Source organism: Halalkalibacter oceani, assembly GCF_040544555.1.
Taxonomy (GTDB): Bacteria; Bacillota; Bacilli; order Bacillales; family Bacillaceae_D; genus Halalkalibacter; species Halalkalibacter oceani.
Window position 1 is genome coordinate 1 of record NZ_JBEPKD010000012.1, and the last position, 57,671, is coordinate 57,671.

General features: G+C 46.9%; 57 protein-coding genes. 45 read left to right on the forward strand and 12 right to left on the reverse strand.

Annotated elements, in window-relative coordinates; genetic code table 11:
* Positions 1 to 93: 93 nt before the first annotated feature.
* From rarD to pdxK, 3 genes are all read right to left on the reverse strand, one after another.
* Positions 94 to 1,062, reverse strand: a complete 969-nt coding sequence (rarD, locus tag ABMB67_RS13595) for an EamA family transporter RarD (protein WP_251222970.1) — start codon at positions 1,060 to 1,062, stop codon at positions 94 to 96.
* Between the two features lie 101 nt (positions 1,063 to 1,163).
* Entirely contained in the window at positions 1,164 to 1,331 is a 168-nt protein-coding gene (locus ABMB67_RS13600; protein ID WP_354572405.1) for a hypothetical protein, read from the reverse strand.
* A gap of 178 nt (positions 1,332 to 1,509) precedes the next feature.
* Positions 1,510 to 2,319 (reverse strand): pyridoxine/pyridoxal/pyridoxamine kinase, encoded by an 810-nt coding sequence (gene pdxK, locus ABMB67_RS13605; protein WP_251222972.1) that lies wholly within the window; start codon positions 2,317 to 2,319, stop codon positions 1,510 to 1,512.
* A 209-nt stretch (positions 2,320 to 2,528) separates the two neighbouring features.
* Between pdxK and ABMB67_RS13610 the strand changes: the two genes are divergently transcribed.
* From ABMB67_RS13610 to ABMB67_RS13665, 12 genes are all read left to right on the forward strand, one after another.
* Positions 2,529 to 4,208 (forward strand): methyl-accepting chemotaxis protein, encoded by a 1,680-nt coding sequence (locus ABMB67_RS13610; protein ID WP_251222973.1) that lies wholly within the window; start codon positions 2,529 to 2,531, stop codon positions 4,206 to 4,208.
* A gap of 287 nt (positions 4,209 to 4,495) precedes the next feature.
* Positions 4,496 to 5,008: a TRAP transporter small permease gene (locus tag ABMB67_RS13615; protein ID WP_251222974.1), complete on the forward strand. Its 513-nt coding sequence runs from the start codon at positions 4,496 to 4,498 to the stop codon at positions 5,006 to 5,008.
* A complete protein-coding gene (locus tag ABMB67_RS13620) occupies positions 5,005 to 6,285 on the forward strand; it encodes a TRAP transporter large permease (protein WP_354572406.1) in 1,281 nt (426 codons plus the stop codon). Before ABMB67_RS13615 ends, ABMB67_RS13620 begins: the two co-directional genes overlap by 4 nt.
* 139 nt (positions 6,286 to 6,424) lie before the next feature.
* Positions 6,425 to 7,492, forward strand: a complete 1,068-nt coding sequence (locus ABMB67_RS13625; protein ID WP_354572407.1) for a TRAP transporter substrate-binding protein — start codon at positions 6,425 to 6,427, stop codon at positions 7,490 to 7,492.
* Positions 7,493 to 7,665: 173 nt separating this feature from the next.
* Positions 7,666 to 8,361 carry a GntR family transcriptional regulator gene (locus ABMB67_RS13630; protein ID WP_354572408.1) on the forward strand — a complete coding sequence of 232 codons (696 nt, stop codon included), beginning with the start codon at positions 7,666 to 7,668 and terminating at the stop codon, positions 8,359 to 8,361.
* Between the two features lie 19 nt (positions 8,362 to 8,380).
* A complete protein-coding gene (locus ABMB67_RS13635) occupies positions 8,381 to 9,496 on the forward strand; it encodes a mandelate racemase/muconate lactonizing enzyme family protein (protein ID WP_354572409.1) in 1,116 nt (371 codons plus the stop codon).
* Positions 9,497 to 9,636: 140 nt separating this feature from the next.
* Entirely contained in the window at positions 9,637 to 10,659 is a 1,023-nt protein-coding gene (locus ABMB67_RS13640; protein ID WP_354572410.1) for a TRAP transporter substrate-binding protein, read from the forward strand.
* A 107-nt stretch (positions 10,660 to 10,766) separates the two neighbouring features.
* Positions 10,767 to 11,264 (forward strand): TRAP transporter small permease, encoded by a 498-nt coding sequence (locus tag ABMB67_RS13645; protein ID WP_354572411.1) that lies wholly within the window; start codon positions 10,767 to 10,769, stop codon positions 11,262 to 11,264.
* Between the two features lie 25 nt (positions 11,265 to 11,289).
* Positions 11,290 to 12,564 carry a TRAP transporter large permease gene (locus tag ABMB67_RS13650; protein WP_354572412.1) on the forward strand — a complete coding sequence of 425 codons (1,275 nt, stop codon included), beginning with the start codon at positions 11,290 to 11,292 and terminating at the stop codon, positions 12,562 to 12,564.
* A gap of 35 nt (positions 12,565 to 12,599) precedes the next feature.
* Positions 12,600 to 13,751 (forward strand): mandelate racemase/muconate lactonizing enzyme family protein, encoded by a 1,152-nt coding sequence (locus ABMB67_RS13655; RefSeq protein WP_354572413.1) that lies wholly within the window; start codon positions 12,600 to 12,602, stop codon positions 13,749 to 13,751.
* 17 nt (positions 13,752 to 13,768) lie between these two features.
* Positions 13,769 to 14,884, forward strand: a complete 1,116-nt coding sequence (locus tag ABMB67_RS13660) for a mandelate racemase/muconate lactonizing enzyme family protein (protein ID WP_354572414.1) — start codon at positions 13,769 to 13,771, stop codon at positions 14,882 to 14,884.
* 115 nt (positions 14,885 to 14,999) lie between these two features.
* Positions 15,000 to 15,683, forward strand: a complete 684-nt coding sequence (locus ABMB67_RS13665; RefSeq protein WP_354572415.1) for a uracil-DNA glycosylase — start codon at positions 15,000 to 15,002, stop codon at positions 15,681 to 15,683.
* A gap of 22 nt (positions 15,684 to 15,705) precedes the next feature.
* Here ABMB67_RS13665 and ABMB67_RS13670 read toward each other — a convergent pair whose 3' ends face one another.
* Positions 15,706 to 16,575: a LysR family transcriptional regulator gene (locus tag ABMB67_RS13670; RefSeq protein ID WP_251222979.1), complete on the reverse strand. Its 870-nt coding sequence runs from the start codon at positions 16,573 to 16,575 to the stop codon at positions 15,706 to 15,708.
* A 182-nt stretch (positions 16,576 to 16,757) separates the two neighbouring features.
* Here ABMB67_RS13670 and ABMB67_RS13675 point away from each other — a divergent pair, with 182 nt between their 5' ends.
* The 14 genes from ABMB67_RS13675 to ABMB67_RS13740 all read left to right on the forward strand — a co-directional run bounded on the left by ABMB67_RS13675 (position 16,758) and on the right by ABMB67_RS13740 (position 30,034).
* Complete coding sequence (locus ABMB67_RS13675; RefSeq protein ID WP_354572416.1) at positions 16,758 to 17,375, forward strand: RraA family protein; 618 nt, start codon at positions 16,758 to 16,760, stop codon at positions 17,373 to 17,375.
* 104 nt (positions 17,376 to 17,479) lie between these two features.
* Positions 17,480 to 18,634, forward strand: a complete 1,155-nt coding sequence (locus ABMB67_RS13680; RefSeq protein WP_354572417.1) for a PrpF domain-containing protein — start codon at positions 17,480 to 17,482, stop codon at positions 18,632 to 18,634.
* Positions 18,635 to 18,703: 69 nt separating this feature from the next.
* Positions 18,704 to 19,969, forward strand: coding sequence for a nickel-dependent lactate racemase family protein (locus ABMB67_RS13685; protein ID WP_354572418.1), 1,266 nt, complete (start codon positions 18,704 to 18,706; stop codon positions 19,967 to 19,969).
* Positions 19,970 to 20,042: 73 nt separating this feature from the next.
* Entirely contained in the window at positions 20,043 to 21,185 is a 1,143-nt protein-coding gene (locus ABMB67_RS13690; protein WP_354572419.1) for a hypothetical protein, read from the forward strand.
* A gap of 73 nt (positions 21,186 to 21,258) precedes the next feature.
* A complete protein-coding gene (locus ABMB67_RS13695) occupies positions 21,259 to 22,752 on the forward strand; it encodes a tripartite tricarboxylate transporter permease (RefSeq protein WP_354572420.1) in 1,494 nt (497 codons plus the stop codon).
* Positions 22,749 to 23,183 carry a tripartite tricarboxylate transporter TctB family protein gene (locus ABMB67_RS13700; RefSeq protein WP_354572421.1) on the forward strand — a complete coding sequence of 145 codons (435 nt, stop codon included), beginning with the start codon at positions 22,749 to 22,751 and terminating at the stop codon, positions 23,181 to 23,183. The genes ABMB67_RS13695 and ABMB67_RS13700 overlap by 4 nt, the downstream gene beginning before the upstream one ends.
* Before the next feature lie 21 nt (positions 23,184 to 23,204).
* A complete protein-coding gene (locus tag ABMB67_RS13705; RefSeq protein ID WP_354572422.1) occupies positions 23,205 to 24,569 on the forward strand; it encodes an acyclic terpene utilization AtuA family protein in 1,365 nt (454 codons plus the stop codon).
* A gap of 12 nt (positions 24,570 to 24,581) precedes the next feature.
* On the forward strand, positions 24,582 to 24,890 hold the full coding sequence (locus ABMB67_RS13710; RefSeq protein WP_251222987.1) for a DUF4387 domain-containing protein: 309 nt from the start codon (positions 24,582 to 24,584) through the stop codon (positions 24,888 to 24,890).
* 85 nt (positions 24,891 to 24,975) lie between these two features.
* Positions 24,976 to 26,022: an AbrB family transcriptional regulator gene (locus ABMB67_RS13715; protein ID WP_354572423.1), complete on the forward strand. Its 1,047-nt coding sequence runs from the start codon at positions 24,976 to 24,978 to the stop codon at positions 26,020 to 26,022.
* Positions 26,023 to 26,260: 238 nt separating this feature from the next.
* The gene (locus tag ABMB67_RS13720; RefSeq protein ID WP_251222989.1) at positions 26,261 to 27,529 is read left to right on the forward strand and encodes an ammonium transporter; all 1,269 of its coding nucleotides are present in this window, start codon (positions 26,261 to 26,263) and stop codon (positions 27,527 to 27,529) included.
* Between the two features lie 2 nt (positions 27,530 to 27,531).
* Positions 27,532 to 28,551: a DUF294 nucleotidyltransferase-like domain-containing protein gene (locus ABMB67_RS13725; protein ID WP_251222990.1), complete on the forward strand. Its 1,020-nt coding sequence runs from the start codon at positions 27,532 to 27,534 to the stop codon at positions 28,549 to 28,551.
* Positions 28,542 to 29,294: a 3'-5' exonuclease gene (locus ABMB67_RS13730; RefSeq protein WP_251222991.1), complete on the forward strand. Its 753-nt coding sequence runs from the start codon at positions 28,542 to 28,544 to the stop codon at positions 29,292 to 29,294. Before ABMB67_RS13725 ends, ABMB67_RS13730 begins: the two co-directional genes overlap by 10 nt.
* Positions 29,295 to 29,325: 31 nt before the next feature.
* Complete coding sequence (locus ABMB67_RS13735; RefSeq protein WP_349775612.1) at positions 29,326 to 29,586, forward strand: MerR family transcriptional regulator; 261 nt, start codon at positions 29,326 to 29,328, stop codon at positions 29,584 to 29,586.
* Positions 29,587 to 29,764: 178 nt separating this feature from the next.
* Positions 29,765 to 30,034 (forward strand): DUF5327 family protein, encoded by a 270-nt coding sequence (locus ABMB67_RS13740; RefSeq protein WP_251222992.1) that lies wholly within the window; start codon positions 29,765 to 29,767, stop codon positions 30,032 to 30,034.
* 124 nt (positions 30,035 to 30,158) lie between these two features.
* On the opposite strand, the gene ABMB67_RS13745 is transcribed toward ABMB67_RS13740, so the two are convergent.
* A complete protein-coding gene (locus ABMB67_RS13745) occupies positions 30,159 to 30,779 on the reverse strand; it encodes a GNAT family N-acetyltransferase (protein WP_251222993.1) in 621 nt (206 codons plus the stop codon).
* Positions 30,780 to 30,922: 143 nt separating this feature from the next.
* Here ABMB67_RS13745 and ABMB67_RS13750 point away from each other — a divergent pair, with 143 nt between their 5' ends.
* Positions 30,923 to 31,297, forward strand: a complete 375-nt coding sequence (locus ABMB67_RS13750) for a DUF423 domain-containing protein (protein ID WP_251222994.1) — start codon at positions 30,923 to 30,925, stop codon at positions 31,295 to 31,297.
* A gap of 129 nt (positions 31,298 to 31,426) precedes the next feature.
* Here ABMB67_RS13750 and gerQ read toward each other — a convergent pair whose 3' ends face one another.
* The 3 genes from gerQ to hemQ form a co-directional block, all read right to left on the reverse strand.
* Positions 31,427 to 31,921 carry a spore coat protein GerQ gene (gene gerQ, locus ABMB67_RS13755; RefSeq protein ID WP_354572424.1) on the reverse strand — a complete coding sequence of 165 codons (495 nt, stop codon included), beginning with the start codon at positions 31,919 to 31,921 and terminating at the stop codon, positions 31,427 to 31,429.
* 30 nt (positions 31,922 to 31,951) lie between these two features.
* Complete coding sequence (locus ABMB67_RS13760) at positions 31,952 to 32,383, reverse strand: cell wall hydrolase (protein ID WP_354572425.1); 432 nt, start codon at positions 32,381 to 32,383, stop codon at positions 31,952 to 31,954.
* Between the two features lie 272 nt (positions 32,384 to 32,655).
* A complete protein-coding gene (gene hemQ / locus ABMB67_RS13765) occupies positions 32,656 to 33,405 on the reverse strand; it encodes a hydrogen peroxide-dependent heme synthase (RefSeq protein WP_354572426.1) in 750 nt (249 codons plus the stop codon).
* 358 nt (positions 33,406 to 33,763) lie between these two features.
* Here hemQ and pta point away from each other — a divergent pair, with 358 nt between their 5' ends.
* Positions 33,764 to 34,759: a phosphate acetyltransferase gene (gene pta, locus ABMB67_RS13770; RefSeq protein WP_354572468.1), complete on the forward strand. Its 996-nt coding sequence runs from the start codon at positions 33,764 to 33,766 to the stop codon at positions 34,757 to 34,759.
* Between the two features lie 23 nt (positions 34,760 to 34,782).
* Here the strand turns inward: pta and ABMB67_RS13775 are convergent, their stop codons facing one another.
* Positions 34,783 to 35,625, reverse strand: coding sequence for a lipoate--protein ligase family protein (locus ABMB67_RS13775; RefSeq protein WP_354572427.1), 843 nt, complete (start codon positions 35,623 to 35,625; stop codon positions 34,783 to 34,785).
* Between the two features lie 166 nt (positions 35,626 to 35,791).
* Between ABMB67_RS13775 and ABMB67_RS13780 the strand changes: the two genes are divergently transcribed.
* From ABMB67_RS13780 to ABMB67_RS13820, 9 genes are all read left to right on the forward strand, one after another.
* On the forward strand, positions 35,792 to 36,016 hold the full coding sequence (locus tag ABMB67_RS13780; protein ID WP_251223001.1) for a YuzB family protein: 225 nt from the start codon (positions 35,792 to 35,794) through the stop codon (positions 36,014 to 36,016).
* A gap of 309 nt (positions 36,017 to 36,325) precedes the next feature.
* A complete protein-coding gene (locus ABMB67_RS13785) occupies positions 36,326 to 37,570 on the forward strand; it encodes a dicarboxylate/amino acid:cation symporter (protein ID WP_354572428.1) in 1,245 nt (414 codons plus the stop codon).
* Between the two features lie 234 nt (positions 37,571 to 37,804).
* Positions 37,805 to 39,103 (forward strand): HD domain-containing protein, encoded by a 1,299-nt coding sequence (locus ABMB67_RS13790; protein ID WP_354572429.1) that lies wholly within the window; start codon positions 37,805 to 37,807, stop codon positions 39,101 to 39,103.
* An 18-nt stretch (positions 39,104 to 39,121) separates the two neighbouring features.
* Complete coding sequence (locus tag ABMB67_RS13795; RefSeq protein ID WP_251223004.1) at positions 39,122 to 39,628, forward strand: YwgA family protein; 507 nt, start codon at positions 39,122 to 39,124, stop codon at positions 39,626 to 39,628.
* A 185-nt stretch (positions 39,629 to 39,813) separates the two neighbouring features.
* A complete protein-coding gene (locus ABMB67_RS13800) occupies positions 39,814 to 41,802 on the forward strand; it encodes a transporter substrate-binding domain-containing protein (protein WP_354572430.1) in 1,989 nt (662 codons plus the stop codon).
* Entirely contained in the window at positions 41,799 to 43,154 is a 1,356-nt protein-coding gene (locus ABMB67_RS13805; RefSeq protein ID WP_354572431.1) for a sigma-54-dependent transcriptional regulator, read from the forward strand. Before ABMB67_RS13800 ends, ABMB67_RS13805 begins: the two co-directional genes overlap by 4 nt.
* Before the next feature lie 158 nt (positions 43,155 to 43,312).
* A complete protein-coding gene (locus ABMB67_RS13810) occupies positions 43,313 to 44,320 on the forward strand; it encodes a TAXI family TRAP transporter solute-binding subunit (RefSeq protein WP_354572432.1) in 1,008 nt (335 codons plus the stop codon).
* Between the two features lie 142 nt (positions 44,321 to 44,462).
* Positions 44,463 to 44,912, forward strand: coding sequence for a DUF1850 domain-containing protein (locus ABMB67_RS13815; protein ID WP_354572433.1), 450 nt, complete (start codon positions 44,463 to 44,465; stop codon positions 44,910 to 44,912).
* Positions 44,913 to 44,941: 29 nt separating this feature from the next.
* Positions 44,942 to 46,903: a TRAP transporter permease gene (locus ABMB67_RS13820; protein WP_354572434.1), complete on the forward strand. Its 1,962-nt coding sequence runs from the start codon at positions 44,942 to 44,944 to the stop codon at positions 46,901 to 46,903.
* 58 nt (positions 46,904 to 46,961) lie between these two features.
* On the opposite strand, the gene thmT is transcribed toward ABMB67_RS13820, so the two are convergent.
* Positions 46,962 to 47,147 (reverse strand): 2-hydroxymuconate tautomerase, encoded by a 186-nt coding sequence (thmT, locus tag ABMB67_RS13825; RefSeq protein ID WP_251223010.1) that lies wholly within the window; start codon positions 47,145 to 47,147, stop codon positions 46,962 to 46,964.
* 178 nt (positions 47,148 to 47,325) lie between these two features.
* Here thmT and ABMB67_RS13830 point away from each other — a divergent pair, with 178 nt between their 5' ends.
* Positions 47,326 to 47,865 (forward strand): YwhD family protein, encoded by a 540-nt coding sequence (locus ABMB67_RS13830; RefSeq protein WP_354572435.1) that lies wholly within the window; start codon positions 47,326 to 47,328, stop codon positions 47,863 to 47,865.
* Between the two features lie 191 nt (positions 47,866 to 48,056).
* Here ABMB67_RS13830 and ABMB67_RS13835 read toward each other — a convergent pair whose 3' ends face one another.
* Complete coding sequence (locus tag ABMB67_RS13835; RefSeq protein WP_354572436.1) at positions 48,057 to 50,129, reverse strand: transglycosylase domain-containing protein; 2,073 nt, start codon at positions 50,127 to 50,129, stop codon at positions 48,057 to 48,059.
* Positions 50,130 to 50,414: 285 nt separating this feature from the next.
* Between ABMB67_RS13835 and speE the strand changes: the two genes are divergently transcribed.
* The 7 genes from speE to ABMB67_RS13870 all read left to right on the forward strand — a co-directional run bounded on the left by speE (position 50,415) and on the right by ABMB67_RS13870 (position 56,253).
* On the forward strand, positions 50,415 to 51,242 hold the full coding sequence (gene speE / locus ABMB67_RS13840) for a spermidine synthase (RefSeq protein WP_354572437.1): 828 nt from the start codon (positions 50,415 to 50,417) through the stop codon (positions 51,240 to 51,242).
* A 12-nt stretch (positions 51,243 to 51,254) separates the two neighbouring features.
* Positions 51,255 to 52,127, forward strand: coding sequence for an agmatinase (speB, locus tag ABMB67_RS13845; protein ID WP_354572438.1), 873 nt, complete (start codon positions 51,255 to 51,257; stop codon positions 52,125 to 52,127).
* A gap of 171 nt (positions 52,128 to 52,298) precedes the next feature.
* Positions 52,299 to 52,739, forward strand: a complete 441-nt coding sequence (locus tag ABMB67_RS13850) for a YwiB family protein (RefSeq protein ID WP_354572439.1) — start codon at positions 52,299 to 52,301, stop codon at positions 52,737 to 52,739.
* Positions 52,736 to 54,406 (forward strand): arginine--tRNA ligase, encoded by a 1,671-nt coding sequence (gene argS, locus ABMB67_RS13855; protein WP_354572440.1) that lies wholly within the window; start codon positions 52,736 to 52,738, stop codon positions 54,404 to 54,406. Before ABMB67_RS13850 ends, argS begins: the two co-directional genes overlap by 4 nt.
* A 33-nt stretch (positions 54,407 to 54,439) precedes the next feature.
* Positions 54,440 to 54,922, forward strand: a complete 483-nt coding sequence (locus ABMB67_RS13860; RefSeq protein WP_354572441.1) for a DUF456 domain-containing protein — start codon at positions 54,440 to 54,442, stop codon at positions 54,920 to 54,922.
* Between the two features lie 328 nt (positions 54,923 to 55,250).
* Complete coding sequence (locus ABMB67_RS13865; RefSeq protein WP_251223018.1) at positions 55,251 to 55,421, forward strand: XapX domain-containing protein; 171 nt, start codon at positions 55,251 to 55,253, stop codon at positions 55,419 to 55,421.
* 52 nt (positions 55,422 to 55,473) lie between these two features.
* Positions 55,474 to 56,253: an alpha/beta fold hydrolase gene (locus ABMB67_RS13870; RefSeq protein WP_354572442.1), complete on the forward strand. Its 780-nt coding sequence runs from the start codon at positions 55,474 to 55,476 to the stop codon at positions 56,251 to 56,253.
* Between the two features lie 212 nt (positions 56,254 to 56,465).
* Here ABMB67_RS13870 and cls read toward each other — a convergent pair whose 3' ends face one another.
* A complete protein-coding gene (gene cls / locus ABMB67_RS13875) occupies positions 56,466 to 57,662 on the reverse strand; it encodes a cardiolipin synthase (protein ID WP_251223020.1) in 1,197 nt (398 codons plus the stop codon).
* Between the last annotated feature and the right edge of the window lie 9 nt (positions 57,663 to 57,671).

Here is a 57,671-nt window from a genome sequence, read left to right on the forward strand (position 1 = left end):
ACCCTTCGTCAGACTTAACTGAAACCGCCGTATACGGATCCGTACGTACGGTGGTGTGAGAGGTCGGGGGTTAGTCGCCCCCTCCTACTCGATTTAAAGGGCCTGCTTTCCCCGTTCGATCCCTTCTTTTTTCCGGTGCCCATGCCAAAAAGGAAGATAGCGCCCGAGCTTTTGAAAGAACCCGAGACGGGAAGTTGTAAAAATAAACAATCCGATCCAGATGAAAAGAAAAGCGATAAGCTGCAAAAGATGGAACGGCTCCTTGTATAGAAAAATCCCAAGTATCAGCATCAATGTCGGCGCAATATATTGTAGGAAGCCCATAAGCGATAAAGGAATCCGCCTTGCTCCTGTCGCAAACAACAGCAACGGGATCGCCGTGGCAGCTCCGGCGATAATTAACAGCCACGCTGTTGTAGAATCAACAAAGAAGCTTCTACTTTCGGCAAGCTGTTGATGATAAAAGAAAAGAAATCCTAGCGCAAAAGGGGCAGTAATCAATGTTTCGATCGTTAAGCCAAAAAGCGCCCCAATCTGAACCGTTTTCTTTAATAACCCGTAAATTCCAAATGAACAGGCAAGAATCAGTGAGACCCACGGCACCACCCCGTAAAACAGCGTCAGCATCATCACCCCGATAAAGGCCAGCACGAATGATACGACTTGCCAGCGTGAAATACGCTCCTTCAAAAATAAAATACCGAGCAGTACGCTTATAAGCGGATTGATATAATAACCGAGACTGGCTTCAATCACGCGGTCATTAGCGACGGCCCAGATATATAAAAACCAGTTGATACTAATAAAAAAAGCAGCGAACGTGATCCCGAAAGCCGACTTTTTGTTCGAAAAAATCACCTTACACTCTTTCCAAAAAGAGGGGAGCTGTTTTCGCGCAAATAAAAGAAGAAGCATTAAAACCAATGACCAAATGATCCGATGGGCCAACACTTCCATCGCCGGAATATGCTCCAGCAGCTTCCAATAAAGCGGAAGAATTCCCCATATCAAATAAGCCGTAATTGTTGCAATGACGCCATTACGGTGAGCATTGTCTTGCATTCTCTCAGATCCTTTCCAAGAATAAAAGGTTTTCGTGATAAATCAATTATCCTGAACATTTATTTCGTGTATAGAAACGTTTGAACATGAGTATACACTACTTAACTTAAATTGGCAAAAGGCAGGCTGATATATGCAGGAGAGCGGGTAGAGGGGACAAAAGCTAAAATGAGAAAGCGGTGAACAAGCGACGGCATCCGGATTTGGAGCACGACGTCGGCCCGCCATCCGACCGGAGCGGAGCGTTCCACCCCGGACAGCGCAGCCACTGACAAACTTCCTTTTTCGTAACTCGAAGAAGAGTTAATGGCTCCGCGCGTTGCGCGCGTTGCTACAAGAAACCGACTCGTAGCAAGGCTTTCAAAGTCGGGCAACGGCTACGCTCATTACTAAAAAGCTGCTAAAAAGTGAAAATCGTACTTTTTAGCAGCTTCGGGGGAAGCGGGCTTATTTTTTTTGGCGGTAGGCGCCATGATCAGTAGGCCCGACGTATTGATTGAGGCGGAATGAATGCTTGATCGCCGCTGTAATAAATTGTTTTGCAGTTTGCAGAGCTTCCTCAACTGGACGGCCTTTAGCGAGCTCTGCTGCAATCGCGGCAGAGTAGGTGCAGCCGGCGCCGTGCGTATAGCTCGTGACGATTGTTTCAGATTCTAATAAGGTAAAATCTTTCCCGTCGTACAGGACATCAACTGCGCGGTCTAATCCGATCTTGCTGCCGCCTTTTACAATGACATATTTTGCGCCAAGTTCATGGATTTTTGCTGCGGCAGTCTTCATGTCATCAAGCGATGTAATCGGTCCGTGGCCGCTTAATTGAGCCGCTTCAAACAAGTTTGGCGTAACAACAAAGGCCTTTGGCACAAGCACATCGCGCAGGCAGGCGTCGGTTTCAGGGTTAAGCGCCTCATCCGCGCCTTTGCACACCATAACAGGATCGACGACGAGCTGCTTTAGCTGATATTGCTCCACTTTTCGCGCGACGAGTTCAATGATCTCGATCGAACCGAGCATCCCCGTTTTGACAGCATCTGTACCAATGCCTGCAAGAACGGTTTCAAGCTGTTTCTCCAAAGTGTGTACCGGCTGTGGGAAGACCTCGTGAAACCAGTCACGGTGAGGATCTTGGGCGACAATTGTGGTCAAAGCGCTCATCCCGTAAACGCCTAATTCCTGAAATGTTTTTAAGTCGGCCTGCAGTCCGGCACCGCCGCTCGTATCTGAACCGGCGATTGTTAATGCTTTCGGCATTGCCATGATGTTCATCCCCTCTTCTTTCATGATTTCTTTATTATACTAAAAGAACCCGCCATATTAAAGTAAGCGGCGATCCGGCAATGGATGAAACAAATTTCCTAGATCTAAAAGTAGATTTTTATCATCTATATAGTGGAAAAATAGAGTATAATGATCTAGAAATATATAACAAAATAGAAAATGATAAAAAGAGAGAAGGAGGAAACATGTTGCGGGGAATTCGTGGGAGAATTTTACTTGGGTTTTTATTTGTTGTGATTTTAATGATCGGCTATGCCGGATACAGTATTTGGAACGTGCAGCAAACGAACCAGGAAATTGCACAGCTGCAGGAGGAAGAAGTACCGCTTCTTATGACAATGGAACGAATGGCATTTAATGTCGCCAATCGTCTGGCCTTGTCGAGAGGGTATTTGCTGATGGGGAATGCTCAATATGTAGAGGAGTTCCAACAGCTGACGGATGAAAGTCGCGAGCTGGAAGAATGGCTGCTGCAAAATACCGAGGATGAAGTTCTTCATCATCTCGTCAGTAAAACGAGGGAATGGCAAACGATTATGGTTGATGAGGTTTTTCCGGCTCAGCAAAATGGAGACGAGGACGAGGCGATGCTGATACTGTTGTCGAGAGGAACTTCCCCGGCGCAACAGCTGATGCGTTCGTTTCAGGAACAGTCTGAATTAAATCGGGATGCCTTGGCGACGAAATTGAATGAAATCAATTCCAAAGGGTCACAGCTGCAAATGACGACCATTTGGATTTCTATAGCTGTGACAGTGCTGAGCATTATGAGCGGGCTTCTTATCGCGAGCATGATTGTCCGGCCGATTAACGTTCTACTCGGTCGCGTCAACATTATTGCCAGCGGCGATTTAACAGGCGAGGAAATTCCGGTAAAGAAAAAGGATGAAATCGGTCAATTGACGATGGCGTTCAACAGTATGCGTGACAATTTACGCGATCTTTTAAGTAAAACGACGAATATGTCCGAACAGGTTGCGGCCACGGCTGAACAATTGTCGGCCAGTTCTCAGGAGACATCGGCTGCGACAAATCAAATTGCCGTGACGATCCAGGAAGTCTCTTCTGCCTCTGAGCAAACGCTTCAGCGCTCGCAGGAAAGCACGCAATCAGCGCTGAAGGTAAACGAAGGTGTTGAGATGATTACAGAAGCGACGACAGGAGTCAGTACATTGGCCGAAGAAGCTTCGCGGGAAGCAAAAGAGGGAGAGGCTTCCATTAGCCGGGCCGTCAGTCAGATTAGCACAATCCGGGAAACGGTCAGCCAGTCAGCTGACTTCATTCAACAACTGGGTGAGCGGTCACATGAGATAGGAAATATACTCGAATTGATCACGTCGATCTCTGAACAGACGAATCTGCTCGCTTTAAATGCCGCAATTGAAGCTGCACGGGCAGGTGAACATGGAAAAGGGTTTGCTGTGGTGGCGGATGAGGTACGTAAATTAGCCGAGGAATCAAGAGCGTCAGCAGAAAAGATTTCGACGATGATTCTTCTCATTCAGGAGGATACGGAACGGGCTGTTGAAGAAATGAATCGCGGTACGGAAGAAGTCGAAGTCGGGACAAAAGTCGTTCATGAGGTAGGGGAATCCTTTACCCGGATTTCAGATGCCGTTGAACGAGTATCGAAAGAAATGTCTCACGTCACGACAGCGACAGAGCAGATTTCGCTGCACACGAATCGTCTGAATGAAGCACTGTCAGAAATGGAAGCGGCATCAGAACAAAATGCCGACGCCTCCCAGGGAGTTGCTGCCAGCACTGAGGAGCAATTGGCTTCAATGGAGGAAATCGCCAGCTCGGCAGAGGCGCTGAATCATTTATCAACAGAGCTGCAGGAAGAGGTTAGCAAATTTAAAATATAATAAAGAGAGAAAAGAACAGGATGCGAAAAAGGAGAGCAGAATGCCCCTTTCGCATCCTATTTTCAATAAATTAAAAAATTCCGAGTTTTCGAAATAAAAAATATTTTTTATTTTAACAGCTCTATTGACAAAAAATTCGAAAACAATGTTGACATTTGAAAGTGCTTTCAATAACATAATAATTATAAAAGAATAATTAGAAACATTGAACCATATAAATGAAACTTTGTTTTGTAATATAAAACAAATCAGCTTTTTGAAAAAATGTAAAAAGTAAGGGGGATATTATGCAAAAGTTACTGCGGATTTTAAATGGCATTTTGACAGCAACAATTACCATTTTTCTCACGTCAATGGTGTTTCTCGTGTTTATGAATGTAGTGCTCCGATATGTATTTGAATCAGGCATTACATGGTCTGAGGAAATGGCGCGGTATTTGTTTGTATGGATTGTGTTCTTAGGTGCGATTGCCGCATTTAAGGATCGCTCTCATTTGGGTGTTGATATAGTAATAGGTTCATTGCCTCCGAAAGCGCAAAAAGCCCTTTATATGTTTAACCAAATCGTCATTATCGGTTTGATGGGTATTGTGATTAACGGTGGCGTGAAGATGATACAAGTAAACAGTAACAGCTACGGGCCGGCGACCGGAATTCCTCTATCTGTGCTCTTTGTCGCCGCCACGTTGGCAGCAGTGGTAATTATTTTAATGAGTCTCATCCAAACGTTCCAATATGTAGTAAAGAATAAAAATTTACCGTCCTGGGCTAAAGCGAGAGAGGAGGAGAAACCGTTATGATTTGGGTGTTTTTAGGCGTATTATTTTTCTTCCTCTTCCTAGGGTTGCCTGTTGTTTTTTCAATGCTTATGAGTGCGGTTGCCATGATGCTTGTCATGGGGATTTTTGATTCTCAGGTCGTAGCGCAACAGCTCGTAAATGGAGCGAACAGCTTCCCGTTGATGGCGATTCCATTCTTTATTCTTGCTGGTGAAATTATGAACGCCGGTGGTATTTCAAAACGAGTCGTTCATTTCGCGACAACACTTGTCGGACATATCCGCGGTGGTCTCGGGTATGTAACGATCCTGGCGGGTGTGATGTTTGCCGGGTTATCAGGTTCAGCGGTAGCTGATACAGCCGCGCTTGGGGCGATTTTGATCCCGATGATGGTTGCCCGCGGTTACAATGTCAACCGGGCATCAGGACTTGTCGCATCCTCGGGGATTATCGCGCCGATCATCCCGCCGAGTATTCCTCTAATCATGTTTGGTGTTATTGGTGGCGTTTCCATTACCCAATTATTTATGGGCGGGATCGTACCGGGTATTTTATTTGCTGTAGGGCTGATGGTCGCCTGGTACTTTGTCGCCAAGCGTGGAAACTATGAAACGATGGAAAAAGCGACCGCTAAAGAAAGATTGAGAGCTTTTGGTCAGGCGATCTGGGCGCTATTCTTACCTTTTATCATTATCGTCGGTTTAAGGGGCGGGATTTTCACGCCAACTGAGGCAGCCGTTATTGCCTGTGTGTATGCGCTTTTAATCAGCTTGACTGTATATCGCGGAGATTTGAAAATCAGACAGCTTCCTGAGGTACTCGTTGCTTCGGCGAAAACAACTGGTGTTGTTATGTTCCTCGCCGCCGCCGCAATTGTGACATCATGGGTCATTACCGTCGCTCAAGTGCCGGCTGAGCTGGCGACGATGCTGAGCGGTATTACAGAAAGTCCACTAGTGCTGCTGCTTATCTTAATGGTGTTCTTGCTGTTAGTCGGAGTGGTCATGGATATGACACCAGCAATTCTTATCTTCACTCCGGTCTTGTTGCCTGTCGTTACGGCAGCGGGGATTGATCCGGTATACTTCGGGATTTTAATGATTATTAACCTTTGTATCGGCTTAATCACTCCGCCGGTCGGAACGGTGCTTTATGTTGCGTGCGGGATTAGCCGCATTAGTATTATTGACATTACGAAAGGAATCTGGCCTTTCCTGCTTGTCCAGATCCTGGTGTTATTCCTGCTAGTCCTGTTCCCGCAAATCGTTCTCGTTCCGCTGGAATGGCTCACGAAGTAGTGTGACGTTTCACCGAGGTGTCTCAAAAGATCGGCTAAACAGCCTTTTGAGACAACCCTCACGAGGAAAGTTACTTTTTGTTTAGAAGGTTAGTAAGCCAATGGCTGCTATAGATAATACATTTAAGGAGGAGACAAAGATGAAAAAGAGTCAATTACTGAACCGTTTTTTAGGAATAACGATGGCAAGTGTCCTTTTCCTCACTGCTTGTGGTGGTGGAGACGAGGCATCCACTGATGGCGGTGGAGAGGCAAATGGCGGAGGCGAAGGAGCTGCGACTGAAGAGTCACATACGATTAAAATCGCTCACTACTTCGCAGAAGACCACCCGCAAAATATCGCCTTAAAAGAAGTATTTAAGCCAACGGTTGAAGAAAACTCAGGCGGCAGCCTAACAGTTGAAATTTATCCGAACAGTCAGCTTGGTGCAGAGCAGGAGTTCTATGATGGGGTCCGTAACGGGACAATCGAAATGGGGATTCCTGGTATGATCATGCAGTCCTCAGTCGAAAAGCTTGCAGTCGGAGAATGGCCATTCCTATTTGAAGATTACGAGCACGTGAAAAACGTATTAAACGGACCAATTGGTGATGAACTAATGGCTGATCTTGAAGAAATCCATGGGGTGAAGCCTTTAGCCTGGAGTGCAAACGGTTTCAGAATGGTGTCGAGCGATAAGCTGATTGATAGCATGGATGACTTCAGCGGCTTCCGGATGCGTACACCAAACATTCCAAACTACATTGAAATGTGGGAATTGCTTGGAACAAATGTAACTCCGCTTGCTATTTCTGAGGTGTTCACCGGACTTGAGCAAGGCGTTATTAATGGCCAGGAAAACCCTGTCGCTACAGTGCGTGCATCAGGCTGGTATGAGGTACAGTCGAATGTCCTTGAATCAAACCATATGTTCAGCCCGAACCTTTATATCATCAACTCTAATTTCTGGAACTCTCTAAGCCCGGAACAACAGCAGGTGATCCAGGATGCATCGCTCGAGTCAGCGGCGTATGAATTTGAATTAATGGAAAACAGCTATGAAGAAGACCGTGCGTATTTAGAGGAGCACGGTGTCGAATTCACGACTCCGTCTGATGAATTCAGACAGCAAATGATCGACGCTGTTCAGCCAATGTATGATTCATTCTTCGAACAGTATGACTGGGCAGAAGACATTGTCGAGAGAATTCAAGCAGAAGCCCAATAATTAAATATGACAGAGTAGGAGATGCCTGGAGGGGTATCTCCTATTTATTTTTGTAAAGGATTATAGATTTTAATTTTAAATATTCATAAAAATAAAAATATATTGATGATTTTATAAAATATAGTATACAATTTCTGTATACACATTTGAATACTACGTAAGGAGGTGAAAAATTGAAAAAAACTAACACAAAAGCAGAAGTTGTTTATCATCGGTTAAAACAAAAGATTATTTCATTCAAGTTGCTCCCTGGGGAAATGATAAATGAAAACAGAGTAGCTGAATTATTCAATGTTAGCAGAACACCAGTTAGAGAGGCATTAAGACAACTAACGAATGAAGGTTTTTTATTAGAGAAAGCAGGAAAACTCTATGTGTATGAATTGAGTGTACAAGATATTATGGAAATTTTTGAGGTTAGAGAGGCACTTGAGCGTAAGGCGATACAGTTATTAAATAAGGAATGCCTGCACATGCTCGTAAAGAAACTTAAGGACAAAAATAAAAGAATGCATCAGCTTCTCATTGAGGAAGACTACGAAGGATTCTTTGAGGCTGATGATCATTTTCATAAGTTAATTGTAAATAACTGTGAAAACAACAAAATAACAGAGATCCTGCACAAATTTAATGTTCAAGTCGGAAGGGTCAGATATTTGACCATTCTTAGTGAACATAGAATGAAAAGCACGATTGATGAGCATGTAGCTGTTATCGACGCAATAGAAAAAGAGGATCTAAACAAAGCAGCAATAGCTATGAGTAAACATATTCATGCCGTGCAAAAAACGATTCGACAATTTAGTAACTTAACAACATTGCTCCATTCTGGATTAGAAGGAATTTTGACAGTGAAAAAAATACCATGATCATTAGAGGTGGAAACAATTGAAGATTATTAACATTGAAACAATACCATTAGTAGCTGAACTGAAGAATCCTATTTGGGATGCGCAACATTATATATCTAAAAGGCAAGCGTTGATTATTAGAGTGCATACGGATCAAGGATTAACAGGGGTAGGTGAATCAGCGAGTTTCGGAGGGCCAATTGAAACGACCAAGGCAGTAATCGATAAAGAATTAAAAAGCTACTTTATCGGCAAGGACCCTTTTGATGTAGAAAGATTATGGGATGAAGTTTATAAGAGCACGATTCAGCATGGCAGAAGAGGAATTATTATTGCCGCTTTAAGTGGGATCGATATTGCATTGTGGGACTTGATTGGCAAGGCAACCAATAAACCTGTTTATAAAATATTGGGTGGTTACAGAGACGAAGTCGAGGCCTATGCCAGCTCAGGTTTTTACAGGGAAGGACGCGATATTCCGCAATTAGCTGAAATGATGAAGGCTTATGTGGATGAAGGATTTAAAACAGTAAAAATGAAAGTAGGTGGAATGAAGCCGAAGGAAGATCTAAAAAGGGTACAAGCCGTTCGTGAGGCACTTGGGGATGAAGTCGACTTAGCGGTAGATGCAAATAGCAACTGGGATTTACCGACAGCTTTGTGGATGGCGAAGCAGCTTGAACCATTAAATATTAAATGGATAGAAGAGCCGTTGATGGCGGATGATGTAATAGGAACGGCAAAGTTAGCAAGCAGTACAATCATTCCAATCGCCGGATATGAACAGGATGTCACTAGGTATGCTTTCATGGAACTGATCCAAAATCAAGCTGTCTACTATTTGCAACCAGATGCTATATGGGCGGGGGGGATAAGTGAATGTAAAAAAATTGCCGCTTTGGCATTAGCGAATCATTTGGCAATTATGCCGCATGTCTTTTCTTCTGGTGTATGTTTAGCCGCCAATCTTCATTTCATTGCTTCTACAGCTAATGCCTATTTGCTGGAGCTAGATAGAAATGAAAATCCTTTACGTGATGAATTAATTCATCATTCTTTAACGCATGAAAACGGCCAGATCAAAATCCCTGATATTCCTGGACTCGGGATTGAATTAGATGAAGAAGTGATTAAGAAATATAGAATTTCCTAAATGAGGAAAAAATAATTATTATATTACGGACTTAGTAAACTAGTAAAATAAAATTGAAAGCGCTTTACTTTTATGATAGAATTCGTTTAGTATTTAAAATGTAATGTATTACATTTTTAAAAAAACTTAGGGGGATTAAAATGAAAAATAATCTATGGAGCTATTTATTACTAGTTATTTGTATGGTAAGTCTTTCTGCCTGCGGTGGTGCAGAAAATAGTTCGGGAGACCCTGGTGGATCTGAAGAAGGAGGAGAAGTTCTTCAAATTGATTTAGCTACGGTTTTCGAAGATGGAGCAGCGCACACAAAAGGAGCTGCAATGTTTGCTGATCTTGTTAATGAATATTCTGAGGGAAGTATAGAGGTCACTCTTTTTACAAATGGAGCGTTAGGTTCAGAACGAGAGAATTTCGAAGCGGTACGGTCGGGCGACCTTGATATGACTCTTGGCGGATTTACAGGAGTGGACATGTACGCCCCTGAATATATGTTTATGGGTGCCCCGTTTTTATTTGACGATATGGCTCATTTAGAAACGGTGATAAAAGGAGAACTAGGGGATCAAATGTTTGAAAAAATGGCAGAAAATAATGTTCAAATCATTGGAACGATCATGCGGGGAGAGCGAAATATGACAGCAAACATACCTGTTCGCACTCCGGAAGACGTCCAAGGATTAAACTTGCGTCTGCCTGAACTAGAAGCGTGGGTTGCTGGGTGGGCAGCAATGGGAGCCTCTCCTACAGCTGTAGCGTTGCCGGAATTATACGGAGCCTTGCAGACCGGTGTTGCTGATGCCTCGGAAGGTCCTTATGAACAAATAGCGACGTTTAAATTGAACGAGGTTCAGGATTATGTGATTAACACCGGTCATATTAAAGAAGCCTCCTTCATTTGGATGAACGGTGACCTTTGGAATTCATTGACCGATGAGCAAAGGGACATCGTCGAGCGAGCGTCTGAGGAAGCAGTAGCCTTTGCCGACGAACAAGCGGCAAGTGATGACGAGCGCTTCTTAAATGAACTGATCGACGCCGGGATGGAGTTTGTCGAGGTAGATAAAGAAGCCTTTACCAGAGTTGGTGAAGAGGCGTTGCAGGAATTCTTTGAAACTCAATGGACGGTCACCACTTTTGAAGAAGTCAGATCGTACCTTGAATAGGAAGTCTTTTCTCTAGTCAGAAAATCAGGTGACTACCAGACCCCCACTTTGGCGTAGGTGGGGGTGCTTCAATAAACCAGATAATAGGATGGAAAGGACATTGCTTTATGAAACGAACATTACAGGCTCTTGAAAAAGCAACTGATTTCTTTATGTTACTGATGATTATCGGAATTGTCATTGTCGTCACACTTCAGGTAGTGTTTCGCTACGTCTTTAATATTTCTACACCTTGGACGCAGGATATCGCCCGGTTTATGTTTATTTACTTAACTTATATTGGCGGGGCGCTGGCAATTAAGGAGAGAACCCATATTAGTATTGATGTTCTGGTAGACAGGCTGCCGCGGATGCTGAGGCTGATTGTATCATTAGGTGTGCAAATCGGGATCATGCTCTTTCTTATCGTTCTGCTGCAAGGGAGCTGGTTCATGGTGCAGAGCAGCTGGGATGTATCTTCGGCGGGAATGCGCTGGTTCAGTATGTCTTATGTCTATCTCGGCCTATTTATTGGCGGTGTTCTGATGATGTTTTACAGCATTTTGCGACTGATTGAAACGGTAAGAGATATCGTGCTAAAAGAGGATATCGTGAAGAATTCATAAATTGCTGGAAGGAGTAAAACATCGTATGTTATTTACTTTCCTGATCGTGCTTATTATCTTGTTTATTATTGGAATGCCAGTTGCCTTCGCAATGGGCTTTACGTCGGTTTTTCTGATGTGGCTGGACGGGGGAATCCAATATGCTAATGCCACTCAACGCTTGATGGGCGGAATTAATAGCTTTGTGATCCTGGCGATTCCACTGTTTTTATTAGCTGGAAAGCTGTTAAGTGTCGGCGGGATCGCCAACCGTATTTTTATGTTCTGCCGGGTATGTGTCGGTTTCTTACCTGGCGGCTTAGGTCATGTTAATGTAACGAGCAGTGTCTTGTTTTCCGGGATGTCCGGAACAGCGATCTCCGATGCGGCTGGCCTCGGTCCTGTAGTCATTAAAGGGATGAAGGACGGAGGTTATGATAAAGGGTTTGCCTCAGCCGTAACCGCGGCCTCGTCGACGATCGGGCCGATTATTCCACCCAGTTTGCCTTTGGTCATTTATGGGGTCGCTGCCGGTGCCTCAGTCGGTGCTTTATTTTTGGCGGGAATTCTTCCCGGGATTATTATGGCGATTGCGATGATGATGCTTGTCGCTTATTATGCCAAGAAAAATAATTATCCAAGGGAAGCGCGCCCGACTTTTCCGCTGTTTTTTCAGGCTTTAAAGGGTGCCTTTTTACCGCTGTTAACCCCGATAATCATTATAGGAGGTATTTACCAGGGGATATTCACTCCTACTGAAGCAGCTGTATTTGCCGTGTTATACGCTTTGTTTTTATCAATGGCTGTCTACCGCGAGCTCAGTTTAAAAGATTTAATAGGCGTGCTAAGAGAGACAGCCCGTGATAGTGCTATTATCGGTCTTATCGTATCAATGTCAACTTTGTTCGGCAACGTGATCATGCGCCAAAGAATTCCGATGGAAATCCTTGATTTCTTCACGGCTTCAGTTGATTCGGCGTTCGTGATGCTGCTGATCTTAAATCTATTTCTTTTACTTGTCGGTGCTTTTATGGAAACCATTGCAGCGATCACGATTCTTGTGCCAATCATGTTGCCGATTATGCAAACGTTTAATATAGATCCTGTTCATTTTGGGATTATTATGGTTTTTAATTTAATGATTGGTTTATTGACTCCCCCGTTTGGCATGCTGCTGTTTGTCGTATCGAAGATCGGGGATATTGATGTCATTCAGTTACTGAAGCATGTCTTTCCATTTTTAATTGTATTATTTGCTGTACTGCTAGTTATTACATTTTTCCCAAGTCTAGTACTCTGGCTGCCTAGTTTTGGGTCGTAGATGCAAAAGAATGAATAGAAAAGAGGGAAGCGGTTATGAAAGTAACCAATTTAACAGTTCACGTATTGCAGGTGCCCTTGGAAACGCCCTTTGCTTTCTCGCAAGGATGGGTCAGGCAGCGGAGCACTGTACTAGTTGAAATCGAAACCGATGAAGGAATAACCGGCTGGGGAGAATCATTATGTCACGGTTTGCAGCCGCCGGAGGTAGCGGCGGCGATTATCGAGCACAGCCTGGCACCGCTTGTCATTGGACAGGATCCGTTTGATGTTGAAGTCATTTGGGATAAGCTTTTTACCTTTACTCGTCCTTATCACGGTGGAGCTGTGATTAACGCGATGAGTGCTGTCGACATTGCTCTATGGGATATTGTCGGAAAAGCGGTCAATAAGCCGGTGCATAAATTATTAGGAGGAGCTTACCGGACAGAAATAATGCCGTATGCTACCGGATTCTATCGTGAGGAAACGAAACAGTACCCTGAAGCGGCGATTGAGGAAGCGCAGCGTCATATTGAAAAAGGATTTAGGGCAATGAAGCTCAAAACGGGCTTCGGTATGAAAGTGGACGTTGACTATATTACAGCTGTTCGTCAAGCTGTCGGCGCCGAAATTCTTCTAATGGCGGATGCCAATTGTGCCTATAATGCGGCAACGGCGAGACGCATTTTGTTTGAGCTAGCTGAGGCGGACGCTGATCTTTACTGGTTCGAGGAACCGCTTGATCCCGAGGATATTGGCGGCTACAAAGAGCTGAAGGGACTGACTTCCACCTTTATTGCCTCCGGTGAAAATCAGTTTGGCCCAATCGGGTTTCGTGATTGGGTCGCAAACCGCGCCCTCGACGTCTTACAGCCGGATTTATGCTCCTCGGGAGGGTTTACTGCCTGTAAACGGATCGCCGTATTAGCGTCAACATGGAATACGATGCTAAACCCCCACGTATGGGGTTCTGGAGTAGGACTGGCTGCTTCCCTGCAGTATTTGGCAACAATTCCACCGGCCCCGCTGGCGCTGAAACCGGTCGAACCGATGCTAGAGTACGATCAGTCCTCTCATCCTTTCCGCTCGGAGCTGATTTTTGATCAAATTTCAATGAATGAACAGGGAATGGTCAAGATCCCGTCTCAACCAGGCATCGGGGTTGAGATTAACCGTCAAGTGATTAACAAGTATAAACAAAATTGATCGAGGGGGAGCCTGTTTTGAGAATAACAAATATAGAAACAATCATGCTGTCCTACTTGCCAAGCAAACCGCCACGTGATAGCTTATCAGGGATTCAGACAAGGGACGTCTTTCTCGTAAAAGTCGATACTGATGAAGGGATAATAGGAATTGGGGAAGGGTTTGCCCTCGGTTCCTTGCATTCGACAGCAATCATTGTCGAGGAAATTCTAAAGCCACTTTTAAAGAATGAAGATCCAACAAATATCGATAAGATTTGGGAAAAGATGTATCGCGGCTCATTCCGTGTTGGACGGCGCGGGATCGTGTTGGCAGCGATGAGTGCAATTGATATTGCGTTATGGGATGTGCTTGGAAAGAAAGCCGGTCTGCCGGTTTACAAATTGCTGGGCGGCGCGAGCGCTTCCTTGTCCGCCTATGCCAGTGCTGGCTATTATCAGGAAGGAAAGGGACTTGCTGAATTACATGCGGAAATGAAAAGCTATAAGGAGCAGGGCTTTAAAGCAGTCAAGATGAAGGTTGGCGGGGAGAGTTTTGAGGAAGATATCGAGCGTGTCCGGACAGCGAGAGAAGCATTAGGTTCCTCAACAAAACTGGCAGTTGACGCAAATAATGCCTATGATTATGATAATGCCTTACGGTTTGCGAGAGCGATTGAAAAGGAAGATATTTTTTTCTTTGAGGAACCCTTATCTTCAGATGACATTAGAAACAGCCGGAAGCTCGCTGACAAAACGGACATTCCGATTGCTGGTTATGAAACAGAATATACTCGTTACGGCTTACGGGACTTGCTGTTACACGATGCAGTTGATATTGTACAAACAGACGCAATTTGGACGGGAGGAATTTCTGAGGCACGAAAAATCGGTATCCTCGCAGCTGCTTTTGGGAAAAAATGCATTCCGCATTTTTCAGCAGGAATTGTCTCCTTAGCTGCCAATCTTCACTTTGGAGCCTCCTTGGCAAATGTAGAATGGTTTGAATTAACGATGGACGATAACCCGCTGCGTTCTGCCCTTTCTGTTGAAGGTTTCAAACTGGAAGAGGGAACAATTTTTTTGCCTGATAAGCCAGGACTGGGTATAGAGCTTGATGAAGAAGTGTTGAAAAAGCATCAAGTTAGTAAATAGGTTTCAGAGATGGATCAAAAGACGGCCTTCCCTTTTGATCCATCTCTTTTTTCATGAAAAACAACGCCGCTTATTTTCTGGTAAACTAGGAGAAACGGCAGGAAAGGAGTCTAGTATGAGCATTTTAAAAAATGAATGGAATGAGATAATAGGTGATGAATTTTCCAAGGCTTATTATCAAAGATTACGGGATTTCTTAAAAGAGGAATATAAGACACGGGTAATTTATCCGTCGATGTATGACTTGTTCAATGCTTTGCACTATATCGATTATTCGGAAACGAAAGTGGTGATTCTTGGCCAGGATCCTTACCATGGCCCGAATCAGGCTCACGGGCTCAGCTTTTCGGTCAAGCCCGGAGTCAAGGTTCCGCCATCGCTGCAAAATATGTATAAAGAATTACATGCTGACCTTGGTTGCCGGATTCCGGATCACGGCTATTTAGTTCCCTGGGCCAAGCAGGGCGTCCTGCTTTTAAACACGGTGCTGACTGTCAGAAAGGGAGAGGCGGGATCGCATCGCGGCAAAGGATGGGAACAATTTACCGACGCTGTAATAAAGGCGCTTAATGAACGGGAACGACCGGTTATCTTTGTACTGTGGGGCCGTCACGCCCAGGAGAAGAAAGCACTGATTACGAATTCCCGCCATTATATTCTCGAAGCTCCTCACCCAAGTCCATTCTCCGCGAACAAAGGATTTTTCGGTAGCCGGCCGTTCTCAAAGATCAATCATTTGCTGGAGAAGATGGGTGAAGAAGGGATCGATTGGCAGCTGCCGCAAACCGTTTCAGAATAAGGGAAGGCGGAGTTAGCTGGAGTCATAAATGGCGCACATCTAACTCCGCAACGAATTCAACGAAAGCATTGACAATGTTAAGTTGTAAGGTGTCATCTTTAACGATCATCCAAGTTTTGCGAATAACGGGTTTGCCATCTTTATCGAGCAGATCCATTTTATAAAGGTCCTGCCGGTCATCAAGGATCGCGCTTGGAAAAATTCCGTAGCCTAATCCGTGAATGACCATCTCCTTGCATGTATCTACCTTATCGACCTCCATCCCGATAAGGGGAGGCTGAGAGTAATTTTCCCTCCACCAGTTATCAATTGTCGTTTTTAATAATGGTTCGGTCTGATAATTGACTCTCGCCAACGACGGCAGATTTTCCATCGAGATATTCCTCTGTGAAGCGACGCAAATCGTTTCTTCAAATAATAAATGCTTGCTTTCATGCCACGTATAATCCCCTCTGACAAAGCCGATGTGGACATCATTGTTACTCACTAGCTGAAAGACATCTTTGCTGCGGCCAGCAATCACTTGAAACTCCACATCCGGATAAAGATTGTGAAACAGCTTTAACAGGCGCGGAAGTTTGTATCTAGTGAAAATGTGGGAAACAGCGATTCGTAATGTTCCGGTGACATCCTTGCCAATATTCTTTACATCCTCTTTAATCAGCCTGATTTTTAACAGCATTTCATCTGCCGTTTTGGCCAGATATTCTCCTTCTGATGTGAAATGAACCCCTCTTCTTCCACGATGAATTAATTGGACACCGAATTCCTTTTCTATTTGCTGAATCCGGTTTGTTAAAGCAGGCTGGGAGATAAATAACTGGTTAGCCGCTTTTGTAATGTTTTTCGTTTGAAAAAGTACCTTTATAATTTGCCAGTCCTGATCCCTCACGAACTCTCCCCCCCCATTGCTTCTATCTCTTTCTTCTATTATACTTGGACTTTACTAATCTGACATAACCAAAATCTATCAATATTTATAAGAATGTTATATTTTACTTATTTCTCAAGCTCGATAAAATGAACATAAGTCAAAGCAAATGTTTGAATTTTGGAAAAAGGGGAGGGAAGTGAATGGAGACTGACGGATTTCAACGAATCCCGACAACGGCGGTGGCCGATGCTTTGCAAGGGCTGAATACAATGGATACATCAATAAAGCCATTGAAGCCGGAAAGCTATGTGTATGGGAAAGCCTTAACTGTTAAACTAGCTGGTGCTGATAACTTTCTGCTTTTGCAAGCAATTAGCCAAGCGAAAGGAGGCGAAGTCCTGGTCGTCGATGGGAGAGGTGACCAGCATCATGCTGTGGCGGGAGATTTTGTCGTGGCGATGGCGAAAACAATGGGACTGCGTGGACTGGTAGCTGATGGTGTGATTCGCGATATTCAAGCGATCAACCGTCTGGAGTTTCCCGTATTCTGCAAAGGCTCGACAATAGCAGCGAGTCAGAAACATGGACGAGGAGAGACCAATGTGCCTATCTCATGCGGAGGGGTTGCTGTACGACCAGGTGACATTGTCGTCGGTGATGCAGATGGGGTTATCATCATTCCACAGGAAGTGGAAGAGCAGACGGTAAACGCCGCGAAGCAAAAGATTGTAGCCGATGAAAAGCGCTACGAGAGCATTGTTGGAAATGTTGAAGCTGTTAAAAATTATATTAACAGTTTAACGAACAGCCATAAGTAAAGGTTATCGATTTAGATAGAATTAATATATTTTACTGATTTCTAAGCCTTTATTATAGTAATAATACAGAAAATTTAAGCGATTCCTAAGCAGGGGGTGAGCCTATGACGCAATTTTCAATACCTTGCTCTGTGTACAGAGGGGGGACGAGTCGGGGGCTGTTTTTTCATAAGCGGGATTTGCCTGGCGACATGGAAAAAATGAACAGGATTTTCCTTTCAGGAATAGATGCATATAATCTTTCACAAATTGATGGCCTTGGTAGCGGTACCTCCCATACGAGCAAGGTCGTCGTTATTGCACCTTCATCATCAGCAGAGGTGGATATTGATTATACTTTTTATCAAATCGGGATCGGCCGGGAAGTCGTGGATGATAACGGAACGTGCGGAAACCTGATGGCAGCGGTAGGAGCCTTTGCTGTCAATGAAAAGCTTATATCAGTATCAGATCATCAGCAGCATGCCGATGTCGTCGTTTATAACACGAATATGAAAAAGAAAATCGGGATTCGTGTACCTGTACAAAATGGTGAGGCGAAAGTAAATGGCGATTTTCTGATGCCGGGGCTTGTCAATGAAGGAGCCGCTTATCAAGTGAATATTCTCACGCCAGGCGGCGGAAAGACAGGGCGGATATTGCCGTTGGGAGAAACCTTTACAATGGAGAAGCCGAACTGGGAAAAGTCATACGAGCTGACGTTTGTCGATGCAGTTAACCCATTTATTTATGTGCGCAGTGAGGATTTAGGGATAAGAGGAACGGAAAACAATCAAGAGCTATCAGCAGACACGAATGTAATGGAGCGTTTAGAAGCGATTAGAAGTGAAGCTGCTGTTCAAAGTGGAATGGTCGCCACAGTGGAGGAAGCAAGACAAAAAAGCCCGGCAGTGCCGAAAATCGCCTTCGTCGCCGAACCACATGATTATTTTACAGCAGCAAAAAAGCGAATAAAGCGAGAAGACGTGGATATCGTTGCGCGAATGATCTCGATGGAACGAGTACACCGGACGTTTGCCGGAAGCGGCCTTCTTAATTTAGCAGCCGCCGTATTGCTCCCGGGCACGTTGCCAAATCGGCTTTCCCGCTTTTATCAGCGAGCGGAGCAAGGGGAGAAAATCATTCGTATCGGTCACGCAGAAGGCATCGTAGAGGTACGGGCCGCCCTGACAGAAGACTTAACGGATATCGCTTATGTTGGATTAACCCGCACAGCCAGGAAAATTATGAAAGGTGAGTTGTTTATTCCAGTAAAATGAAAACGTTACCATTAATTGAGAAATAGAGCTGAAAGGTGCTGAAAGCACGTCGAGGAAAGGTGAACAAATATGGATAAGATAGAGATTCCTTATGGAGAGAAACAGAAACAAATCGAAAAACCGGAGAATTCGAGGGTGTTATTACCAATTGATATGCCGCCGTTGCCGAACCCGCGCGCGGAAATGGCGAGGAAGTTAAAACATCCGACAGGAAGTCCCTCCTTGAGAGAAATATGTATGGGGAAAGAATCGATTGTAATTGTCATCAATGATATTACAAGGCCGAGTCCGACAGACTTATTCGTTGAAGAAATGCTGAAGGAGATTGAAAAAGCCGGGATTACAGATGATCAAGTGACGTTAGTTGTTGCTTTAGGAAATCATCGTCCGAATACAGAAGAAGAATTAAAAAGGATGGTTGGTGAAAAGGTCTACAGCCGGGTGAAAATCATTAATCATGATTGCTACGATGAAAAGAATCTGGTTCATCTCGGTTTTACGAAAAGAGGCTTGCCGATTATTGTCAATCGGTACGTGGCCGAGGCATCTGTCCGGATCTTAACGGGAATTATTACTCCGCATCAATCGGCTGGTTACAGTGGAGGAAGAAAAAGCATAATGCCTGGAGTGGCCGGAATTGAGGCGCTGACAAAGCATCATTCCTTTCCGATAAGATCCTATCATCCGATTCTTGGACAAATGATCGATAATCCATTTCATGATGAAGCGCTTGAAGCGGCCAAGCGGGTCGGCGTCGATTTTATTTTGAATGTAGTGAAGAACAGTAAGAAAGAGATTGTCTCTGTGGTCGCAGGAGATTTGGAGCAGGCTCACGCTGAAGGGGTAAGCATTTGTGATAAAAGCTGGAAGGTGAAAGTGGATCGTTATTATGACATTGTCATTACCAGTCCGGGAGGCTACCCAAAGGATTTCGATCTCCATCAGGCGCAAAAAGCGCTGTCAGCGGCAGAGGTCGTCACAAAAAAAGGAGGCGTCATTATCCTCGTGGCAGAATGCCGTGACGGAGTGGGCAAGTATGCGAAATGGCTGGTGGAAGCCAGCGACCCTCAGGAAGTGATTGATACATTTGAAAGAGTTGGTTTTACTCCCGATCACTCTTCGAAGGCTTTTATGCTGGCACGAGCGCTTAAGAATCATCATGTTATTCTTGTCGATCCGCAAATCGATCCTGCTTTAGTTGAAGATATGTTTTTTATTTATGCTTCAACACTAGAGGAAGCCTTGAATAAGGGCTATCATATAATGGGTGATGCAGCAGAGACTCTATTTATTCCCCATGCGATTGATTGCATTCCGGAGGTCAACCTCCAATAAATGTAAGCGCATACGATTTGGATGGAGCGCGTTGTTTTACAAAATAGGAAAGTTTTTAAGGAGGAATTATTGTATGAAGTCTAAGAAAATGAAAAATTGGTTTGTTGTCATGATTGTAAGTTTATTGTTTTTAGCAGCCTGTAATTCGTCCTCTTCCTCAGAAAATGGAAGTGGAAGTGAGACAGGCAGTGGGGATGGAGCATTTTACGATGGGGAGACGTTAGAAGTTATTGTACCATTTAGTGCGGGAGGCGGAACAGATACGCTGTTTAGGTATTTGGCCCAGTATATGAAGGAGCACACGGAAGGGAATCCTGCCCTTCAAGTGGTGAATATTGAAGGAGGAGGAAGTATAAACGGCGCCAATGAATATGTCGATTTACGCGAGCCAGATGGATTAACCGCTTTAGCTACAAGCGCTTCGACGAAGATCCCGTTCTTAATTGGTCAGGAAGCGGTTCGTTACGATTTGAGAGAACTTAAGCCAATCATTGGCACGCCAAACGGGGTAGTTCTGTACACCTCCCCTGATACAGGATTAACAGAAGGAAAGGATTTACTGGATACAGATCAGGAATTAATTCTCGGAGCAACCTCTCCTACAGGCATCGACGTCATGACCTTACTTGCCTTGGAAGTATTGGGAGTGAAGGATAACATTCAGATCATTTTTGGCTATGAAGGAGCAGGAGCGTCACGGATCGCCTTTGAACAAGGAGAAACAAATCTTGACTATCAAAGTGGAACGGCTTATCAAAGTGATGTTACGCCAATGGTAGAAGCCGGGCAAGCGATCCCGCTCTTTACCTACGGTTTTACCGGAAGTGATGGTGATATTGTTAGTGATCCTGCCTTTCCGGAAATTCCGACAGTAAAAGATGTCTATGTGGATATGTATGGGGAAGAGCCTTCCGGCGAAGCGTGGGAAGCCTATAAAGCATTTGTCGGTATCGTCAATAACTTGCATAAATCACTTTGGCTTCATGCCGACGCCCCACCTGAAGCAGTCGCTGCTTTACAGGAAGGTGCAGCGGGTGCTGTAGCAGACGAGCAGTTTATAGAAGAGGGCGCTGAAATTCTTGGTGGGTATGATCCGTTGGTTGGAGAGGATCTGGAGTCAGCGATTAGTGCACTGACGAGTATTAATGAAGAAACATTAGCGTGGGTAAGAAATTACTTGCGTGAGGAATATGACGTAACCGGTTTAATTGATTAAAAGATAGTGGGTGAATGCTGTAGTGAAAGTCTGACTACAGCATTCGCTATTCACCAGGAATGGAGGTATCATCTTGTTTGAAGCAGCATTGGAAGCACTGTTAATCGTGTTAGATCCCTCGAGGATTTTGTTTATTTTTCTAGGCATTTTAGTCGGGATCACAGTAGGATTTTTGCCGGGGCTTGGAGGCCCTGTCGGGATGTCCCTGCTGCTACCTTTTATTTTCGGAATGGATCCTTTTACGGGAATTGCCTTGTTAATTGGGATGGTAGCCGTCATCCATACCGCGGATACGTTCCCTTCTGTATTAATTGGGGTCCCCGGTTCTTCCGGCTCTCAGGCGACGATTATGGACGGCTATCCACTGGCTCAGCAAGGCCAGGCCGCCAGGGCTTTGGGAGCTGCATTTATTTCTTCTATTATCGGTGGAGTTATCGGCGCCATCATTTTATTTTTAGCGATTCCGATTGGCCGGCCGCTCGTATTGGCGTTTAGTTCCCCGGAACTCTTTATGCTAGCGATACTCGGATTGAGTATGGTCGGAATTTTAGCGGGTAATTCCATTTTCAAAGGATTGTCTGCGGGGGCACTTGGTATGTTGCTGGGCTCCGTCGGTGGAGCGCCGGCTACCGCCGAATACCGGTTTACGTTCGACTGGATTTATTTATTCAATGGTATTCCCCTTACCGTGTTGGCTCTTGGTCTTTTTGCGCTGCCGGAAATGATTGATTTGCTCGTTGAAAAAAGAAGTGTGTCCAAAGGGCAGACCGTGGGTGGCAACCGAATGCAAGGGTTGAAAGATGTTATAAAAAACAAATGGCTCGTCTTCCGCAGTGCGGTGATGGGAGCTTTTATCGGCTTTATTCCAGGACTTGGAGGAAGCGTGGTCGACTGGATCAGCTACGGTGTGGCCAAACAAACATCAAAGAATGCTGAGAACTTTGGCAAGGGAGACATCCGGGGTGTCATTGCGCCTGAGAGCGCCAATAACGCCAAAGAAGGCGGGACGCTCATTCCGACCTTAATGTTCGGTATACCGGGCAGTGGAACGACGGCGATCCTATTAGGCGGACTGATCGTTCTCGGGGTAGAGGCCGGGCCAAGCATGCTGACGACGGACTTGCCTATCACGTTGACGATTGTCTGGACTCTTGCTTTAGCGAATATATTCGGGGCAGGTATTTGTTTTTTACTGGCCCGTCCTATTTCAAAAATCAGCACAATCCCTGCCGAGAAGCTTGTTCCTTTTCTACTTATCATCATGATGATCGGGGCGTATCAAAGCACCAGGCATTGGGGAGATTTTATAATTTTCATTGTAATTGGTCTCATTGGATGGTGCATGAAACACCTCGATTGGCCGCGTGCCCCGTTACTCGTCGGCTTCGTTCTTTCGACTTCAGCGGAACGTTATTTACATCTGTCCATGTCGAGATATGGTTTTACGTGGCTCACTCATCCTAAAGTAATCATTATCGGCCTGATCACCATTTTGATCATTATTGCCGGGTTTTATATGAAGAGAGTGAGCGACCGTCAACATAAAGGTGGAGGGATGACAACATGAAGGTAAAAAAGCAGACGCTGTCTCTCGTTTTTTCTGTACTCATGCTGCTTTTATTTGGATACATGGCGATTGAAGCGACCAACTTTCAATCATTGGCGAAATATTTCCCATTAACCATCGCCATTTTTGCGATTCTCGTATGTTTGATCGATCTACTGTTGCAATTGAAGCGCCGAAGCAAAACAACGGATGTTTCGTCGACCACTAGTTTGAAAGTATTGATTTATATCGGTTGGATTGTTGGTTATCTTGTGCTCATTTTCTTCCTTGGTTTTATCGTTGGCACAGCAGTGTTTTTATTCGCCTTTCTTTATATTGAGACAGGATTCAAAATAGTGAAAGCGGCAGTAACGATGGGAATTACGATCGCAGTTATTTTCCTTTTTGGACGTGTGATTGGCTTATATTGGCCGTCGGGAATGTTTTTTTGAGAATAAAGGAGGCGGAAGAAGATGAATGTCATTCGAATCGTAGCCGGAACAGGGATGCTAGGGACCGGGTATTCAATTGAAAGCTTTCGTAAAGCGCTTTCCTTAAAACCGGACGTGATAGGCTGTGATGCAGGTTCCACTGATCCGGGTCCCTATTATTTAGGAGCGGATCAGCCGATGGTTTCACGAGAAGCAACGAAGCGGGATTTGACTTATATGATTGAAGGAGCGCTGGAGTACGAAATTCCTCTGCTGATCGGAACGGCGGGAACCGCCGGGACGAATAAACTCGTTGATTGGACTGTCGAGATCGTAGCGGAGATTCTTCAGGAAAAAAAGATGCACTGTAGAGTTGCGAAAATATATTCCGAGATTTCAACCGATCAGCTGTTGAATTATTATTCACAAGGAAAACTAAAGCCGTTGGAAAATGCGCCAGAGCTCGGTGAGGAAGAGATTAAACGCCTAAGCAAAGCGGTCGGACAAATGGGGGTAGAGCCATATATTGAAGCATTAAAAAATGACGCGCAAATCATCATTGCCGGGCGTTCAAGTGATACTTCCATTTATGCCGCCGTTCCGATTATGAAAGGGTTAGAAAATGGAGCTGTCTGGCATGCTGCGAAAATATTGGAATGTGGTGCCGGCTGTGTAGTGAACAGGCTTCATCCAGACAGCATGTTCGCGACGATCGAGGAGGATCATTTTGTGATTGAGCCGCCGAATGAAAAGATGAGCTGTAGCCCGGCAAGCGTGCTCTCCCACTTTTTATATGAAAATACAGATCCTTATTTCTTAAAGGAGCCTTCAGGCACATTGGATACGAGCAAAGCCACGTATACAGAGCAGGGAGAGCGGGCTGTCAAAGTGGCAGGGAGTGAATTTCATCGGGCGGATCAGTATACAATTCGAGTGGAGGCCGTCGAACTCGTCGGCCATCGCCGGATTTGCATCGGCGGAATCCGTGATCCTTTTGTTTTGAAGCAGCTGTCTGAGTTTCTTGAAGAGGCCTTTCGGGTTGTGAAAAGAAAAGTGAGCGATAGCTTGGCAATTGAAGAAAATGACTATCAGCTGGCCCATAGAGTCTATGGACAGGCCGGGGTGATGGGGCGGTTAGAGCCGGAGCGGGAATTTGGCCATGAGGTTGGTCTATTATTCGAAGTCATTGCAGAAACGCCTGAGCAAAGCGAAGCGATTATGGCGATTGCCTGGCATACGCTCCTCCATCATCCAATAAAGGAATGGTCCGGTCTAGTCAGCCAGGTCGCTTTCCCTTTCTCCCCTCCGGATGTCAGTATGGGAGAAGTGTTCCGCTTTGCAGTTAATCATGTTATCGAAGTGCAGGATCCTTTAGAACTTTTTACGATTGATTACATTGAGCTGTAAAGGGGGAAGAAAATGATGACTTTAGGAAGTGTAGCAAAGCTGATTCGCTCAAAAAACGCCGGTCCTTTTATGCTGACGATTGATATTATTATGGACAGTGAAGAAAACTATCTGTTAGTGAAACATTCCACCAAGCTGTCTAAAGCGTTCATTGCTTCTTTATATGATTTAACAGCGGAAGAGATAAGCCTCATATATTGCGATGAGGTGAAAGCTCTCAAAATTTCGTTCCCGAGACCTGTCAGTTCAGGGGATATTGGCGATGGTGATGTTTTTGGCGGTCAGCAGCATGGACCGCTTGTCGAGCTTGACTTCTCATAAAAACTGCCTGCCGAAAGAAAAAGTGGTAAAATAAAGGAGCAAAGAGGCAACAGTGAAGTTGTCGAACAAGCGGGAGGCGCTTCTTATGCAAAAAATCCTTTATCTGATCATTGCGATAACCGTTGGCGGGTTATGCGCGTTAGGGCAAGTTCCCGCAGGCTGGTTGCTGGGTTCTCTTGTCACGGGCCTTATCTGTGCCTTTTTTATAAAAAAATTATATTTTCCTGATAGTTTGTTTAAAGTGGCGCTTGCGATCATTGGCGCAACAATCGGCTTTAGAGTGATTCCCGAGCAGTTTATCACCTACCGCTCATTGTTGCTGCCTTTTGTTTTTGTGTTCCTGTTAACGATCACAGGGGGATTGCTGCTCGGTAAGTTCATGCAACGTTTTTCAAGCCTGCATCCGAACACGGCTTTTTTTTGCTGTATGCCGGGTGGCGCTTCGGAAGTCATCGCGCTGAGCAAGGAGTATGGGGCTGACCAGCAGGTTGTGGCTGCGTTCCACACGACGAGAATTACGGTGTTCGTTCTCTTTATACCACTCATTATCGGATTAAACGTACCGATTCCGGCGCAAAATGGTTCAGCTGGCGGGGTGATGATTGGTGACGCGCTTCTTTCTTTCGTCTGTATCGGCGGAATCGGTCTTGTCACCCTGTTGCTCGGGAAGCGGATTCCGCTCCCGGGTTCGTCGCTGTTTCTGGCGATTGCGCTCGGGTTTGTCTTTCATCAATGGGTCGTGCCGACGCTTGAGATTCCCAGCTTTGTTTCCGGCATTGCCCAAGGGCTGATGGGGGCGATTATCGGAATCCGGTTTGATAAGGAAACGCTTTTGGAGTTGAAAGAAATTGGCGGTGTCAGTTTAATGACGCTGGCGCTTTATTTTGTAATGAGCTTTGGGCTGGCGGGGCTGTTTTACTTACTGACGCCGCTTGAGTTCTTCACCAGCCTTTTGAGTGTCGTGCCGGCCGGTGCTGCTGAAATGGCTTCGACCGCGACGGCGCTCCATGTTGAGCCGATGATGGTTGCCACCTTGCAAATGATGAGGGTATTAACGCTGTTTGCGGCGTTGCCGTTTTTAATTAAATGGTTTTCAAAGCCGGTCAACGAAAGAAAGAAAGTGCGGGTTTAAACGGAATAAGCGGGAAAACAGATCGCCTTAAAGGTTGAACATCCAGCCTTTAAGGCGATTATTTTTTGGGCTCAGTGATCGGAAATCATTCCATCTTACATTGGAAATCAAAAAGCATGTCAGCAAACCTGACAAGGGTGTGGAATCAAAAAAGGAAGAACGTATAATAAGAACTAACAAGAGATGTCAGCTTCCCTGACGCTGACATGTTCTATTAATGAGAGGAGAGAGATGAGAAATGGATGCATTAGTACTTATGGATAATCTTTGGGTCATGGTTGCTGCAATTTTAGTTTTATTTATGCAAGGTGGATTTATTCTTTTGGAAGCAGGCTCAACAAGAATGAAAAATGCGGGTCATATCGCTGGTAAGACCATTTTCACAGTCGGTATTGCTTCGCTCGTGTACTGGGCTGTCGGATGGGGCTTCGCCTATGGGGAAGGAAATTCGTTTATCGGGTTGTCTGATTTCTTCTTCGGCGATACTTCGACAGCAGAAGAAGGGTTAGTCGGTTCGGTTGACTTTTTCTTCCAGGTAATGTTTGCGGCGATCGCGTTAACGATTGCTTTCGGCGGTTTCGCAGAGCGGGCGAAGCTATCAGCTTATCTCGTCTTCGCTGTCTTATTCACTGCTTTTGTTTATCCGATTGTCGCTCACTGGATTTGGGGCGGAGGTTGGTTATCTGAGCTAGGAAAGCAAGACTTTGCCGGCTCAACGGTTGTTCACTTAACAGGTGCAATGGGGGCATTGGCGGCTACGATTCTATTAAAGCCGCGTTTAGGGAAATACAACAAAGATGGTTCAGTCAACGAAATTGCTGGGCACAACCAAGTGTACACGGCATTGGGTGTTTTGATTCTGTGGGTCGGTTGGTTCGGTTTTAACGCAGGTAGTACATTAGGAGTAGCAGATGCGTTCTTCGGATATGTAGCTCTAAATACGCAATTGGCCGCGGCGGCGGGTGCGGTTGCAGCGCTGTTCATTGCTTGGGCGATGACAGGAAAATCAGATGTCCCAACAATGTTAAATGGGGCTTTAGCAGGTCTTGTTGCGATCACAGCAAGTTGTGCGTTCGTTGCTCCGTGGGCAGCTGTTATCATCGGTATTATTGGTGGTCTCATCGTATTCTTCAGTATGAAATTCTTTGATAAAGCCCGGATTGATGATCCGATTTTCGCTTTATCGGTTCATGGTGTAGCCGGGGTCTGGGGAACGATTTCAACTGGTTTCTTTGCGACACCTGAGCTTGCCGAAATGAATGGTGGTAGTGCCGGCCTCTTCTATGGCGGAGGACTTGGCCAGTTAGGCGTTCAAACGTTAAGTGTTGTCGCTTGTGGAGCGTTCGCGTTTATCGCGTCTTACATCCTGTTGCTTGTAACGAAAGCCCTAATTGGCGGCTTGCGTGTAACAGAAGAAGAGGAAATTGTCGGTCTTGACTTAAGTGAGCATGGCAGCTACGGTTATCCTGAAAGCATGCAAGGTCAAAATAAAAGCACAGGAGCGTAAGCATGTCAGAGGCCAAGGTTTATCCGATGAAGCAAAATGAAGAATGGGATGAATGTAAACAGCAGCTGTATCAGGAACGTCTTCGTAAGATTCATCAGCAGGAGCATACCTCGACCTCACTTCAACAGAGTCACGAAGAGATAATTGGCAAAGCGGTCAGTCTCGCTTTAAATAGGACTGAAAGTGAGTGGGGCAGGCCTCCTGCTCACTTTGCTTTCTTTTTAATGGGAAGTGGAGGCAGACTGGAGCAATCTTTTTGGAGCGATCAGGATCATGGTATTGTGTTTGAAAGCGAAAATGAAGAGGACCAGAAGTATTTCCTCCATTTAGGAAACGAAATTGTCGATGTGTTGGCCGCGGTTGGCTATGAGCGATGTGACGGTAAAGTGATGGCGTCGCATCCGCGCTGGTGCCGCTCGTATTCAAGCTGGGAAGCCCAGCTCAAGCATTGGCTGAGCGAGGATAAATGGGAAACGCTGCGGCATACGCTGACATTTGTTGATGCTCGTCCGATGCAGGGGGAAGACAGGCTGGTCAAGGATTTAAAGTCGTTTCTTTTTCAGGAAGTGAAGAAGCATCCCGGCTATTTGCCGCGGCTGACCGAAAATACAGGGAAGCTGCGGAAAGGGGTCGGGCTGTTCAATCAATTGCTCGTTGAGACAAAAGGGGAGCATATCGGTAAATTTGATTTGAAGCAGATTGTCCTGTTCCCTTATGTCAATGCGCTCAGACTTCTGGCGATTGAAGAGGAAATCTTCGCTGCTTCGACGCTTGGGCGATTTGAAGAGCTTTCTCCGGCATTTGCTTCCGTTAAGGAGCTGAAGCCTTCTTTTGAGAAATTATTGGAAAAAAGACTACAATGGCAAAAGACGACAGAGCGGTATGGGGACATCCATCACCTTTCCCTCCATGAGCTTAACGATGAAGATAAACAACTGTTGAAAAGCTGGGTAAAGGAAGGTCATCAGCTGTACCGGGAAATTGAAAAACGCTATAAAAAGGGTGGATCAACATGGTCATGAATTCCATGGTACAACTGGTGAAGCAGCTATCAGGAAAGCTGAGTCCTTCCATTTATACGTCGATGCAGCAGCAGTCGGCAGCGGCGCGCCTTTCCCATTTGCGTCAAATACAGCGGGAGCTGAAGCAGGAAGATGTATTGGATAAGAGTTTGGCAGAGCTGCCTTTTGTCGTTTTTGATTTGGAAACGAGCGGTTTCTACCCTGACAAAGGAGACTGTATTCTATCCATTGGCGCTGTGAAAATGAAGGGGAGCGACATTTTAACGGAGGAAACGTTTTACTCAACGATCCAGTGTAAAAAGGAGCCGTCGGATGAGGTGCTTGAGCTGACGGGCCTTACACGGGATGAACTGGCCGCTTCTCCACCCTTGGCTGAAGTACTGACAGATTTTTATCAATTTACGGGGCACGCGACCTTAGTCGCTCATCATGCAAGTCATGAAAAAAGTTTTATGTCTCATGCAACATGGCAAACTTTACGAACAACCTTTCAGCACCGTATCATCGATACGTCCTTTTTAACCAAAGTGGTAGTACCGACAAAAAAGCTTGTTACGTTAGATGAATGTTGTGAGTATTTCAATATTCCAGTTCAGAAGAGGCACCATGCTAAGGAAGACGCTCTGATGACAGCAAGACTTTGGCAGGAAAATATACACTTAGCGAGGGAAGCTGGCTTTGACACGTTGCGGGACGTCTACACTTTTTTAGCAAAAGGTCGTACAGGAGAAACGTCTAGATAAAGAATAGGTGAATGAAGGAGGAGGGGAGGGAGTGAAACCCGATATTCCACGTGAGCAGGCTTGCTTTCCAATTCGAGTTGTAATGGAAATGACAAATCTGTCTGCACGACAAATTCGTTATTATGAGGAACAAGGTTTAGTGAAGCCCTCACGCAATGAAGGAAACCAGCGAATGTTTTCGATTGAAGATATCGAGCAGTTTCGCGAAATTAAACGATTTATTGAACAAGGGGTGAATATCGCGGGGATTAAAGCGATTTTCGCTGCAAAGGAACAGGACAAACGAGACTGATCACTTGAAAAAGGTGGTTGGTCTCTTTTTTAAGGTTAGAACGGATGAACGTGTGGGAGTGATGCGGGAAGGTGCCGGCTCCGCCATGCTCTAAATAAAAGCGCTACAGGTGGCTTTTCTCTTATAGGCTTCTCTTTCTGCCTATGCTAAGATGATATCAAGAAAGCGAGGGAGTTGAATGAACATACCTGCACAGAAAATTATTCACCATATAGACGTGCAAGTTGCGGCGCTGAAAAAGGCGGCGGCTGCCGGCGAGGCGGTCCGGGTAAGCGAATGTGCCACGGCGATCGAGGCGTATTGCCAGTTGCTGAAAGGGGCAGAGAAGCAAGAGCAAGCTGCCTCTGTCAACCAGCCGACCGTCACCCCTAAGCCGTTAAGCTTTGTCCAGCCGACACTCCATGAAAAAGAGGAAGATAAGGACAAGGGGAGCTTGTTGGATTTTTAGCGTTTAGAAAGTTTAAGGCAGCCGCAATGGCTCTGCACGCTGCCCATCTGACAGGAGAAGCCCATTCCTGTCAAATTCCAAAACCTTGCAGCGGCTCCGCACATTGCTACTAACAACGGCGACATTAGTCGCTGTTATTAGTCCATTCGACGAGGACGGCGTTGTGGAGTGATTCGTCGTCGTCGACGTAGTTTGGCAGCACTTGAAGCGGCGTCAACCCTTGCTTGAGCATGAACGTGAGGACGAGATCCTTGATTTCCTGTCGTTCGACCGCCTTTACATATTCGTCCGGCGAGAGCGTGCCGGCATATTTATGATAATCGGGAATGCGGCAGCCGGCGAGAAAACGGGCGAGGCCGCGCTCACGTACAAGCTGTTTGCGGGCTTCATAGAGCGCTTTGGCGACACCTTTGCCGCGAAAGCTCGGGCGGACGCACACATCGATTCCGTATAAGCTGTCCCCGTCAGGCTCGTGACTCGCCCGAATGTAGCCATTATCGGCGATCTCGGCCCACGTGTGGGGCTTTCCGTTATACGTTGTCAGAAGCGAGGTTGCTGAGCCAACGACAGTACCATCTATTTCCGCTAATAGGGCGCCGGCGGGGAAAGTGTCGACGTGGGCCTGAATCTGTTCAGGAGACCACCAAAGCTCCGGCGGGAAGGGCGGCGGAAAAGCTTCCTTCTGCAAATCCAATAACTGCGGGTAATCCTCGATTGTGTAACGTCTGATTGTAATAGAAGACAAGATCAGTCACTCCTTTGTGTCGACGGCTATTGTCCTTATTTTAGCGTAACGTCGCAAAGGAGTCTATTGGCGATCCTTTGACGTCTGTAGCAATATTCGCTATTGTATTCATAGAAGAAACGACAGGAATAGGAGTTGTCAGTATGGCGAAAATCTTTCTTTTACTAGGTAGTCTTTTGATGGCATTGGCGGTAGTGATCGGGGCATTTGGCGCTCATGGTCTCGAAGGCCGTTTGTCAGAGCGGATGATGAAAAATTACCAAACAGGAGTCCAGTATCATATGATCCACGGGATCGGTCTCCTGCTCGTCGGTTTGGTGGCAATCAAGCTGGCGTCTTCTTCTTTACTCACCGGAGCCGGCTGGAGCTTTGTCGTCGGGATTGTCCTCTTTTCAGGAAGCTTGTATGCGATGGCATTAACCGGTGTAACAAAGCTGGGCGCCATCACGCCAATCGGTGGACTTGCTTTTATCATCGGCTGGATTTTGCTGGGGATCGCAGTCGTTCGCGGCTTGTAGAGGATTGTGGGAAAGGCGAAGCATTGAAGGAGCTGTTACAAAACGGCTGGGCGAAAGGTTGTTTGTCCCTTTCGCCCAGCCTTTAGTTTTGTCCCGCCCCCGGTTAGCAAACGAAGCGATTGCCAATCTTTATGGCCGCGGTGAATACTGTGTAAGCGGCGTTTGCCCGCCGTAAGGGTATTCATAGTCAATTGGGTCTTCAAATGTCACATAGTCCAACGTGACCATCAACAGCAAATAATGCATCCCTGTCTCCGGGTCACCGACGATAATGTGGTCGCGGCCGGCTTCCTCGATTCTTCCTCTGAAAATTTTCGCATTCCATTGGTCATTGTTTTCATAGGTCATATAAAAAGTCGCCATTTTCCCCCGGTTGAGCCGGAGAATATTTTCAATAAAGGATTGTTCCAGTGGCAGCAACCCTCCCTGATTCTGGGCAGCCTGCTGCTGCTGGACAAAGCCTGGAACCTGATAATTTTGCGCAGAAAAATAAGGCATCTGGCCTTGAGCCTGGGTCTGTGGCTGCGGCTGCATCGGCTGTGCATATCCTTGCTGCTGCGCATAGCCGTAGTTTTCGAAGCCTTGTGTCGCCTGATTCCATTGCTGGTTAGGTTGTTGACTCATATTTCTCGCCCCCTCTTTTTTTATCAAGATTTAATAAGTGCTATACACTTCCGGACATTCTGATGCAAGCGGAGTATAAAAACAATGAGATTTGTACCTTCCTGAGTTCCATTGCCCCCACCATTGGGGCGGGCAAGCCCCTTCAGGCCTGAAAAACCATAACGCAAATTCTCCGGGGTTGAACCGTTCTCCATTTACTACCCGTTGAGCCAGTCTTTTGTCGCGCTCTCTCGCCCGTTGATAAAAGTATCCTTTCTGTGTCGCTTCAAAGCCGCCGGGCGATTGAAAGGTCATCTGTGGGATCGTGGTAATATTGGCAAAATCGAGACAGCGGACTCTCGTTCGATTCACCATCACGTTTCCGGCATTGAGCATTCCAAGTTCCCCATCTCCTTCAGCCTCTGCTCGCATCAGGCGTGCAAGCATATCAATGTCGCTGGATGAAGCCTTTATAACAGCCATCCATTCACCTCCCATAAAGTTGGCAATCTCAGATGTCGTGAAGCGCATTGCCTTTATATGTAACGAAGACATCGGCTGACGCAGACAGTACAGTTACTTCACTATATGAGGAAAAAGAAAGGCATATACCTCTTTTTAAGAGCCTGCTTAAAAAAACGAGGGTATGTCAAAAAGGGGTGATTTCCCTTTTGACATACCCTCTGCTGTTAAGAAAACTGTTTTAATGCAGGCTGGACAAAAGGTCAAAGAAACAACCTTTTCTCCCGGCCTCGTTAAGCGTGGAAATAACGGGACAGCTCGTCTGGATCGAGAATATTTCCGACATAGAAAGAGCCAAATTCGCCGTAACGCGCTGACACTTCATCAAAACGCATTTCATAGACAAGCTTCTTAAATTGAAGAACATCATCGGCGAATAACGTTACGCCCCATTCCCAATCATCGAAGCCGACTGAACCTGTAATAATTTGTTTCACCTTTCCAGCGTAGCTCCGTCCAATCATGCCGTGGCTTCTCATAAGAGAACGGCGGTCATCCATCGAAAGCATGTACCAGTTATCCTCGCCTTGTCGACGCTTGTCCATTGGATAAAAGCAGACATGTGCCGACTTCGGAAGAGTCGGATACAAGCGGGAACGCACATGAGGATTTTCGTAAGGGTCGCCGTCGCTTTCCCCGGCCATATAATTGCTGAGCTCCACAACAGACACATAGGAATAGGTCGGAATTGTAAATTCAGCGAGGCGTGTTTTGTTAAAGGCATTCTCAATCTCATTCAGTTCCTGCATCGTCGGACGAAGAAGCATGAGCATGATGTCGGCCTTTTGCCCGACAATCGAGTAAATCGCATGACTTCCTTGTTCTTTTGCCTCGGTCTGCTCCCACTTTTCAATCATCGCGTGGAATTCAGCTAAAATCTGTTCCCGTTCTTCTGTAGAAATCGACTTCCAGGCCGGCCAGTTGATTGTACGGAAATCATGAAGACAATACCAGCCATCTAATGTTATCGCAGCTTCACTCATTGAAAACAGCTCCTTTTTATGACCATCTGCCGGACGCTTTTGCGCACCGTATCAATAGCACTATACCATATTTATCGACGGGGAAAAAAGCAAATGACCGGGGGGAGGCTAAGGAAACGGACCTTGTTCACAAAATAGTCATCTGCCTGCTGTACATAACAAATCGATTACTGGCCAAGCTATAAAAACGTTTGAATAGGTGAAAAACAGGAAAAAAAAGAGTATGGAAGCGTAATCAATAAGATTTTTTGAAAAATTGATATTATAATGAACTTGACAAAATCGGTTTCAATTTTAACGGGAGGAAGGTATCCTTGAAAGAGATCATTTCGTGAAAGAAAAAGAGGAGGATGCTGTAGTGGGTAATCTCTTTACAGATATAAAGGAAAAGGTCGAAAAGCACCGGCCGACGATTGTTTTGCCTGAAGGAACAGATGAACGAATTCTTGAGGCGGCCGCCAATTTGGCGAACGACCAGGTGATAAAGCCGCTTTTAATTGGAAATGAAGCAGACATTAAGGGGAAGGCAACGGAAATCAATGTCAATCTTAGCGGAGTACCGATCATTGATCCAGCGTCCTATAGCGGGATCGACGAGATGGTGGCGGCCTTTGTGGAACGCCGCAAAGGAAAAGAAACGGAACAATCAGCGCGGGAAAAACTGCAGGATGTGAATTATTTCGGTACAATGCTTGTCTATATGGAAAAAGCCGACGGCCTCGTCAGCGGGGCGGCCCATTCAACCGGGGATACGGTTCGCCCGGCTTTACAAATCATTAAAACATTGCCAGGTATTCAACGAACGTCAGGCGTCTTTGTGATGGTAAAGGATGAAAAGAAATTCGTTTTCGGCGATTGCGCGATCAATATCGCGCCGACGAGTGAGGAATTAGCGGAGATTGCGATTGCAACCGCTGAAACGGCGAAAGTGTTTGGCTTAGACCCCAAAGTCGCGATGCTCAGCTTCTCCACGAAAGGCTCCGCTTCCTCGATCGAAACGAAAAAGGTCACGGAGGCGACGAAAATCGCCCAGCAAGCCCGGCCCGACCTAGTGATTGATGGCGAATTTCAATTCGATGCCGCGTTTGTTCCGGCGGTCGCTCAGAAGAAGGCTCCTGATTCGCCGCTTCAAGGGCAGGCCAATGTCTTTATTTTTCCGAGTCTGGAGTCCGGCAATCTTGGCTACAAAATTGCCCAGCGGCTTGGTGGATATGATGCCATTGGTCCGATATTGCAAGGCTTGAATAAGCCGGTCAATGATTTATCCCGCGGCTGTAACGCTGCCGATGTTTATAAATTGTCGTTAATTACCGCGCTCCAGGCGATTAACCAGAGAGAGTCTGTCGTGATGTAAGCAGACAAGGCTGACGAAAAAGGTCAATTCATTCCTTTTTGTGTCAGCCTTTTTTCATTGCGGCTGGCAATTCGTTCATAGTTCGTACTAAATAATGCCGTCTCCTCGGTCGAGGAAAGATGAGGATGGACATCGACCTTCTGCTGCAAAAGATGCAACAGCCGTTCATTTAAGCCGGCAACTGTTAAACCTGAATCGAGCAGTTCTGCTAACGAAGCCATGGTGGCAGGCTGAATCAGCGGATAGTCGACGGAAGGATTCGTTTCAGGGACGGCAAGATGATAAAAATCCCGCAGCAAGGCGGCCCTGCCTGAGCCTGAGCCTTCCACGCACAGGTAAATTTGGACAGCGATCCCCCCGCGTATCCGGCGCTGGGAGATGCCGGCAAACTTTTTGCCGTCAATGCTTAAATCATAGCTTCCCGGGCAATAGGAGCCGACGATTTCATATGCCTGGATCGGCCTTTCGTAATCAGCGAGCAGCTCCTTTATCGTGCTGTACATTTGTTCATAAGCTGCATCAATTGTCATGCCTTTTATCTCAGGTAATAAAAGCGAGATGTTTAAAATTCCGCTATCCAGCAGGACGGCGAGACCGCCAGAGTTTCGGACGATCACGCGGTATCCCTGCTCTTCTAAATAAGAGCAGCCAGCCTCAACAGCCGGCAGACGTGTATCCTGAATACCGAGAACGACGGTGTCGTGATGAACCCATGTCCGTACAAGCGGGATCGCCTGTTTTTGACCGATTAATGTGCAAAATGTGTCATCATAGGCAAAGGATTGCAGCGCATCAAAAGCCGGACCGAAGCGCGTTTGATCAAGCCAGCGCCATTGGGGGGAAATCGTCTGTAAATCATAGTTCATGGGAGGCAGCTCCTATAGATAAATTCTCAAACAAGCTCATTATAGCATGCCGCTGAAAGGATTGCTTCCTTCAAAATATGTGCTATACTGAAGGGTAGCGTTACAAACAATTTTATCGATTTGATATAGATGAGAAGAAAAATGAATAAGGAAAGGAACATCAGAAATGGCTAATGAATTTCGCATTTGTGATGAATGTCAAGCGACCAATGTGAAGACGCTCCTTCCACGGCTAAAAAAGGTTGACGGGGAGGCGAAGATCGATATTCGCTGCCAGTCTTACTGTGGACCGGGGAGAAAAAAGTCGTTTGCATTTGTGAATAATCGGCCTGTAGCTGCACCAGACGAGGATCAATTAATCGAAAAAGTGATTAGTAAACTTTCTAAATAAGAGGCGGGGTCATAAGGTAGTTTTTTTTACCTTTTGCCCGGCTTCTTTTGTATCAAGCTCATTAAAGTTGTTATCCTAAAAAAACCGGGCTGCGCTATAGTCCCTAGGTCCTGATGGAATCAGATGGAAAACATTTCAAGTAAGTCCTTAAACCTACATAATTAGTTAATGGTTGTCTAAAAGACATTTTACTGATAAAATTTTGAAACGTAAGTGAGTTTCGAGATTGGCCGTCTCGGGAAATAATAAATGCCAGAATATTTTTGACTTTAGATGGTAGGAATGAAGAAACGGATTGGAGGCTAGGCTATGAGTTTAACGAAAAAAATAGTAATCGCCCTCATTTTGGGTATTATTGTAGGCTTAGGTTTCAATCTTTTTGCACCTAACGCTTTTACTCCGCTTGACACGTATGCGTTAACCCCGCTCGGTCAGCTTTTCCTGAAAGTGATCACGATGCTCGTTGTGCCGCTTGTATTCTTTTCTATTGTGCTCGGAACAGCCGGAATTGGTGATCCGAAGCAGCTTGGACGCATTGGTTCGAAAACGATCGCTTATTATTTGGTGACAACTGCAATCGCTCTCGTTATCGGGATCGCCGTTGCCTACATATTGCAGCCGGGGCAGCCGGGATTAATGGGAGAAGGCGAAGCGGAATATTCGGCAGAAGAGGCTCCGCCGATCATGGAAACATTGTTAAATATTATTCCAGAAAATCCGATCGAAGCGATGGCGACAGGAGAGATGCTGCAAATTATCGCTTTTGCCGTCTTTATCGGTTTTGCGTTAGCGAAGCTCGGAGACAAGACACGCGGGATTCTCCGGCTAATGGAACAGGGAAATGAAATTATGATGTATCTCGTAACCGTGGCGATGAAGCTGGCACCGATTGGGGCGTTTGCTTTAATCGCTTCGGCGCTCGGGAAGCTCGGCCTTGATGCGCTAGGTTCAATGATGATGTATGTCATCGCGGTTGTGCTAGCTTTAGTTATTCATGCCATCTTAACCTACGGTGGTTTGATCGCTTTGTTGGCGAGGCAAAATCCAATTGATTTCTTTAAAGGATTTTTCCCGGCGATGACCGTCGCCTTTGGTACGTCGAGCAGTAACGCAACGTTGCCGCTGTCGATGAAAACGGCACAGGAGAACCTCGGGGTTTCCAAGCCGGTGTCAAGCTTTGTTCAACCGCTGGGGGCGACGATTAATATGGATGGGACCGCCATTATGCAAGCGGTCGCGACGGTTTTTATTGCCCAGGTCTATGCTGACCAGCTGACAATAGGTGATTTGCTAACTGTTATATTAACAGCAACGTTAGCCAGTATCGGAACGGCAGGTGTACCAGGAGTAGGGATGATTATGCTGGCGATGGTGCTTCAGTCTGTTGGATTACCGGTCGAAGGAATCGCCCTTGTGCTAGCAGTGGACCGAATTTTAGATATGCTTCGTACGGCGGTCAACATTACCGGCGATGCTTCTGCGGCGGTCATCATCGACCGGACTGAGGCAAAGCATATCGAGAAAGAGGCTGCCGCGAGCGCGCGGAGAGCCTAGGAAGAAGAACCTTATCAGCCTTCTGGATTCCCGGAGCGCTGGTAAGGTTTTTTTCAAAAGATAAGAAAGAATAAAATTTTCGGGTTGATTCGAGGAAGGGTGGCGGCTTCGCACGCCGCTTCTAAGAAAAGCCGCTACGCGGTTTTCTTAGAAGAGAAATGAGAAACGCGCTAACAAAATGTGTTCCTGTTCGTATATAATAAAGGTACGACTCTATGGAAACGAGAGGGAACTATGGCTAAACCTTACTATCGTCAATTAGAAGAAGAAAAAGTGTTTAAGGACCCGGTGCACCGCTATATTCATGTGAGAGATGAACTGATATGGGAATTGATCGGCACGAAGGAATTTCAGCGTCTTCGGCGGATCAGGCAGCTCGGCACGACGTATGTGACGTTTCATGGGGCCGAGCATACGCGCTTTAATCATTCACTTGGCGTTTATGAAATTACCCGCCGCATTCTTGAAGTGTTTGAAGGGCGGCCAAATTGGGAAGAGGATGAGCGATTGCTGGCGCTTTCAGCGGCGCTCCTCCACGATGTAGGACACGGGCCATTTTCTCATTCCTTTGAAAAAGTATTTGATACCGACCACGAGGAATGGACGCGCGAGATTATCATGGGGAACACCGAAATTCATCAAGTGTTGGCGCGGGTGAGCCCGGAGTTTCCGAAGGCGGTCGCTGATGTCATCGAAAAAACCTATTCCAATAAGCTGGTGACAAGCATCATTTCAAGTCAGATTGATGCTGACCGGATGGATTATTTGCAACGCGATGCCTACTATACCGGTGTGAGCTACGGTCACTTTGATATGGAACGAATTTTGCGGGTGATGAGGCCGATGGAAGATCAGGTTGTGATCAAGCAGAGCGGCATGCACGCGGTGGAGGATTATATTATGAGCCGCTATCAAATGTACTGGCAAGTTTACTTTCATCCGGTGACACGCAGCGCGGAAGTGATTTTGAGCCAAATTTTCAAGCGGGTGAAAGCCTTGTATCACGCGGGCTATTCCTTTACTCATCAGCCGGTTCACTTTCTTTCCTTTTTTCATGGAAAAGGGAGCTTGCGCGACTATTTAAGGCTCGATGAAGCGATAACCCTGTATTATTTCCAAGTTTGGCAGGAGGAAGAGGATCGCATTTTGCGTGATCTTTGTGTAAGATTCCTTAATAGGCGTCTTTTCAAGTATGTCGAATTTGACCCGAATCAGCGGATGAATGACTGGCCTAGGCTGCAGGAGCTGTTTCGTGAAGCGGAGCTTGATCCTGACTATTACCTGGTGATCGATTCTTCGTCTGATCTGCCTTATGATTTCTACAGACCTGGCGAAGAGGAAGAACGGATGCCGATTCATCTTATTTTACCGAATGGAAAGATCCGCGAGCTTTCGCGTGAGTCGGAGGTCGTTGAAGCGATATCAGGAAAGAAGCGCACGGATCATAAATTGTATTTTCCGCATGATTGCCTGAGCGACGAAGGGGAGCATCGGCGGAGTAAGCAGCAGATTCGTGAATTATTAAATCCATAACGGGAGGAGGGGTTGGCATTGCTGAAGGACCATGCCAATGTCATGAGCCTTTTCTTGCAGGTCGGCGAGGTCGTCGGGAGAAAAAAACTGCAAAAAATGATCTACATCGCGAAAAAGCTGGACATGCCTTTTTCCGAGCGTTACACCTTTCATATGTTCGGCCCTTATTCAGAAGAGCTGTCATTGCGAATGGAGGAACTGTGCAACCTCGGATTTATGACGGAAACGAGAGAAGATAAAGGCAACTATTATCAGTACCGATATCAGCTATCTGAATCAGGCAGACGCTTTTTGGAATTATATCAATTTGAGCAGCCGGATGTGAGAGAGCTGGCCGCTCGGTTAAACGAGCAGAGCTCCCGCTTTCTCGAGCTTGTCTCGACGTTACTATATTTTGAAGAGCTGCCGCGTGAGGAAGTCGAGGAAAAGGTATTTACTTTAAAGCGCAAGCAAAATTACCGCGAAGAAGAAATTGACCAGGCTTATGATTTTATTGGTGTTTTGAAAGAGTCAGTGTCAAAGTAACTACATAAGGGACGCATCAAGATTAGCGAAGCCTTGTTTTGGGGCTTGAAACAAAACTAGCTTAGAGGCTTGGCAAAAGGTTGTTTGATTACCTTTGCCAAGCCTCTATTTTTATGCAAATATAATGATTGTCAATAAACGGGCAATCGACTAGGATTAAAAAAGAAGGGAGGTCCCTGGAAAGCGTGGGAAAAACTAGTATACTTATCACGGCCCTGCTTCTTTTGCTTATGAGCGGGAGGGTGGGAGCGGCTGAAGAAAGGCGCTTAGTCGTCGGCTATGACCCGGAATTCCCTCCTGTACATTTCGCGGTTGATGGGCAACCTCAAGGCTTTGCTGTTGACCTGATGAATGAAATCGCTTCCAGGATGAGTGAGGACATTTTGTATGTGCCTGTTCCACAGTCTGAGGGAGTCCGGCAGCTGAAAGATAATGAGCTTGATATTTTGCTGAGCGCCTATTTTAACGAGGAGCATGCCGGGATGATGGAGTTCTCGGACTCGATTTTAACGACGTCGATCGGTCTGATCGTCCACCGCGATAACGAAACGATTGAAGGACTTGCCGAGTTGACCGATGCGGTGACAGCCTTGCAAAAGGACACATTGGAATATGATTTTCTCCGTAATATTCGCAGCATTCAGTATCATGTCGCCAGCAACCAGGTCACGGCCCTTGAGCTGTTGCTGAAAGGAAGAGCGAACGCCTTTGTCGGAAACGTGCTGACAGCGGAATATGTGCTGGCAGCCAGAGGGCTGGAGGATGACTATAAAATCGTCGGAAATTATTTACTGCCTGTTGATTATACGATGGCTGTTCAGCAGGAAAATTATCAGCTGCTGAGCAGGATCAACGAAGCGATTCGCGAGATGAAAGCCGATGGTACGTACAGTCTCATCTATGAAGACTGGTTTGAAAGGGAAAGCGAACTTGAGGGCCGTCTGTGGCTGGCCCTGCAAATTATCGGCGGACTGCTGCTCGTGGCGACGGCCTTATTCTTATTGGGGATGCGCTGGAACAAGCAGTTGCAGAGGGAGGTGGCGAAGAAAACGAATGTGCTGCAAAAGATGAATGTCCAGCTTGAACAGAAAATGGCTGAAATCAAAAACAGCGACGAGTTTCAAAAGCAAATTTTAAACAGCAGCCCAAGAGGGATCGCGACGATTAATGCTGCCGGGCTCGTCACGTCGTTTAATCAAAAAGCGCACACGATTTCCGGTGAGCGGCAATCTGTCGCCGGCAGACATTATGCTCAGATTCCATTGCTGAACCTGCTGCTGGAAGGCAGGTTTGCCGACGTGCTGCGCCCGGACAATTTAATACTGGGCGAGGAAGCCGTCTGGCAAAAAAATGAGACGAATACGTATTATTTACGCTATTATATTTATCCGTTAAAAAACTTTGAAAAACAAGTGATCGGGCTGATTGTGACATTTGAGGATATTACCGAGGAACATAAGCTGAGGCTTCAGCTGTTTGAGCGGGAAAAAAATGAAGAGCTTAGTAGGATCGTTGCCGGGATTGCACATGAAATCCGCAATCCGTTAACCTCGATTAAAACGTTTGTGGAGCTGATTCCCCATAAATACAATAACGCGCGCTTTCAAAATGAAATTTCGGCCTATGTCCCTCAGGAAATTGAGCGGATGAACCAGCTAATTCAAGGGTTGATCGATTATACGAAGCCGGCCCGGATGAATAAAGAACGAATCGATGCCGGTGCGGTCGTTCGGGAATGTTTGATTCTATTTGAGCGAACAGCGCTTCATAAAGGAATTACGATGCAATGCACAACGGAGGGCAACCTCTGGATCGAGGCCGATGCCAATCAACTGAAGCAAGTGCTGATCAACTTAATAATTAATGGTCTGGACGCGATAAACAGCGGAGATGAGCAGGAGAAGGCTCTCTTGCAGCTCGCGGCATTTGAAAAAGGCCCAAGCGTCTGCATTCAAGTGACCGACACCGGGGAAGGAATGAATGACTATGAGCGTCGACAGGCGTTGAAGCTCTTTTATACGACGAAAGCGAAAGGGACCGGACTCGGACTGGCGATCGCCAGCCAATATATAAAGGAAAACAACGGCGAGCTGGAGATCAATAGTGAAAAAGGAGCAGGGACGACGATTACGCTAACATTTTTAAAAGCGATGGAAAAGGAGGCGGCGCGATGAAACGAATTTTAATCATTGATGACGAAGCGGCCATTTGCTCCTCGCTTGCGTTTGCGCTGGAGGACAAGTATGAGGTCATGACGACGACAGACCCGGCAGACGGAGTAACGTGGCTCGAACATGACCATTACGACCTCTGCCTGCTCGATTTAAAGATCGGGCAGATTGACGGAATTGACGTGCTGAGGCAAATAAAGGAGGTCAGCCCGAAAACGATCGTTTTAATGATCACCGCTTACGGGACGATCGCGACCTCTGTCCGGGCGGTCAGGGAGGGAGCGTACTCCTATTTGACGAAACCGATCAATATCGAAGAGCTTCATTCCGTGATTGAGCAGGCTTTCCGCTACCAGCATCTGAACGAGCAGGTCGATTTTTTAAGTCAGGAGCTGGAGAAAAAGTACAGCTATGAAGGGATCATCGGCAAAAGCAAAGCGATGAAGGCGGTTTTTCACCTGATTGGAAAAGTGAAGGAGGTCGACTCCAACGTCTTACTAACCGGGGAAAGCGGGACGGGCAAGGAGCTTGTCGCTAAAGCGCTTCACTTCTCGGGCAAAAGAAAAAAAGCCCACTTTGAGGTGGTAAATTGCGCGGCGATACCGGACCAGTTGCTGGAGAGTGAGTTATTTGGTTACGAGAAGGGGGCGTTCACCGGGGCGATTTCAAGCAAAAAAGGAAAGTTCGAGCAGGCAAATGGAGGAACAATCTTTCTCGATGAAATCGGGGATATGCCGCTTGCCCTGCAAGTGAAGCTGCTCCGCGTCCTGCAGGAGAAGGTCGTCACAAGGCTTGGGTCGAACAGGGAAATTCAACTTAATGTCCGGGTGATAGCCGCTACCAATAAAAATCTTGAGGAAGCAGTGAGAAAAGGCGAATTCCGCGAGGATCTTTATTTTCGGTTGAATGTCATTAAGGTGCCGCTGCCGGCCTTAAGAGAAAGAAAGGAAGATATCCCGTATTTAATTAAGCATTTCATCGGGCAGTTTAACGAGGAGATGGGCTTGAATGTAAAGGGACTGACGAAGCAGGCCCAGCGGATTTTGCTTGATTATGAGTATCCAGGCAATATTCGTGAGCTGTCCAATATTATTGAATCATCGATGGTGTTGGCCGATGACGAGTATATCGAGGCGACGGATTTGCCAAATCAGGTTAGGAAAATCAATCACGCTTCAAACGGGGAGAACGGGCTGTATAAAAGCTTTATCGGGCTGCCGTTAAAGGAGATCGAAAAGCATTTCATTCTGGCAACGCTGGAAGCGAACAAAGGGCATCGCAAGAAAACGGCGCATATGCTAGGAATCAGCGAACGCAGCCTGCGCGATAAATTAAAGCATTATGAGCATCGCTAAACGAAAAAGCGGAAAAAAATGCAGACCGGAATTTTTTTCCGCTTTTTTAGCGGTGGAAATGTATGCGTTTCCAAATGGGGGCGCTGTTTTTTGACTTGGCATGATTATTGCAAAAAAGAGGGTGTCCAATACTTTTATAAAACGAAAGGGGAAACGAGATGAAGAAGTTTTTAAGTTTATTGGTAATGTCATCTTTGCTGCTTTCGGCCTGTGGGGGAAGTGAAGAGCCTGCAGGGACGGAGGGAGAAGAGCCGACAGCTGAGCAGAGCGAGGCCGGCGGTCTGGAGGACTTGTTTGTCACGGTCGCAACCGGAGGAACGTCGGGCGTCTATTATCCGATTGGCGGGGCGATTGCGAACATTCTCGAAACGGAATTAGGCGTTGATTCATCCGTACAGGCGACGGGCGCTTCTGTCGAAAATATTAATTTGCTCAATACAGAGCGGGCCGAATTGGCAATTACGATGGCCGATGCGGTGCTGCAGGCGTATGAAGGCAATGGCGCGTTTGAAGGAGAGGAGCCGATTGAATCGCTGAGAGGACTGATGGCGATGTACCCGAATTTTGTTCAAGTTGTCACGACAGAGGACTCCGGGATTGAAAGCATTGCCGACCTGGCCGGCAAAAGCGTTGGCGTCGGGGCGGCGAATTCAGGGGTTGAGTTAAACGCGCGGATGGTGCTGGAAGCGTATGGATTAAGCTATGACGATATCGAGGAGGATTATCTTTCTTACAGTGAAGCGATTGATCAGATTAAAAATGGGATGATTGATGCTGCTTTTGTGACGAGCGGTGTTCCGAATGCGACCGTCATCGATCTTGATACGACTCATTCCGCGAAGGTACTGCCGATTGAAGGGGAAGCGCTCGATTATTTGATCGATACGTATCCATTCTTTACATCGGAAGTGATCCCGGCTGATGTGTACGGCAACGAAGAAGAGATCCAGACAGCGGCGATTACAAATTTATTGTTGATCTCCAATGATCTTTCCGAGGATGCCGCCTATGAAATTACGAAAACATTATTTGAAAACCTTGAAGCCATTCAAGGCTCTCACAATGCCGCTCAGGACATTTCACTGGAGACAGTCGATGTCGGGATGCCTGTGCCGTTTCACCCTGGTGCTGAGCGCTACTTGAAGGAAGTCGGGGCTTTGGAGTAGGGCGGCGGATTTGCCTGAAGCCAAAAATGAGGCGCGTCGGTTCTACCCTGCCCAAAGTGGGCAGGAGAACCGCGCTTTCGCTGTTCACTTTGCAGCTTCCACTTGAAATTGTTCCACATTATCTTTGGAAGGAGCTTCCTCAATGAAAGGCAGGCTTTTCATCGTCTTACTTTGCTTAACAGCGTGCGCGGACAGCGGAGAGATGACCCTCGTCGTGCAGCATCAGGAAAATCACGAAATATATAAAGAAGTGCAACACCTGAAAGCGGGCGACACATTTTCGCTAATGTGGGTTCACTCTGTCGAGCATACTCCGTGGAGGGAAACCTATCAGCTGACAGACGATGGGGAGCTGGAGCTGATCGAAACGGCTTTTCAGTCATTTGGTGCCGGTGTTCCTCATCAAAAAGGGGAAATGACTGTTGAACATGGTGAAGTGATCGTTCGCAATCTTGATGAACGAATCGATGCCTTGCGCTGGATCCATTCACATCATGTCGGATTTGAACTGATGGTGGACGGGGAGCCGGTTTTTCAGGCAGAGGATTTGCCGCATTTTGAAAAAATAGAAATCAGGGCTCTCCCGAATTAAAAAAGCGTGATAGAGAAGAGGTGACCAGCATGGAGCAGACGAATCGAAAAGAAGCTGAGCTGTCCGATGACCAGCAGGAGCTTTTAGAAAAATACGACAGCGAATCAAGGGTTCGCACTCATTCCAGTAAAATCGCCACTTTGCTTGTATCGATTTTGGCGATCTCGCTTTCGCTTTATCATATGTACACATCCTATTTCGGAACGCCGGTCACGCTCCAGCATCGTTCCCTGCACGTGGCCGCGATTTTAACGCTTGTCTTTCTGCTGTATCCGCCTTTTAAAAAGGCAAGCCGGACGAAGCTTCCGTTTTACGATATGATTTTTGCGCTTTGTGCAATCTCGACGTCGGTTTATATTTTCGTCGATTACTTAGGCATCGTAAATCGCGGTGGCCTGCCTAATGGGCTTGATCTTCTGTTTGGAGCGCTGCTCGTTGTACTCGTATTGGAAGCGGCTCGCCGAGTCACAGGCTGGGGCTTGCCGCTGCTCGCCGTACTTTTCTTCTTATACGGTTTGTTTGGCCGAGAGATGGCGGGAATCTTTCGCCACCGCGGCTATTCATGGGATGAATTGGTCAATTTCATGTATGTGACGACAGAAGGGATTTACGGTACGGCGATCGGCGTCTCGGCGACGTATATTTTTCTTTTTATTTTATTTGGTGCCTTTTTGTCGAAATCAGGTATGGGGCAATTTTTTAATGATCTCGCCTTGGCGATTGCCGGTCAGACGAAAGGCGGTCCGGCGAAAGTGGCGGTCATTGCCAGTGGCTTTCTCGGAAGTATTAATGGCGCGGCAATTGCCAATGTCGTCACAACCGGCTCATTTACGATCCCGTTAATGAAAAAAATCGGCTACAGCCGCAATTTCGCCGGAGCAGTGGAAGCATCAGCTTCGGTCGGCGGACAGATTTTGCCGCCGATCATGGGTGCGGCGGCGTTTATTATGGCCGAAACGCTTGGGATTCCATACAGCCAGATCGCCCTTGCCGCGCTGCTGCCTGCCTTGCTTTACTACACAGGAATTATCGTCCAGATTCATTTGCGGGCGACAAAGCAAGGGCTGCGCGGCATATCAAAGGAAAATCTGCCGCGTGTGCTGGAAGTGCTAAAGGAGCGAGGGCACCTGCTGATTCCGCTGATGTTCTTAATGTATATGCTATTTTTCAGCGGGCGGACGATCATTTATTCAGCGCTGCTGACGATTCTCGTTACGATTCTCGTGGCGATGCTGCGAAAAACGACGAGAATGTCACTGAAGGATATTATTGAAGCGCTGGAGCAAGGGGCGAGAACCTCGATTGGGGTGGCGATTGCCTGCGCCTGCGTCGGGATTGTTGTCGGTGTGGCGACGATGACGGGCTTCGGCCTGAAGCTGGCCAATGGCATCGTCACTCTCGGCGGCGAGAGTTTGTTGCTGACGCTCGTCTTTACGATGATCGCCTGTATCGTTCTCGGTATGGGACTGCCAAGTATTCCAACCTATATTATTACAGCGACGATGGCCGCTCCGGCGCTTATTTCGATGGGCATTGAGCCACTTGTAGCGCATCTGTTTGTCTTCTATTTCGGCTTGTTTGCCAACATTACTCCGCCTGTCGCGCTGGCCGCTTTTGCCGCAGCCGGGATCTCGGGTGGCGAGCAGATGAAGACAGGGTTCGTTTCGATGAAATTGGCGATCGCCGGATTTATCGTCCCGTATATGTTCGTTTACAATGATGCGCTTTTACTGTTGAACACAACTTTTGTCGAAGGGCTTGTCGTCGTGATAACGTCGGTGACAGGAGTGATCATGCTTGGAACGGCAGCGGAGGGCTATTTATTTACTGAGATGCCGTGGCCGTTACGGATCGTGCTTTTTGCGGGGTCTCTGTTATTCATGAATCCAAACTTTATTCAGGATATCATCGGCTTTACGATCATTATTGTCGTCAGTTTGCTGCAATGGCAACGGAGTAAAAAGACGACATTGAAACAAATCAACATGTAAGGCAAGAAGAGGCTGGACTAAAAGGTTGTATTCTTTACCTTTTGGCCCAGCCTCTCTTCTATTCGTCCGACTTTCTTACGCCGGCGACGCCGAAGTTGGTTTTCTTCATTTCTTCAATTACGACTGAGACGCGCTCAGCTGGAGCGTCGATTGAGCTGGTGACCGCTTCAGTCACTTTTTCAACGAGTGCCCGCTTTTGATCATCAGAACGGCCTTCAAGAATTTTTACAGTTACGATTGGCATGAAAACAGCCTCCTTTCCTATTGGGAAAATATGTATTCCATCCGTTTTTCTTGCCGCTGCACTTACGTCTTATCAGGCATAAAAGCAGGGAAGTAGAAAACGCTATCTTAAGACTAGCATATGGAAGGTCATTTTGTGTAGAATTTAATTAAGGCAGGAATAGGAAAGGGTGACATAGATGGATTTACTGAATGACGATAATCTGAAGAAAAAGAAAAGCAGCGGCTTTAATATTTTAAGTGGGGATTCGACCTCCGGCCATGGTGGGTATGGGGCCGGTGTGCTGAATCTTGATAATGTATCGCCGGTTTTCGTCGACCCGGCAGAAGGGGAAGCGTTCGTCGATATGGGGGCGCTGCATGCCCGCTCAGCCGTTGAAAAGCGGATCAAATTCCTTCCGAACAAGGAAGAGGTGCCAAACGGCAAGCTCTACTGGCTCGTATGGGTAGCCATCCAGTATAAAGAAGGCAAGCCGTATTACGCCGGAGTGACAGGATGCGAGATGACGGTTGATAAAGAAATCCGCCGCGGCTATAAAAGCTTGCCCGAGCATGTCAATAAAATGGATAAGGCGCTGAAAGGGAAAATTATGGTGGAGCATATGGATCAAAAGTCAAAAACGATTCTCGCTGACTTCTTAAAAAAACATAGCGAGCAAATGTGGCTTCATTCTGAAAAAGAGCTGCACGAAGCGCTCATGGGAGAAGAATCAGCTTAGAAGAGGATTGTAAACCCCTAAAATAGCCTAACTTTGAACGATTTTTGAACACTGGTGCGCCCTCTTGAGCTTTTTGGCTAGAGCGAGTAAACTTAAAGGCAGTATAAAAGCACATTTATACTAGGACACGAGAGTGCCCCAAAAGCTTTAGCTTTTGGGGCACTCTTTTTTTACAAGGAAAGGCATCGGCCTCAGTCATGCTGAAACCATTTAAAGAAACGGTTAATGATATGTTCCTTTTCATGAGTCGCCTCATCGATCGCTTCCACTTCTTCCCCGTCGGGCGCGGGTGGCGGGCACGGCTTTGTCGGCTCGGTCCCTTCCACAAAATAAGTGACGCGGTGAGTCGGGCAGTCAGCTGTTGCGAGTAAGCCGTTTTGCGGGTTCATCTCGACAGCGACGACTCCTTCCGGCTGCTGGAACGGAATCTTTAATTGCTTTTCCAGTGAATGCTCAGTAAAATTGGCCCAAATTTTCTTAGCGATCTGCCCTTCCGTGGCATGCTCGAGTGTTTGTCCTTGATCGTAGCCGACCCAGACGCCGGTAACGAGCTGAGGCGCATAGCCGATCATCCAGCTGTCGGTCGAGGTCGAACCCGACTTTCCGGCGACTGGCCGATTGACTAAATGGGCAACCGAACCGCCTGTGACAGAGGTGTGAGCATTCAAATAAGGATCAAACATCCCGGTCATCAGGTCGGTTAAAATGAAAGCCAGCTTCGGATCGAGAACTTGGGCGAGGTGCGGCTCTGCTTCAAACAGGACATTCCCCTCCGCATCGACCACCTTGCGGATGAAGCGCGGTTCGACCCTTTTTCCGCCATTGGCAAAGGCGCTATACGCCCGAACCATCTCGACGACATCAACCGGTAACGTGCCGAGCGCCAAAGAAGGAATTTCCCGCAATGGAGATGTAACCCCAAGCCTTTCCGCGACTTCGATGACTTTGTCGGTTCCAAGCAGCAGATGGGTTTTCACCGCATAAATATTATCGGAGAAAGCAATTGCCTGCAAGAGTGTAATAAAATCATCAGCGTACACACTTTGAAAGTTTTTCGGTGAGTACGTCGCCCGTCCGTCATCATATGTGAACGTTGTTTCCTCGCTTAATAAGGTTGAGGCGGGAGTGAAGCCGTTTTCGAGCGCCGCATAGTACAGAAAAGGCTTAAAGGCGGAGCCGGGGGCCCGCTTCGCCTGCGTGGCGCGATTGTACGGACTGTCGGCATAATTTTTTCCGCCGATCAATGCTTTCACATCTCCTGTGCGCGGGTCCATCGCCACGAGCGCGGTTTGCAGCTCGGAATCGGGCATTTCCTTCTCGACCCATCTCTCCGCTTCTTTCTGCATGTCAGGGTCAAGCGTTGTGTAAATGCTAAGTCCGCCAGCTTCGAACAAGGCGGGATCAAGCCCGGCCTCTTCTATGAGCAACTCTTCGACAACGTCCTGAAAATACGGGCCGATGACAGCCTCGCGTTCGAGCTGTTCATGGGTGAAAGTCAATGGTTCAAGATGGGCTTCATCGGCCTCCACCTGTGTCAGGTTGCCGTTTTCGACCATCGATTGCAGAACAATGCCCTGCCGTGTTTTGGCCCGTTCATAATGAAAGAGGGGAGAATAATAGCTCGGTCCTTTTGGAATACCGGCAAGCATGCTCGCTTCGGCCAACGTGAGCTGATTGGCCGATTTGCCGTAATAATGGCGGGCTGCCGCTTCGATGCCGTAAGCCCCGTGACCGTAGTAAACCGTATTTAAATAGCCTTCAAGAATATCATCCTTCTCGTAATTCATTTCCAGCCGTAGGGAATATAACAGCTCATTCCATTTGCGTTTCCATGTTTTGTCATGGCTTAAATAAAGATTGCGCGCGTACTGCTGTGTAATCGTGCTCGCTCCCTGTGATTTCGAACCGGAGCGGATGTTGGCAATGACGGCCCCGCCGATCCGGTGCGGATCAAAGCCAAAATGCTGATAGAAGCGGCGGTCCTCGACGGCAATCGTGGCGTCGATCACATCAGGCGAAATCTCTGATAAGTCGACCCAATAACGGTGCTCGCCGTGATGCCTTTCGCCGATTGGCGTATTATCAGCTCCGTAATAGACAGTCGTTTGCGACACATTTAAGGGCGGAGGCCCTTGCATTTTCGTATAAGAAAGCAGCGCGACCGCACTTGCCGCCAGGAAAACAAGCCCCAGTAAACAGAGGCGAAAAAACAGCCGTACGAGTCGCCGTCTGCGTCTGATTCGGCGGTTTATGATGACTTCCATTTCGTCACCTCATTCTTAGTTTCGTCACTAATCTAGTGGACACGTTTCTAGTTTTGGTAGAAACAGTAGGTTTTAAACATCAGAAGCAACAGAAGACATAGAAATTTTGCTTGCTTTTTTACCTTATTGCTTTATACTTTCATTTGTTGAAGACAGCAGGTCAGGGGAAGCTGCTGAAAAACTTTCTTTTGCGTAACAAAAAACGGCTTTCGACTTGTTTCACATAAGTAACATAATTAAGTAAACGCTATAATAGAAGATCAGTATTTGAACGAGGTGATTGTCATGGAATTATGGTTTACAGAAAAGCAGACAGAGCGTTTTGGGATTACAGCAAAAATCAAGCGAACGCTTCATACAGAAAAAACGGACTTTCAGCAGCTGGATGTTATCGAAACCGAGGAATTTGGCAATATGCTTGTCCTTGATGGAATGGTGATGACAACGGAAAAGGATGAATTTGTTTATCATGAAATGGTCGCTCATGTTCCGTTGTTTACCCATCCTGAGCCGAAGCATGTTCTCGTTGTCGGCGGCGGGGACGGAGGAGTGATCCGTGAGGTGCTGAAGCATCCGTCCGTCGAAAAAGCGACTCTTGTGGAAATTGACGGAAAGGTGATTGAGTATTCGAAGAAATATTTGCCGTCGATTGCTGGGGCATTGGATGATCCGCGCGTCGATGTTCAAGTCGATGACGGCTTTATGCATATTGCCAAGGCGGAGGATGCCTATGATGTCATTATGGTTGATTCTACGGAGCCTGTCGGACCGGCAGTGAAGCTGTTTGAAAAAGGATTTTATGAAGGAATTTCAAAAGCGTTGAAAGAGGACGGTATTTTTGTCGCGCAGACGGACAACCCGTGGTTTCATCAGGAATTGATCAAAAATGTGTATCGCGACGTCCAGGATATTTTTCCGATTACCCGTCTGTATACGGCGAATATCCCGACATATCCAAGCGGGCTGTGGACGTTTACGATCGGTTCAAAGCGTCACGATCCGCTTGCTGTGGAAGAGAGCCGCTTTCACGACATAGAAACGAAGTATTATACGAAAGAGCTTCATAAGGCGGCATTTGTTTTGCCGAAGTTTGTAGCTGATCTCGTGAAGTAAGGGGAGATAAGGATGCGCTTTGACGAAGCCTATTCAGGTAAAGTGTTTATTATGAGCAAGCCAAGCTATGAAGAAAGCCGGGCTGTTCTTTACGGCATGCCGATGGATTGGACGGTCTCCTTCCGTCCCGGCTCCCGCTTTGGTCCCGCACGGATTCGCGAGGCTTCTCTCGGACTGGAAGAATACAGCCCGTATTTGGACAGGCATTTAGAGGACGTTAACTATTTCGATGCCGGCGATATTCCGCTGCCGTTCGGTAACGCGGCCCGCAGCCTTGATATGGTTGAGGAGTACGTTGACCGGCTGCTTGCGGATGGAAAGTTTCCTCTTGGTCTTGGCGGAGAGCATTTGCTGTCGTGGCCTATTTTCAAAGCAATGGCGAAAAAGTACCCGGAGATGACGATTATCCATATCGATGCCCATGCCGACTTGCGAGAAGAATACGAAGGGGAACCTCTTTCCCATTCCACACCGATTCGTAAGGCGTGCGAGCTGATCGGCCCGCAAAATGTTTATTCGTTTGGCATTCGCTCCGGCATGCGCGAAGAATTTCAATATGCGAAGGACGCCGGGATGTACATGGCGAAGTTTGAAGTCGCCGAGCCATTAAAAGAAATTTTGCCGACATTGGCGAACCGTCCGGTTTACGTGACGATTGATATTGACGTTCTTGATCCGGCTCATGCGCCGGGCACCGGCACGGCCGAAGCCGGTGGGATTACGTCAAAGGAGCTGCTTGAAGCGATAACGGCGATTGCCAACTCGGATATAACGGTGATTGGAGCGGATTTGGTTGAGGTCGCGCCTGCCTATGACCCGACAGAACAAACGCAAATCGCAGCCAGCAAATTTGTCCGCGAAATGCTGCTTGGCTGGGTGAAATAAGAGGGCGTGTTTTCGATCGCCCGCTTCAAACATTGCTTAGGGGCTGGGTAAAAGGTAAGAATAACCTTTTGTCCCAGCCCCCTCTCTTTTTCCTTTTCAGAAAAGATCACAGCACTGCTTGCAACTGCCTTGTAAACTCGCTAAACTTGAACAGAGAAAGGTGTGCGGGGCATGAAAAAAGCGATTCAGCGATCAATTAAAATGCGATTTCAAACAAGGATTGACCATCAAGATCACACAGATGCCTATGAATTTACAACAAGAGGAGAACTCTTTCATAAAGGGAAACATGATTATTTGCGGTTTGAAGAAGTATTGAATAATGAAACGATCCAAACGACGATGAAATGGAATGGCCGCGAGCTTATTTTGATTCGTCAAGGGGTCATTTTAATGCGTCAAACGTTTATTGCCGGAGAAACAACAGTTGGCCGTTATGTAACCCCGGAGGCTTCATGGGAGACGACGGCGGTGACTGAGAAAGTGTTTGTCCAGTGGCCGGCGGGGAAGGTCAAAGGAAGAATCGACCTGACGTATCAATTTGAGCTGCAAGGTCAGGCGACTGGAAAGCATACGGTACGATTGACACTAGAGGAGGACACGAGTAGATGAACAGTGTAGAACAAATCAAACAACGGTTGAAAGAGGAAATCATCAAGGCCGTCGTCGAAGCCGGTCTTGCGCCGGAAGAGCAAATTCCGGAAGTGATTCTTGAATCACCGAAAGAGAAAGCGCACGGTGATTATGCGAGCAATATGGCAATGCAGCTGACCCGGATCGCTAAAAAAGCCCCTAGGGTCATCGCCGAAGAGCTTGTCGGAAAGCTGAACTATCAGGCCGCAGCGATAGAGAAGGTCGAAATTGCCGGCCCTGGCTTTATTAATTTCTTTATGGACAACCGTTATTTGCGCGAAGTCGTTCCGGCCGTGCTGAAGGCAGGCGATACATACGGGCAGACGAACGTCGGAGGTGGCAGCCGGATTCAGGTTGAGTTTGTCTCGGCGAACCCGACGGGCACCCTCCATTTAGGTCATGCGCGCGGTGCGGCCGTCGGCGATGCACTTTGCAATATTTTGGCGAAGGCCGGCTATGACGTGGAACGGGAATATTATATTAATGATGCCGGAAATCAGATTGACAATTTAACACTCTCGCTTGAAGCGCGCTATTATCAGGCGTTAGGATTGGAGAAAGACATGCCGGAGGACGGCTACCGCGGGCAGGACATTATTGACTTCGGCAAACAGCTTGCTGAGGAATATGGCGATAAATTCGTCCAAGTATCGGAAGAAGAGCGCCACGCCTTCCTTCGTCAATACGGTCTTGAAAAGGAGCTTGATAAAATTAAGCAGGACTTGCGTGAATACCGGGTTGAGTTTGACAATTGGTTCTCGGAAACATCCTTATACGAGAGCGGCAAAGTCGAGGAAGCGCTCGAGGTGTTAAAGCAAAAAGGAAAAACATATGAACAGGACGGCGCGACTTGGTTTAGAACAACGGAGTACGGCGATGATAAAGACCGTGTTCTGATCAAAAATGACGGCTCGTACACCTATTTGACTCCGGATATTGCCTATCATCAGGATAAAATGAAGCGCGGCTTTGATAAGCTGATCAACATTTGGGGCGCCGATCATCACGGCTATATCGCGCGCATGAAGGCGGCGATCCAGGCGCTCGGCTATGAGGCGGAGCAGCTTGAAGTCCAGATTATTCAAATGGTCAGCCTCTATCAGGGCGGAGAAAAAGTGAAAATGAGCAAACGGACGGGGAAAGCGGTAACGTTGCGTGACCTGATGGAGGAAGTCGGCATTGATGCGACCCGTTATTTCTTTGCGATGCGCAGCGCTGATACTCAGCTTGATTTCGATATGGATCTGGCGGTATCGACATCGAATGAAAACCCGGTTTATTACGTGCAGTATGCTCATGCCCGCGTATGCAGCATGCTTCGTCAAGGGGCAGAAGCCGGCTTTACTTTCGATGAGGCGACCGATCTGTCTGTGCTCAATTCCGAGAAGGCGTATGACCTGTTAAAAGCGATTGGCGACTTCCCGCTTGTCGTGGCGGAAGCGGCAGAAAAGCAAATCCCGCACCGGATTACGAATTATGTGCATGAACTAGCCTCAACGCTGCACAGCTTTTACAATGCCGAACGCGTCATTGATGCCGACAATGCAGAAGCGACGAGCGCCCGGCTTGCGTTAATGAAAGCGACGCAAATTACGATTAAAAACGCCCTAACACTCGTTGGCGTCTCTGCGCCGGAAAAAATGTAAGGCTGCATGAGCGGGAAGAAAGGAAGATAAAGAATGACAACGCTTATCTGGATTTTGATTATCGCTTTATTTCTATTGAGCTTCATTGGACTGATTTTCCCGCTCGTGCCGTCTGTCCTTGTTTTATGGGGAGGGTTCCTGCTGTATGCGTTCGCGCTTGACGGGGAGCCCCTTTCGCTCTGGTTTTGGATAGGGGCAGCGCTGTTAACGATCGTGATGCTGGTGGCAGATTTGATTGCCGGTCAATATTTTGTGAAAAAATACGGAGGATCAAAATGGGGAGAACGAATGGCGGCTGTCGGCGTGATCGTCGGCTCCTTCGTCTATCCACCATTCGGCATCATTCTTGTTCCGTTTGCGCTAGTCTTCGTCACTGAGCTTCTCTCCTCAAAAGACACCAAGCACGCCGGCCTGGTGGCTGTTGCCTCCTTCCTCGCCTTCCTCAGCAGCACCCTTGCCAAATTCATCATCCAACTCCTCCTCATCATCTGGTTTACGCTGGAAGTGATGATCTAAAAAGGAGGGACCTTCTCCTTTTTAGATCATCACGAAGGCCGAGCGGAGCCGCTGAAGAAGTGGAAGGGCCATGAACGGTTTTCTCATGGACCGCCAGCGAGCGCAGCCGGCCAAAAAGGAGGGACCTTCTCCTTTTTAGATCATCACGAAGGCCGAGCGGAGCCGCTGAAGAAGTGGAAGGCCATGAGCGGTTTTCTCATGGACCGCCAGCGAGCGTAGCCGGCCAAAAAGGAGGGACCGTCTCCTTTTCAGAATAGCACGGCAGGTGGTTGGTTTTGTATAAAGACGGAATTTGAACACACACTATAGCAAGAAAGAAGGGATAAACATGCAAGAGGTTTTCTTAGCACTGCTTGCCGGACTGGTAGTCGGTTTTCTTTTTGCGTTAATTAAGCTGCCGATCCCTGCACCTCCTGCGTTATCAGGAGTCATGGGCATTGTTGGCATTTTTATCGGTTATAAATTGTACCAATGGATTATTCCGTTTTTTCAGTCCTAAGAACACTGTATGTCTGCATGAGTGCTCCCGCGAATGAAAGGGGTACAGCAAGTTGCCATATTTTCAGGAAAATGATGTGAAGCTTTACTATGAGACAGACGGTGAAGGGACCCCGATCGTATTGCTGCACCCCCCGGTGATGGGGCATCTGACGTTTCGTTTTCAGCGTCCGCTGGCGAAGCATTTCAAGCTTATCTTCGTTGACCTGCTCGACAGCGGGCGCAGCACGAAGCATTCGTCAGCTGCTAATGTGACGGAGCTTGCCAGGCTGACCCATTCCTTACTTAAGAAGCTGAATGTAAAAAAAGTGATTGTGCTGGGCTATTCGAATGGCGGTTCCATTGCCCAGGAATTCGCTCTGCGCTATCCGGGGAGCACGGCAGGGATGATATTAATTGGTGGCTTCCCCGAGGTATCAAGCTTTTTGCTGAAAAAGGAATTCGAGCTTGGGATCTGGGCTGCGGGAAAAGAGCTTATTTCTTTATTCTCTTTCGTGCTTTCCAGGGCTCATTTTACTTCACATAAAGAACAGCAGGAAATGGCCGGCTTTATTAAAAAGGCCGACGGTGAAACATTGAAGCGCATCTACGAAGACGGGATGAACTATGTCTCGACCGATCGCTTAGCGCAAATAAAAGTACCAGTCCTTCTGCTGTACGGCAAGCGGGATCGATATATGCGCACATATTTGCTGCCCTTTTGCCGCCATCTTGCTGACTTGGAGATCGTCATCGTCAGTGAGGTCGCCCATCAAGTGCCGACAAAGCGTCCAGAGGAGTGCAATCAAATCATTAAAAGCTGGTTGCTGCGAAAAAAATTGGTTACCATGTAACGCGCTAATAGGAGAAGAGCTTGAGATAAAACTAGCTTTGGACCTACTGGCAATGGCTTCACACGCCACAAGCCCGTTGTGAGAAACCCACTCACAACGGGCTTTAAAAGATCGTGGCGGTTCCGCTCATTGCTTAGAGAGGCTGGACTGTAACGGGTTAGCCTACAGGAGTGGCTTGGATAAAAGGGAATAAAACGCCTTTATCCAAGCCTCTACAAAAGCTCGGAAACGAGCGTCGCTACTTTTTCTTTTCCTTTATGGAGCAAGGAGCGCTGCTCATAAGCTGCGAGCGTCATTCGCTCGGAAATTGAGATGTCATATTCCAATTCGCTAAGGACAATTTGGACAAACGCTTTGTCATACACAAGGCAGTTGATTTCATGGTTAATATGAAAGCTTCGTTTATCGAAATTGGCCGTGCCGACATCGCACATTTGCTCATCGATCACAAGCGCCTTGGCATGGAAGAAGCCGCGGTAATACTGATAAATGTCAATGCCGGCTTCAAGCAGTGACCGAAAATACGGAAAGGCCGCTTCCTTCACGAGAGGGTGATCCGCTTTTTTCGGCAGAATGATGCGAATGTCAACCCCTCTTTCGGCGGCGGAAATCAATTCCTGCTGAAGCCGGCGGCCCGGGATGTAATAGGGCGTGCCGATAATAATCGAGCTTTTCGCCTGACGGATTAAAGCAATAAACGTTTCCTCCAGGTAGGAGCCGTCCGTTGGCAAAATCCGCAGCGGATGACGGCCCTGATCAAGTACAGGATACAAAGCCGGCTCCGTGATGTACAGTTGCTTTGCCGTCGTCCAATCCTGTAAAAACTGCTCCTGCAAATCCTGGACGCCATCTCCTTTTAACCTCAGGTGAAAATCCCTCCACAATCCAAACTTCGCACTTCTCCCTAAATATTCATCACCGACGTTAAAGCCGCCAATATAGCCCGTCTCTCCATCAATAATGACGATTTTTCGATGGTTGCGTCGATTTAACGTAAAAAAAAGAAACGGAAGCTGGGGAGGATGGGAATAAGCGAAATGGATCCCGGCTTTTTTCATTTTCTTTTTTTGCGAGCGCGATAATTTACAGCCGAAGCGGTCGACTAAAATCCGGACAGTCACGCCTTCCTTTGCTTTGTCCTCCAATAAATCAAGCAGCTGAGCGCCAATATGATCGCCGCGGAAAATATAAAAGAGCAGGTGGATATGGTGTTTCGCCTGCTTAACATCTTGAAACAGCTTTAAAAAAAACGTCTCTCCGTCCCCGAGCAGTCCGACTTCCCCGTAACGGGTTTTTTGGGTGTGACGGGTTGCCTCTCGGCGCTGCTTCCGCATCCCGGCGCGGAAATCATAGCGTAGCCAGACGATGATGATAACGAGCAAGAGGACAAACAGTAGGCTGCCATTCATTTGGAAAAT

Bases quoted from the DNA above. Each gene is read 5' to 3' on its own strand.
- rarD (WP_251222970.1), bottom strand. From the start codon at position 1,062: ATGCAAGACAATGCTCACCGTAATGGCGTCATTGCAACAATTACGGCT.
- pdxK (WP_251222972.1), bottom strand. From the start codon at position 2,319: ATGGCAATGCCGAAAGCATTAACAATCGCCGGTTCAGATACGAGCGGC.
- ABMB67_RS13615 (WP_251222974.1), top strand. From the start codon at position 4,496: ATGCAAAAGTTACTGCGGATTTTAAATGGCATTTTGACAGCAACAATT.
- ABMB67_RS13620 (WP_354572406.1), top strand. From the start codon at position 5,005: ATGATTTGGGTGTTTTTAGGCGTATTATTTTTCTTCCTCTTCCTAGGG.
- ABMB67_RS13625 (WP_354572407.1), top strand. From the start codon at position 6,425: ATGAAAAAGAGTCAATTACTGAACCGTTTTTTAGGAATAACGATGGCA.
- ABMB67_RS13640 (WP_354572410.1), top strand. From the start codon at position 9,637: ATGAAAAATAATCTATGGAGCTATTTATTACTAGTTATTTGTATGGTA.
- ABMB67_RS13645 (WP_354572411.1), top strand. From the start codon at position 10,767: ATGAAACGAACATTACAGGCTCTTGAAAAAGCAACTGATTTCTTTATG.
- ABMB67_RS13650 (WP_354572412.1), top strand. From the start codon at position 11,290: ATGTTATTTACTTTCCTGATCGTGCTTATTATCTTGTTTATTATTGGA.
- ABMB67_RS13655 (WP_354572413.1), top strand. From the start codon at position 12,600: ATGAAAGTAACCAATTTAACAGTTCACGTATTGCAGGTGCCCTTGGAA.
- ABMB67_RS13665 (WP_354572415.1), top strand. From the start codon at position 15,000: ATGAGCATTTTAAAAAATGAATGGAATGAGATAATAGGTGATGAATTT.
- ABMB67_RS13675 (WP_354572416.1), top strand. From the start codon at position 16,758: ATGGAGACTGACGGATTTCAACGAATCCCGACAACGGCGGTGGCCGAT.
- ABMB67_RS13680 (WP_354572417.1), top strand. From the start codon at position 17,480: ATGACGCAATTTTCAATACCTTGCTCTGTGTACAGAGGGGGGACGAGT.
- ABMB67_RS13685 (WP_354572418.1), top strand. From the start codon at position 18,704: ATGGATAAGATAGAGATTCCTTATGGAGAGAAACAGAAACAAATCGAA.
- ABMB67_RS13690 (WP_354572419.1), top strand. From the start codon at position 20,043: ATGAAGTCTAAGAAAATGAAAAATTGGTTTGTTGTCATGATTGTAAGT.
- ABMB67_RS13700 (WP_354572421.1), top strand. From the start codon at position 22,749: ATGAAGGTAAAAAAGCAGACGCTGTCTCTCGTTTTTTCTGTACTCATG.
- ABMB67_RS13705 (WP_354572422.1), top strand. From the start codon at position 23,205: ATGAATGTCATTCGAATCGTAGCCGGAACAGGGATGCTAGGGACCGGG.
- ABMB67_RS13710 (WP_251222987.1), top strand. From the start codon at position 24,582: ATGATGACTTTAGGAAGTGTAGCAAAGCTGATTCGCTCAAAAAACGCC.
- ABMB67_RS13715 (WP_354572423.1), top strand. From the start codon at position 24,976: ATGCAAAAAATCCTTTATCTGATCATTGCGATAACCGTTGGCGGGTTA.
- ABMB67_RS13720 (WP_251222989.1), top strand. From the start codon at position 26,261: ATGGATGCATTAGTACTTATGGATAATCTTTGGGTCATGGTTGCTGCA.
- ABMB67_RS13725 (WP_251222990.1), top strand. From the start codon at position 27,532: ATGTCAGAGGCCAAGGTTTATCCGATGAAGCAAAATGAAGAATGGGAT.
- ABMB67_RS13730 (WP_251222991.1), top strand. From the start codon at position 28,542: ATGGTCATGAATTCCATGGTACAACTGGTGAAGCAGCTATCAGGAAAG.
- ABMB67_RS13740 (WP_251222992.1), top strand. From the start codon at position 29,765: ATGAACATACCTGCACAGAAAATTATTCACCATATAGACGTGCAAGTT.
- ABMB67_RS13750 (WP_251222994.1), top strand. From the start codon at position 30,923: ATGGCGAAAATCTTTCTTTTACTAGGTAGTCTTTTGATGGCATTGGCG.
- gerQ (WP_354572424.1), bottom strand. From the start codon at position 31,921: ATGAGTCAACAACCTAACCAGCAATGGAATCAGGCGACACAAGGCTTC.
- ABMB67_RS13760 (WP_354572425.1), bottom strand. From the start codon at position 32,383: ATGGCTGTTATAAAGGCTTCATCCAGCGACATTGATATGCTTGCACGC.
- hemQ (WP_354572426.1), bottom strand. From the start codon at position 33,405: ATGAGTGAAGCTGCGATAACATTAGATGGCTGGTATTGTCTTCATGAT.
- ABMB67_RS13775 (WP_354572427.1), bottom strand. From the start codon at position 35,625: ATGAACTATGATTTACAGACGATTTCCCCCCAATGGCGCTGGCTTGAT.
- ABMB67_RS13780 (WP_251223001.1), top strand. From the start codon at position 35,792: ATGGCTAATGAATTTCGCATTTGTGATGAATGTCAAGCGACCAATGTG.
- ABMB67_RS13785 (WP_354572428.1), top strand. From the start codon at position 36,326: ATGAGTTTAACGAAAAAAATAGTAATCGCCCTCATTTTGGGTATTATT.
- ABMB67_RS13790 (WP_354572429.1), top strand. From the start codon at position 37,805: ATGGCTAAACCTTACTATCGTCAATTAGAAGAAGAAAAAGTGTTTAAG.
- ABMB67_RS13805 (WP_354572431.1), top strand. From the start codon at position 41,799: ATGAAACGAATTTTAATCATTGATGACGAAGCGGCCATTTGCTCCTCG.
- ABMB67_RS13810 (WP_354572432.1), top strand. From the start codon at position 43,313: ATGAAGAAGTTTTTAAGTTTATTGGTAATGTCATCTTTGCTGCTTTCG.
- ABMB67_RS13815 (WP_354572433.1), top strand. From the start codon at position 44,463: ATGAAAGGCAGGCTTTTCATCGTCTTACTTTGCTTAACAGCGTGCGCG.
- ABMB67_RS13820 (WP_354572434.1), top strand. From the start codon at position 44,942: ATGGAGCAGACGAATCGAAAAGAAGCTGAGCTGTCCGATGACCAGCAG.
- thmT (WP_251223010.1), bottom strand. From the start codon at position 47,147: ATGCCAATCGTAACTGTAAAAATTCTTGAAGGCCGTTCTGATGATCAA.
- ABMB67_RS13830 (WP_354572435.1), top strand. From the start codon at position 47,326: ATGGATTTACTGAATGACGATAATCTGAAGAAAAAGAAAAGCAGCGGC.
- ABMB67_RS13835 (WP_354572436.1), bottom strand. From the start codon at position 50,129: ATGGAAGTCATCATAAACCGCCGAATCAGACGCAGACGGCGACTCGTA.
- speE (WP_354572437.1), top strand. From the start codon at position 50,415: ATGGAATTATGGTTTACAGAAAAGCAGACAGAGCGTTTTGGGATTACA.
- speB (WP_354572438.1), top strand. From the start codon at position 51,255: ATGCGCTTTGACGAAGCCTATTCAGGTAAAGTGTTTATTATGAGCAAG.
- ABMB67_RS13850 (WP_354572439.1), top strand. From the start codon at position 52,299: ATGAAAAAAGCGATTCAGCGATCAATTAAAATGCGATTTCAAACAAGG.
- argS (WP_354572440.1), top strand. From the start codon at position 52,736: ATGAACAGTGTAGAACAAATCAAACAACGGTTGAAAGAGGAAATCATC.
- ABMB67_RS13860 (WP_354572441.1), top strand. From the start codon at position 54,440: ATGACAACGCTTATCTGGATTTTGATTATCGCTTTATTTCTATTGAGC.
- ABMB67_RS13865 (WP_251223018.1), top strand. From the start codon at position 55,251: ATGCAAGAGGTTTTCTTAGCACTGCTTGCCGGACTGGTAGTCGGTTTT.
- cls (WP_251223020.1), bottom strand. From the start codon at position 57,662: ATGAATGGCAGCCTACTGTTTGTCCTCTTGCTCGTTATCATCATCGTC.